This is a genomic window from Tenacibaculum sp. 1B UA, from assembly GCF_033978845.1.
GTDB lineage: Bacteria > Bacteroidota > Bacteroidia > Flavobacteriales > Flavobacteriaceae > Polaribacter.
The window spans coordinates 57672-100117 of the sequence record NZ_JAKVUA010000012.1 but is presented as its reverse complement, the minus strand read 5'-3'; the positions used below and the strand labels follow the sequence as shown (position 1 = coordinate 100117).

Sequence of the window (42446 nt, the reverse complement as noted above, 5' to 3'; positions counted from 1 at the left end):
TTCCTTCTGTTACACTTGCGTCTGTAATGCTTGCTACGGTTGGGGCTCCATCATTATCTTGAATCGTTCCTGTAGCAGTTTGCCCTCCGTTGGCTACAGTAAAGGTTTCATCTGACTCATCTATAGTATCCTCTGTCGTTGGTACACTTACCGTTCCACTTGTTGCGCCTGCTGGTACGGTTACCAATACATCGGTCGTCGTATAGTCTGAACTTCCTGCGGTGCCATTGGTTAAGGTAAATGTATAGTCTACTGCTAAGGCACTTGCATTGCTTAACGTAAAGTCAAACTCTACAGCACTTCCTTCTGTTACACTTGCGTCTGTAATGCTTGCTACGGTTGGGGCTCCATCATCATCATTTATTGTTACCGATCCATCCGTTATAGTTCCTGTTGCTCCTGCTGTTACAACTCCTGTTGCTGGGAAAACTTCGTCAGCTTCTCCTGATACAGTATCTTCTATCGTTGGAACTGTTACACTTCCTGTAGTATTTCCTGCTAAAATTGTCACTGAATAAGCCACACCATCAACCGTTACTTCTACGGTAGTATCTTCTACACTTGGATTGCTTAACGTTACTGGAACAATCGCGTCATCTCCTTCTGATACCGTTACATCTCCTATTGTTACAGTTGGTGGGATACGTACCGTTATAGATATATCTGAACTATCTTCACATCCTCCTATAGAAGTAACTGTATAAGTAATTGTTACTGTTCCTGCTAGCACCCCTGAAACTTCTCCTGTACTAACGTTAACTGTTGCCCTAGAAGGATTTGATGAACTCCAAACCCCACCCGAATTTCCATCCGAAGTTAATGTTATACTATTATTAACATAAACCACATTTCCTCCACTTAATGTTCCTGCATCTGGAGCGGGGTTGGCTGCAGTACTAGTTCCTATTCCTTGCCCTTTATCTCCTCCTATGTCTGCACTTCCTGAATTTACTAAAACAGGAACACCATTTGTGTCAGCTCCACCATTAGCAGCAATGTTGATACTACCGTCAGAGTTTAAGTGAGAACTAAGAACATTCTCATCTCCCTCTATAGCATCATAACATCCATCATTATCGCTATCTAAGTCTAAATGATTTGGTATTCCATCATTGTCGGAATCTAACAGACAGCTTAATCTTGAGAATGGTAAATTTCTTCTTGATATAGATGGTCCTGCATATTCCACCGACAAACTTTCAGCTCCTGTTCTTTCATAAAATAACACTTCGAGTTCATGTACTCCTGGTTTAAGAGATATTTGACCATTTCTGGTTTGACTACCATGTAATCCATCATTATCAACAACTTCTATTCCATTTATAAATAATTTAGACCCATCATCTGATGTTGTATAAAATGTATAAACTCCATCAGTATCTATTCTTAATAACCCTTTATATCTAACACTAAATGTTTCATCATCTCCTGGGGTATGTAGCGCCCATAATTGGTCTACATTGAAATTAGACCGAGTTCCTATAGCTAAAGCCCCTGTAGTTGGTATATCATCTACTGAATTAGATGCAGGGTAAGAGTTGTAGAATTCATAACTTATAGATCCTATACAATTATTTTCTTCTGTATCTAAAATACCATCATTATCATCATCTAAATCATTTCTATCCGCAACATTGTCTCCATCACTATCTGCTAAAACTGTTACCGTAACCACTGCTGTATCACAATTTGTTGAAGGCTGACATAAACTATACACTAATTCATATACCCCCGCTGGTACACCAGAAGCTACAGTAACTTCTCCTGTATTTGTATTTAATATTATTCCTGAATTTTCAGAACTAACTTCAGATAGCTCTACTCCTGATGCAGATGGATTAGTTATACCTGCTACTGTATCATTTGTTAAAACATTTACTACGGCTACCCCTCCATTAGTACTAACAACTTCTCCCGAATCATCTTCAGCAACTATAATAGGTACACCTCCTACTTTTGTAATAAACACACCAGAGTCATAACTTGAATCAAAAACATCTGCAATCGCTATTTTCATATGGTAAGTTATTCCTGGTGTTAAGTTTATATTTGCGGTTAATTTTCTAGTAATACCGTTAAACTCTACGCCTATAGGAGTGGTTCCTGGATTATTATTTACAGGGCCAGCATTATTTGGGTTTGTATCATTATCTAAAACATGCCCATTATTAATATATAATGCACCTTGCGACAAATCAGGAGTGATACCGGGGTAGTCCCCAACTCCTCCTGAACTCCCTCTAAAACCAGCATTTATATTATTAATTGCCACTGGATTTGCAGTACTAGGTACCTGTGCTAGATTTGCACCAGGAGCAGTATTTGGTATTGTTGGATCTACCCCTAAAGGATCAGTCACAAAAAAACCAAAAATATCATTGAAAGGAGATCCTACAAAGTCTGGGTATTCCTCAGATCCAAACTGATATTCTAAAAGAACTCCTGTATAGTTTGGCAATGCTCTAAAATCAAACTCAAAAACAACTACATCCCTAGTTGCCTCTGGATCAATTGTTGTTAAATCGGTATCTGAATAATTTGTTCCAGAAGCATTTACAGATAGTCCTGTTTGATTATTTGTAACAAAAACCTGATTAACATTAGATGTTGTAAAAGCGATTCCTCTATCAACCTCTAAGTTAGCACCTCCATCACCATTTGTAAAAAGAGCTATTTGGTTTGTTGCCCCTCTAGTGATTACAGGATTTGTTATGATTACACCTGCTGATTGTAATTCTGTTGCTATTTGTACAGCTGTAGGATTAGGTGTTACTACTACCTGAGCTTTTACGTGTACAATTACACTTAAAAAAATTAAGGTTAAAAAGAATTTAATACCTTTTCTTATTGTAAAGTTATTTGAAATGTAACTCTCCCTCATATTAATACATATTATTTTATATACAATGTTGTGCCTTAAAGTTCTTCAAGGCTTTTTATTTTTTAATAAACAATACGGTGGGATATAAAAAACCCCACACAAAAAAAACATTAAGTTGCTCTTTTACAACTTATTTCTTGTGGGGGGCCTCTAAAATTTTGAATGTGCAAAAGTAAACTTTTTTTACTCTCACTAAAACATTAGACGTAAAATTAACAATTTAAGTCACGTTATAATAAAAAAAAATAACAAACAATCTTATCATCAATAAAACATATCAATAACAGAATCAATATTTTTTAACTTTTACTTAACACAAAAAAATAAAAATTTTCTTAAAACAAATAAAAAAAATTATTTTATTTTTAATACCTTTTTTAACTGGTTCAACGCATAATCAATTTCATCAATTGTGTTTAATTTACTAAAAGAAAATCGTACGGATGTTTTCTTTTCTTCCTCTTCACCTAAAAACTCTTGTAACACGTGAGATCCTTTACTACTACCACTCTGACAGGCACTACCTCCAGATACAGCTATTCCAGATAAATCTAAATTAAACAACAACATTTTATCTTCAACAGGAAATCGTAAATTTAGTATGGTATAACTTGTTTCTTCCATCGATTCTCCATTAGCCATAACACTTGGGATTATTTCTTTTATTTTTCTTATAAAATACTTCTTTAACCCTTTTATATATTCCTCATCTTTTCTTAGGTTTTCACAAGCAATAGTTAGCGCCTTTTCCATACCAATTATTGAATGTACATTTTCAGTACTTGACCTTGCTCCTTTTTCTTGTTCACCTCCATGTAACATTGGAAGTATTCCAATTCCTTTTTTAAAATAAGCGAATCCTACTCCTTTAGGTCCATGAAATTTATGAGCACTTGCTGCAATAAAATCTATTGGTGTTTTTTGTAAATCAATGGCATAATGCCCTATGGCTTGTACCGTATCTGAATGAAAATAAACATTATGCTCTTTACATAATTTCGCTACTTTGTCAATTGGTAATAAATTGCCAATCTCATTATTTACATACATCAAACTCACCAACGTTTTTTTCTTTGATTTATTTAGTATGTCTCCCAGATCGTCTACTAAAACAGTCCCGTTTTCATTTACTTCAATGTAATCAACAGTTATTTTATACTTTTTTTCTAAAAACTGCACCGTGTTTAAAACAGCGTGATGCTCTATCTTAGAAGTAATAATTCGTTCTACTCCTAAATTTAATACAGCATTAAATAAAATTAAGTTATCCGCTTCAGTTCCTCCTGCTGTAAAAATAATCTCACTTGAAGACACATTAAAATGTTTCGCTATATTTTTTCTAGCTGTTTCAACCGCAGCTTTAGCCTTCCTTCCATATTGATGCGTAGATGATGGGTTTCCATAATTTGTTTGCATTGATTGTTGAACAACCTCAATAACTTCTGGCAGCATAGGTGTTGTTGCGGCATTGTCTAAGTATATAGAATTCATAACACAAAAGTAAGATTTTCTAGTTGATAGTTAAACTCATTAGGCGTTTTGTAAATGAATTATCCATTTTGAAAAACATACACCTCTGTAGCTCCTTGTCCATATTTTTGATAAGAAGCATCGTAATATTTAACTGGATAATTATTTAACAAGTATTTTAATTCTGTTTTTAAAACTCCATCTCCTATTCCATGTATCAAAACTAACTTAGATATTTTTTTTGATATGCAGTATTCTAATTTATGCTTTGCTGTATTAATTTGTAATGACAAAATATCAAAATTATCCATTCCTCTTGTAGATTTCACTAACTTTTCAGCATGTAAATCTACCTCCATTATCACTTCTTTTTTATCTTTTACAAAAGATGTTTTTTTCTTTTTTTCTTTTGATTGAATTTTAGCTTTCAGCATTGGGTTGTTTATATCAGAATACTTGCTTAGCTCATTTTGATCGACTTCAACCTTCACTAGTTCTTTTTTTGTAAAGCAATACTCCATACCTTCATCATCTAATACAAAAACATTATCTCCATTTAATTTCACTACTACTCCTCTAATGTTAGCATCTATAACAGCTACTTTATTTCCTATTTCTAAACACATTCTTAACCTTTATTTAATTAGCTAAAAGGGCATTAGCTTGTATTTTTACAAATAATTTCACTCTGCAAAATAACTGCAAATAAATGATAAACACTAAGAATATCAACACAAAAAATTTCTTTGAGGAAGCAAGAAAAGAATTAATTCTTACTGAAGACCGTAAAGATTTATTACTTGAAATAGCTGATACTATTTTTGAAGAATATCTTGATAGAGAAAAAATAAATTTAAATTTTATTTGTACTCATAATTCTCGTAGAAGTCAGTTTACTCAGGTATGGAGCTTCTTTGCTATTGAATATTTTAATTTAAAGAATATGTTTACCTATTCTGGTGGAACAGAAACTACTTCTTTTCACAGAAACACAGTTAAAAGCTTACAAAAAACTGGCTTTATTTTTAGTGTTGTTGATTTTTCTCATCAGAATCCTAGATATTTAGTATCTTTTAACGGAACTAAGAAATCTATCTTAGGTTTTTCAAAGTTATATGATCATCCTCAAAATAGTTTTCCTTTTATTGCAATTACTACTTGTGATAATGCCGATCAAAACTGTCCATACATTCCTGATGCTATCGAGCGTTTTCATTTACCTTATAACGACCCAAAAAAATCAGACAATACTGACTTAACCGAAGAAACTTATCTTCAAACAAGTAAGCAAATTGCTGGTGAATTGTTTTTTATTTTTAAAGAAGTAGAACAAAGGTTACCTTAGTTATACTTTTATACTTTTATCGTAAGGGATTCTTTCTAAAATATAATTAATTACATTTACCCTTGCCACTGTTTTTCTGTTAGCTCGAATAACTTTCCAAGGAGATATTTCTGTATTTGTTTTAGAGAACATTGCTTTTTTATATTCTGTATAATCATCCCAAAGTTCTTGTGCCTTTTCATCTACAGGCGTCATTTTCCATTGTTTTAATGGATTATTTTTTATATCGTTGAATCGTTTTGCTTGTTCTTTTTTATTGATAGACATATAAATTTTCACCAACCGAATGCCAGATTCTAAAATCATACGTTCAAAATCGTTTACCTGATTCATAAAAATCTCATATTCCTCTTGAGTACAAAAACCATTCACGGGCTCAACTACTGCGCGATTATACCAACTTCTATCAAAAAACACAATTTCTCCTGCTTTAGGAAACTGTTCAACATATCGCTGAAAGTACCATTGTGTTTTTTGATCTTCATTAGGTTTGGGAAGCGCTACAATTCGCATATGACGAGGATTGATACGTTCTGTTATTCTACGTATCGCTCCACCTTTTCCTGCAGCATCTCTTCCTTCAAAAATTACTATAATTCGTTCATTTTCTTGAATCGCCCAGGCTTGTAAACGAATTATTTCAACTTGTAACTTTTTTAATTTTCGCTCATAATCAACATATCGGATTGCTCTTTCTAAATTAAAAGATTTCGATAATAAAGCTTTTAAACCTCTTGTTGTATTTAATTTATTTACGTCTCTTTGAGTTAACTTTCCCATTCTTAATCTAAATGTTTTACTGAACGATAATAACGCATTACAATATTTGGATCTGGCGTTAAAACTGTTGTTTCTTCTTCTCTTCCATCATAATCAAACTGAGATAATACATGGCGCATACACTCTACTCTAGCTTCTTTTTTATTGTTTGTTTTTACTACTATCCACGGGCTATAAGCCGTATGTGTTTTACTAAACATTTCATTTTTATAGTAACTATATGTATCCCATAATTCTTGTCCTCTTTTATCAACAGGACTAAATTTCCAGCGTTTTAAAGGATTGTTATTTCGAGAATTGAAACGTCGTAATTGTTCTTCTTTTGAAATTGACAACCAAAACTTTATAACCACAACACCGTCTTCATACAACATGTGTTCAAACTCTGGCACCTGTACTAAAAAGTTTTTATATTGATCATCTGTACAGAATCCCATCACTGGCTCAACCACTGCTCTATTATACCAACTACGGTCAAAAAACACAATTTCTCCTGGGTTAGGCAACTCTTTAATATATCGTTGAAAATACCATTGCCCTTTTTCTACTTCAGTTGGTTTATTTAAAGCTACTAAACGAGTAGAACGCGGATTCATATGCTCCATAAAACGTCGAATACTCCCTCCTTTTCCTGCAGCATCTCTTCCTTCAAAGATTACAGCAACTCGCTTATTATTTTTTGCTATCCACTGCTGAAGTTTTACTAACTCTATTTGTAACTTCCTCAGCTCTTCTTCATAATTTAGCTTTACTTTAACTTTTGTAATAGAAATTCCCTTTTCTTCAATAATAGCCAACAATTCTTCATTTGTCGAAACACTTTCAAAGTCTTCAATTGTTAATTCAGGTTTTTCTTTCATAAGTTTATTTAGTTATTCTTGTTAATAATTTAACCAAGGTTGTGCTAAAATAATACGATATTTACAGCTATGAAAAAAAATATACTACTTTTATTTATCTTATTTTCTCTTCATACATTCTCACAACGTAAATACGCTAAGGAGTTTAGTTTTATAAATGATAATGACTTATATACTTCTACTTATCAAGACAGATATTATACTAACGGAGCCTTTTTAACATACCGCTTCCTAAGTAAAAAGCAAGTTGGAAATATTGATAAAAAAATATATGAAATTCAATTAGGACACCATATGTACACTCCCTACAAAGCTGTTATTGAAACTATTGAAGAGCATGATCGTCCTTTTGCTGGTTATTTATATGGTAGTTTTGGTATAAACAAGTTTTACACAAATGAATCTATTTTAAAAACATCCATTCAAATAGGTACCATCGGTTCATCTTCTTTAAGTGAAGAACTGCAAGGAATTATCCATAAAATGTATGGTTTTAGAGAAGCTACAGGATGGGAGTACCAAATAAAAAATGCATTTGCTCTTAATTTAAATACTGATTATATTAAAAAAATAGCCCGAGATAATATTTTTGACCTTAACTGGATAAACTCTGCTAGGTTAGGTACTGTTTACACTGACTTATCAACAGGCTTGTATACTCGTGTTGGTTTTAAGCCTTTAGAGAGCATTACAAATTCCATCGCTTTTCATGGAAACTTAAATAACCAAAACACTAGCTTCGAAAATAAGGCGGAAGTCTTTTTATACCTAAAACCAATGCTTCATTATGTTGTTTATGACGCAACTATTGAAGGAAGTTTTTTAAACGACGACAGCCCAGTTACGTTTGAAGTAGAGCCTTTTAAGTTTACAACAGAGTTTGGAATTCGTTTTACTAGTAATCGTTTTAATTTTGGATACGCCATCAATTATCACACTAAAAAACTCAAAAGCTCACGTGTTCCTAAAGGGAATTTTTATGGCACAATACAATTAAATTATCAATTCAATTAAACTTATTGAGCTCTTTAAAAAAAATAATTTTTAAAATCATCAAATTAAGATATATTTGTAAGTCTAATAAATAGAAAAATTACTAAATGAAATTTATCGTATCTAGCTCACAGTTATTAAAACAACTACAAGTTTTAGGAGGAGTTATAAATAGCAATAACACGTTACCAATTTTAGATAACTTTTTATTTGAACTATCTGAAAACGAATTAAAAATATCTGCTTCTGATCTTGAGACTACCATGTCTTCTGTTATTGAAGTAGAAAGTACTGATACTGGAGCGATTGCTATTAATGCTCGTTTGTTATTAGATACTTTAAAAACATTTCCTGAGCAACCACTTACTTTTAAGGTTGAAGGAGATAATACTATTGAGATTATTTCTGAACAAGGAAAATATGACATGGCATACTTTAGTGGAGATGAATTCCCTAAAGCTGTAGAATTACCTTCTCCAAGTAGTACAGAAATCCCATCAAATATTTTAGCTACAGCTATTTCTAAAACTATTTTTGCGGCTGGTAATGATGATCTACGTCCAGTGATGAGTGGTGTATTTTTTCAGTTCAATTCGAAAGAGTTAACTTTTGTAGCTACGGATGCTCATAAATTAGTAAAATATACACGTACCGATATTACTGCTGATAAATCAGCCGAATTTATCATGCCTAAAAAACCTTTGAACTTATTAAAGGGAATTTTAGGTGGATCAGAAAATAATGTTATTATTGAGTACAACGACACCAATGCTAAGTTTACTTTTGATAACGTAGTATTAATTTGTCGATTAATTGATGGAAAATACCCTAACTACGAAGCAGTTATACCGAAAGAGAATCCTAATAAATTAACAGTAGACAGGGCTTCTTTCTTAAACTCTGTTCGTCGTGTGTCTATTTTCTCTAGTAAAACAACGCATCAAATTCGTTTAAAAATGGCGGGAACTGAGTTAAATATTTCTGCAGAAGATTTAGATTATTCTAACAAAGCTGACGAACGATTAAACTGTGATTATCAAGGAGATGATATGCAAATTGGGTTTAACTCTCGTTTTTTAAGCGAAATGTTAAACAACCTAAACTCTAACGATGTTTTAATTGAAATGAGTTTACCAAATAGAGCTGGAATTTTAACTCCTATTGACGGAACTGAAGAAGGTGAATTAGTAACTATGCTTGTTATGCCTGTGATGTTAAACGGATAATAAATTCACAATATATAAAATTACAAAAGCCACAGAATCAAAAGTCTGTGGCTTTTGTAATTTTATTAACGTCTTTCTCTTTTAAAAATGATAAATAATTGTAAATTTACCTCTTTCAAACTTTATAAATTATAATGGGTAGAATTATTGCAATTGCAAATCAAAAAGGTGGCGTAGGTAAAACTACTACATCTGTGAACTTAGCTGCGGCTTTAGGTGTTTTAGAAAAAAAAGTATTGTTAATTGATGCTGATCCCCAAGCAAATGCTACTTCTGGTTTAGGTTTAGACGTTGAAAGTATAGAAATTGGAACATATCAGGTTTTAGAACATACAATCTCTGCAAAGGATACTGTTTTAAAAACTGACTCTCCAAACGTTGACTTAATCCCTGCTCATATTGATTTAGTAGCCATTGAAATTGAATTGGTAGACAAGCAACAACGCGAATACATGTTAAAAAAAGCGTTAGAAGATATTAAAGATGATTACGATTTTATTTTAATTGATTGTGCTCCATCTTTAGGTTTAATAACCTTAAACTCACTTGTAGCAGCAGACTCTGTTGTTATACCTATTCAATGTGAATACTTTGCTTTAGAAGGTTTAGGAAAGTTATTAAACACCATTAAAAGTGTTCAGAAAATACACAATCAAGAATTAGAAATTGAAGGTTTATTATTAACCATGTTCGATTCTCGTTTACGTTTATCAAATCAAGTTGTAGACGAAGTACGTAAACACTTCAGTTCTATGGTTTTTGAAACAATAGTACACAGAAATATCCGTTTAAGTGAAGCACCAAGTTATGGAGAAAGTATAATTTCATACGATGCAACGAGTAAAGGTGCCGTAAATTACTTAAATTTGGCGAACGAAATTTTAACTAAAAACGCATAATTACTGTACATGGCAAAAGCAACAAAAAAACAAGCTTTAGGTAGAGGTTTATCAGCATTGTTAAAAGAAACTGCAGAAGTAAATTCTGCAGAAGACAAAAATGCAGATAAGTTAGTAGGAAACATTCTTGAAATCGATATAAATTCGATAGATGTAAACCCGTATCAACCTAGAACTTATTTTGATGAAGAAGCGTTGCGCGAATTAGCTAGTTCTATTAAAGAATTAGGTGTTATTCAGCCTATTACTGTCCGTAAACTTTCTAGTGATAAATTTCAATTAGTTTCTGGAGAGCGCCGTTTCAGAGCCTCTAAACTTATTGGAAACAAGACTGTTCCTGCTTATATTCGTTTAGCTAACGATCAGGAAATGCTTGAAATGGCATTGGTTGAAAATATTCAACGTAAAAATTTAGACCCAATTGAAGTTGCTCTTTCATACCAACGTTTAATTGATGAAATTCAACTTACACAAGAAGAATTGAGTACTCGTGTAGGTAAAAAACGTTCTACAGTTACCAACTACTTACGTTTATTGAAATTAGACCCAATTATTCAAACAGGAATGCGTGACGGATTTATTTCAATGGGACACGGTCGTGCTTTGATTAATGTTGATAGTAATTCTGATCAATTAAATATTTATGAGAAAATTGTTCGTGATAAATTATCAGTACGTCAAACTGAAGAACTAGTCAAAAACTTAAAAGCTGGTAAAGTTGCTAAGGCAGTAAAAAAGAAACCTTTACCTAATTATATTTCTGAAAGTGTTAAAGATATCAGTGATTATTTTGGTCATAAGATTGATGTTTCTGTAAATAATCGTGGAAAAGGTAAAATTTCTATTCCTTTTCATTCAGAAGAAGATTTTAATCGCATTAAAAACTTATTAAAGTAATTGAACGTACGTATAATCATATTCGCTTTTTTTAGTCTTTTTTTGTTTCAAAATGCCTTTGCTCAAAAAGATTCTATTGCAGTTAGAGCAAAACAGCTTCAATTAACTAGCGACAAATACAACCCTTTATCTCCTTCAAAAGCTGCTTTTTATTCGGCTATTTTCCCTGGAGGTGGGCAAATTTATAATGGAAAGTATTGGAAAGCTCCTATAGTATGGGCGGCAATGGGTGCTAGTGCTTATTTTTATATTGATAATAGTAACCAGTATGATCGCTACCGAACAGCTTTTAAGCTAAGAAGCCAAGGATTAAAAGACGAATTTACTAGAGAGGATGGAACTGTTCTTATTTCTACTCCTGGTTTAGAAAGTGCTCAAAAAACTTTACGAAAAAATAGAGATTTATCATTATTAACTGGTGTGCTTTTATACGTTTTACAAATTGTTGAAGCTAGTGTTAATGCGCACTTATTACAATTTGACACAGATGACAGTTTATCTGTAAAACCAGTAATAACTCCTGATCCTTTATTTATTGAAGCACCGAAAGTTGGTTTAACATTTAAATATTCTTTTTAAGATGAAAATAGCCTTACTTGGTTATGGTAGAATGGGTAAAGAAATTGAAAAATTTGCTTTACAAAGAGGACATGAAATTATTATAAAAACTTCTGGAAAAGAAGTTTATGATATTACAAAAGCTGATGTAGCAATAGACTTTAGTATTCCTTCTTCTGCATACAACAACATCAGCAATTGTATTAACAATAATATACCTATTATTTCTGGTACTACTGGTTGGTTAGATAAATACAACGATGTTGTTGATTTATGTAATAAAAAAAGCGGTGCATTTATTTATGCCTCTAACTTTAGTTTAGGTGTTAATGTTTTCTTTGAACTAAACAAACAGCTTGCTAAAATGATGAGTACTTTAGAACAATATAATGTTTCTATTGAAGAGATTCATCATACTAAAAAGTTAGATGCTCCAAGCGGTACTGCAATTACATTGGCAGAAGGTGTTATTGAAAACACTAACCAAAAGGCTTGGGAATTAGATGAAAAAACATCAGACGAAAATATTCCTATTAAAGCTATCAGAACTCCGGATGTTCCAGGTACTCACACCGTGACTTACAATTCTGAAATAGATACTATTGATATTAAACACACAGCTCATAACCGTCAAGGTTTTGCTTTGGGTGCTGTAATTGCTGCTGAGTGGCTAAATGATAAAACAGGTGTTTTTACTATGCGAGATGTGTTAAACTTAGGTTAATAACGTAACAAATAGCTCAAAAAACACACAAATAAAATTGAATTTTATTCCTTATAAGGAATTACAAAATATATAGATTATGACATTTACTGAATGGTTTTTATTCTTTTTATTCATACAAATTATTCATTTTTTAGGTACTTGGAAGTTATATACTAGAGCTGGCAGAAAAGCTTGGGAAGCAGCGGTACCTGTATACAATGCTATCATATTAATGCAAATAATAAATCGCCCAAAATGGTGGGTAGTTTTATTATTTATTCCTATTGTAAATTTATTAATGTTTCCTATAATTTGGATTGAAACTTGTAGAAGTTTTGGTTTTAATAAAAGACCTGATACTATCCTTGCTATTCTAACTTTAGGGTTATACATCTATTATATTAACTATTTTACGAATGCAGAGCATATAGAAAATAGGAGCTTAAAACCAAGATCTCCTTTGGGTGAATGGGTAAGTTCTATTGCTTTTGCTATTATTGCTGCTACTTTAGTGCATACTTACTTTATGCAACCCTACACCATTCCTACATCATCATTAGAAAAAACCTTATTGGTTGGTGATTACTTGTTTGTAAGTAAATTTCATTACGGTGCTCGTGTACCTATGACCACTGTTGCTGCACCTATGGCACATGATACTATTCCTGTGTTAGGTACAAAATCATTCTTATCTGACGATAAAAATAAAGATGGTTTGCTAAACAAGCTATCTTTACCTTACATGCGAGTTCCTGGCTTTCAAAAAATTAAGCGTAATGATATTGTTGTTTTTAGCTGGCCTTCAGATTCCCTAGCTACGATGTGGGGAGATAATTCTGGAAATTTCACTTATAAACCCATTGATAAACGTACAAACTATGTAAAACGTGCAGTAGGTACTCCTGGTGATACTTTAGAAGTGCGTGATGGTTATGTATTTATTAATGGAAAGAGAACTGTATTACCTGATAGAGCAAAACCACAATGGCTACATATTGTAGACACTAACGGTGAAAAGTTTAGTGAAGGCGCAGTAAAGAGATACAACATCAGAGAATGGGGAATGCAAGGTGATAAATATGTATTGAATTTAACTGATGAAGAGGCTGCTTTAATAGCTAAAAACCCAATTGTAAAAAACATTGAAAAACACTTAACTCCAAAAGGGACTTATGATAAATCTGTTTTTCCTCACGACCCAAGATATGCTTGGTCTACTGATAATTTTGGCCCTATATATATTCCAAAAGAAGGAGCAACGGTTGAATTAAATGCTGCAACCATTCCTTTTTACGAGCAAATTATTCGAAGATATGAAAACAACAATTTAACTATTTTTGGAGACGATATTTACATCAATGGTAAGAAGGCAAAAGAATACACTTTTAAGCAAGACTATTACTGGATGATGGGTGACAATCGTCAACGCTCATTAGATGCTAGAAATTGGGGGTATGTACCTTTTGATCATGTAGTTGGTAAACCTGTTATGATTTGGTTAAGTTGGGATGCCAATGCACCTAGTTTTATAGCTAAATTAAACTCTATTCGTTGGGACAGAATGTTTACAACTGTTGGGGGTAGTGGTAAACCAGTTTCTTATCTTTGGTTAGTTTTATTATCAATTGGGGGCTATATTGTGTATAGTTTTAGAAAAAGTAAAAAGAAGAAAGCCTAATGTCACTTTTTATCCCAACATACTTTGCTCCTATTTCGCAATATGCAGCAATCTATCAATCGGATGCTATTACTTTTGAGGTTAATGATAATTATCAAAAACAAACCTACCGTAACCGTTGTTATATTTATGGCGCTAATGGTAAACTTGCTCTAAACATTCCTGTAAAAAACAAAACAAAAGAAGGTCGAAAAAAGACAAAAGATACTTTAGTTGAAAATGACTTCCCTTGGCAACAGCAACATTTTAAGTCATTACAGTCAGCTTATCGCTCCTCTCCTTTTTTTGAATTTTTTGAAAATGATTTACTTACTATTTTCAACAAAAAGTATAAATTCTTACAAGATTTAAATATTGATACTCATTTATTTGTAACTGATGCTCTACAAATTAAGCAACAATTCACCAAAACAACTAGTTACGAACTAAACTCTGAAAGCGCTGACTTTAGACCTTTAGCTATTGCTAAAAAAGGAATTGAAATAGAAATGGATTCTTATATTCAAATGTTTGATGATAAATACGGATTTATACCTAATTTATCTATTCTAGATCTCCTTTTTATGGAAGGATCTAACACTATTAGCTTTTTAGAGAAAATTAATGTAAATTTGAGATAGTCCCCTCTAATTATTTTATCAATAGAATTTATATTGCTTATCTAAAATTCCTATTAATTATATTATAAAAAGATAGTAAAGGAAATCATTTAAAGCTAAAAATTTACTCTTAAATATTTTTTCCATTTACTTCAACAGAAAAAAGACATCTGACTTTTAAAGAAAGGAATTAAACAACCTATATTTTTAACATAAACTAAGAGGTTATTTACTTATTTTATATATATATTTGTCAGCGAAGCATTTCCCCCTTTTTAATGTTTCATTTCCCTTATTATTAAGAAAAGACTTGTTCCCTTTGTGTGCAGGTCTTTTTACTTTATATATCTTTTAGCTAAATTGTTAATCTGTTCAGAAATAGATAATTTTACTACTACAAAAACATAAATTGCTATAATTAATATACTCTTTAAAACAATGTTTACAATTGGGTGAATTGGAAAGTCAAAAAGATAAAACTCGGATATAGAGAAATTCCAAAAATTAAACCCTAAAAACATAATTAAGACAATAAAAATCATTAAAAATGTTTTATTGGTAAAGGGTGTCATATTGAATTTTTCTTTTACAAACCATAGTTTAAAGGCATTAAATACTAAGACTGTAATAAGTGTTGCTAGTGCCAACCCTTTCGTTCCCATTTCTAAATCATTAAAAAAGTAACTATTTAAAAAATACACTGAAAAAGCCATTCCTAAGCCTACTGGCAAGGTTATACGATAAAATTTAGAATTACTTATAATAGCACCATTACTACCTAATGACATTAAAAATAATTTTGCAGAAGAAATCAGTAATACTACTAATACTCCTTCTTTTCCATAATTTTTATTCGGCATCAGCCTGAACAATTCCTCCACATTACAATTCACTAACACAAAAAACAATCCACCAATCAACAATAAATTAATAGAACTTTTTTTATACAAGTTCTCTGTTTCCTTAGGATTATTTTCATTGAGTGCTTTAGAGGTCAATGGTTGTAAAATTTGCCCCATAGCTCTACTTGGAGCTTCTATAAAAGACCCAATAAACACTGCTACAGTATAATATGCCGCAGTAGCAAAGCCTTCTTTACCTGGTATCATTACTTTATCAATATCCAAAATAATAGCTCCTGCACTACCTGCTAAAATGATATAAAAAGTGTATCGTAAAACTTCTTTAAAATTATCTGGTAAACTGAATGCAAATTTTGGTGTATATAAACGAAACGCATATATCATCATTAACAACACTCTAAATATATATGCTACCGACATATATACTAGAAACTCTTCCTTAGTTATCAAATGAAAATACACAGCCAAAAGTAAAACCATTACAGCTACTCTGTTATATAGCTCTTTTAAAACATTACCAAAAACCGATTGCATTTGTACTCTTGCCCATGAATAAAACACTTCAAAATAGGCGCAAGCAACCGCTATTATATAAATATAAATTGTGTAGTCTTCAATTATTAAATTTTCATTAGAACCACTTGCTACTACATAATTCATAATCCAGTTATGAAAGAAATTCCAAAAATATCCTATTGGAATCGCTATAAATAATGGTAAAAAAATTATAGAGCTTAAAAATTTATCTTTTTCTACTTTTGAAGTATATCCAGAAAAAAACTTGATAATTGTAAAGTGAACTCCAAAGGCTGTTATAGGCATAATTAAGTTTGAAGCCGAAAAAACATAGGTTGCTAATCCATAATACTCATCTCCTAAAAACCGTGTGTATAACACCAAGGTGTTAATACCTCCAATTAAAAACCCTAAATAGATTATTAGAGTGTTTCTGAACGATTGTTTAAATACAATTCCCAATTTATTCTTTTATTAATTTTAGTATTGATTTATATATTTTTTCTCCTACATTATCTCCATACAGTGACTCTTTAAAGTCTTTTGACAGGGCTAAGAACTGTTGAAAATGAGTTTCTATTTTTTCTGAATTAGCCCCTGTTATAGCAGCATAACCGTTATCCACTAATTCTTTCCATTCTGTTTCTTCTCTTACTATTACGCAAAATTTCTTATTAAAGAAAGCCTCTTTTTGCAATCCTCCACTATCAGTTACAACAAGAGCGCAGTTTTTTAACAGTTCTAACATAGAAAAGTAACCTACAGGTTCTATAAAAGTTATATTGGGCTTTAACTTGTACTTTTCTAGCGTTTTTTTTGTTCTAGGATGTAGTGGTAATACCACTTTTTTTGAAGTACTAATTTTTTCAAGAGCATCAAAAATACTAGTTAACTTCTCCTTATAATCAGTGTTTTCTTGACGATGAATTGTTGCTAACACAAATTCGTTTTTAATCAAACCTAAATCTTTTATAATAGTTGATTTCTCCTCTGACACCTTACTATAAAACTCCACAGCATCTTTCATTATATCACCATGTTTTTCTATCAAAATATCAAAGCTATCAAATCCTTCATTTTTTAAATTTGATACTGCTATTTCTGTTGGACAACTTAATAAATTTGCTATCCTATCTGTTAAAATACGGTTTATTTCTTCTGGCATTTGCATATTAAATGAACGTAAGCCAGCTTCAACATGTACTACTTTTATATGAAGTTTTTTGGCGGCCAAAGTACCTGCCAACGTCGAATTTGTATCTCCATATACAACAACGACATCCGGGTTTTCTACTAGTAAAATCTCTTCAATTTTCTCTAGCATTTGCCCCGTCATCGCTCCATGATTTAACCCGTTAATATTTAAATTATACTTAGGCTTGGGGATTTGCATTTCTTCAAAAAAAACAGCACTCATGTTAGTATCAAAATGCTGACCTGTATGTACTATTATTTCTTCTACCTCATTGTGTTTCTGAATCACTCTACTTAATACAGCTCCTTTTATAAACTGTGGACGTGCTCCTAATATGGTTACTATTTTTTTCAAGAATTAACGACTTGTTTTAATATAATAGATAATTTTTCTGTTAACTTTTTTCGATGATAGTGCTCTATATTTTTAGAATTAACCTCTAAAACTCCTTTCTTATACTGATTATAAAGAAGCTTAATTTCTTTTTTTATTTTTACTACATCATCAAAATCAACAATAGTTCCTGAGTTAGTTTTAACAAGGATTTCTGCTAAATCACCATCTTCTGGACCTACCGCTAAGATAGGGCGTTTTGCCTGTAAATATTCAAAAATTTTACCTGTTATAATTCCCTTAGCACTTGGTACTTTATTTACAGCTAACAACAAAACTTGCGAAGTTTTTTGGTGTTGTTGTACTTCTTTATGCGGAACATATGCAATTTTTGTAATATTTTTAAACTCGTATACTCCCAAAGCTTTTTCAACTTCTTCTGCTACTTTTCCTATTAGTTTAATTTCTAAGTCTTCTGTAAACTCTTTATCCTCTTTACATAATTCTGACAATGCTCTCCATAAAATTTTTGGATTTCTATCAGCATTCATCAAACCTATATGTGTTATTGAAAACTTTTCATCAAGAATAACATTCTCTTTATTATTCTCTTCAGAGTCAAAGCCATTAGTTATAACGTGAATATTCTTTGAAAATTTTTGATAGTTCTTTTTCATTGTCTCCCCTACCACCAAACTTGCGTTAGCATACCTTAGTACTTCTTGCTCTAACTGATGATGTTTAGCTTTAGCCTTTTCCGTTAGAGGTAGTTGATGAAAATAATCAATATCTGTCCAAGGATCACGAAAATCTGCAATCCACTTCAATCCTAGTTCTTTTTTAAGCTGTAACCCGATTAAGTGTAAGCTATGTGGTGGTCCGGTAGTTATAATAGCATCAATAGTATTTTCTTTTAAATATTTTTTCAGCTTATTAACTGAAGGTTTTACCCAAAATTTTCTTGCATCAGGAATGAAATAATTAGCTCGAACATATTGCATTACCTGACCTATTAAACTCGGGTTAAGATCTAAAAAACCAGCACTTGTTTTTGTCTCACTTTTTTTTAAAATTGAAAAAATATTGTTAGGTTCTCGTATAGTACTTTTAACCACCTCTATACCTTCAGGTATATCTTTTTCTAAAGAAGTATCTATAATTGGGTAATTTGCTCCATCTACTGTATAAATGACTGGTTCTATGCCAAAATCACGTAAGTACTTTACAAATTTCAACCAGCGTTGTACCCCAGAGCCTCCTGCAGGCACCCAATAATATGTTATTATAAGTGCTCTCAAACTACAAATTGTTATATGTGTTTATTAACTCTTCTGATGTCTTATCCCAAGTAAACTGATTTCTAACAAAAGTTGCTCCATTTTTTCCTAGTTTATCTCTAAGAGTTGCATCATTATATAAGGTTAAAACTTTCTTACTAAAATCTTCTACATTTTTTTCCTCATGCACTAGTCCTGCTTTTATCTTTTCTATTAATTTTTTTTGTGCAATTGCATTACTTACCAACAAAGGTTTTTCTAAACTCATGTATTGAAACAATTTATTAGCATAGGCAACATCGTGCTGTATGTTTCTGTGTAGTGGCGATATACAAATACTGCTAGCTTTAATATAAGAAGGAAATAATAAAACGTTTTGCCAACCTTCAAAACTAACATATTTTTCTATTTGTAATTCTGTAACTTTTTTCTTTAGTTTAATATCTGTTGTATTTTTTCCTACTATTACTAACTTTATTGTAGGAATTATATTTTTAAGTTTGCTTACAGAGGTTATAGCTGTTAACAATCCTCTTCTTAAATGTGTATCTCCTAAATAAAGAATTACAAAATTATCTTTAAACTTTTTGATTATTTTGTTTTCAAGTTTATACGATTCATAAAACGACTTTCTAATTGTATTTGGTACTAAAACAACTTTTTCTTCCGGTACTTTTGTTCTTTGAATTACTTCATTGATAAACTCTTGCGATACTGTTATAACTTTGTCTGCTCTTTTTATAAATTCTTCTTCTTTCTTTTTCCATCTTTTTGGAGAAATCAAGTATTTTCCAGGAAACTTTTGTAAATGCGGATAAAACTTCATTACCTCTGGCATGTTATCGTGTAAATCTAAAACAATTGGTAACTGAAACTTTTTATTCGCTAAAAAAGCTGCTTCAGCTATTCTAATATCATGAATATGTATAGCTTCAATGGTATTTTTATATAAAAAACATGTAAGCTTTCTTTTCATTAATAAAGAATAAAAAGGAAAAGTGTAAGCTAATGCTGATAATTTATATTCTATTTTATTTGATTTATATCGTTTTATATTTATTGTGTTAATAATCTCTTGTGAAGGTTCATCTTTATAATTTAAACAAAATAAAAAAACCTCATGTCCCGATTTTATTAACTCTATTGCTTCATTTTCTACACGTGGATCGGGTGGAAAAACCTTATCCAAAATCATTCCTATTCTCATACACTGCTTATATAACAACAAATGTAACTCAATATATCTTAAACAAAAAAAGAGAATCGAAGGTCTCTTTTTTTTATCTTTTCATAACCTTTGTTTATCCTTCTTTACAACAAACATCAGCTATTTACTCTCCTACAAAAGTATAGTTACAGTCATTTATAAAAAACTTTTATATTGACGCTTTGCAAAAAGTATAACACCTTCAGCTTATAAAAAATCTTGATAACTAACTACCCTAACTATTTTTATTTTTTTGCGATACTGCTAACCAACCTAAGGGCACTAAAACTAATAAACCATAGCAAAGTAGCGACACCAAACTTCCTGTTTTAATTATTGCAGGCTCATATTTAAAAGTTATGGTGTGTTTACCTACAGGAACATTGAGTCCTCTTAATATATAATTTACTCTATAATACGGAACATTCTCTCCATCAATATAAGCTTTCCATCCATCTTTATAATATATTTCTGAAAATACAGCAAATTGATTTGAACTTGTATTTGATTCATACACCAATTCAGTAAGATCTTTCTTTTTTATAGAAATAGTAGCTGTTGAATCTTTTTCAAACGCATCAACTCCTACTTTAAACTCCTTTGAGTTTATAACTGCTTCCGTTTTTGTTCTCAGGCTATCTAATGCTATAATTTCTTCATTTGCAGAATCAACTTCTTTTAAAGAAGTTACAAACCATGCATTTCCATTAGCTTCGGGATTTTCCTGAAACTGCTCATCACTAATAATAAAGTACTTGGTGTTTAACATATTTAGTACTTCCATGTTATTTTTAGCTATTTGATAATCAAACAACTCTTGATAACGTTTCATTTTGGCAGCATGATACCCTCCTATCGAATTGTGGAAATAAGAAGTTCTACCATCTTGCATAGGACTTACGCTAAAATTAACAACTCTGTAATATCCTTTATCCTTTAAAATTTCTACATCAGCCTTTGTTGCTGTAAATGGTTTTTGCACTCTTCTAGCTGAAGTGAAATCTTCCTTGTTAACATAATTAGTATCTATAGAGACTAAATCAAAAATTATCAATCCTCCCAATACCATTAACACAGATACTTGCTTCAATTTTCCTTTCAAATAAAACCACAACATTCCTGCAACAGCTAAAACCAATAAAAGAGAACGTAAACTATCGTTAAACAACATTGATTTTCTATCTGTAATTAAAGCGTCAATTATCCCTGGTAACTGCTTTTCAATTCCCATATACTGCGCATCTCGTAATCCTTCAAAAGCAAATAAACTAGAACCAAACAGTACGAATAATAAAGAAATACCTCCAATAATGTAAAAAGCTTTCTTTAGTGCATTTTCTTTTTCTTCGGAAGAATTTTTTGAAGAGAAAAATTCTTTTAATGCCAGAATCCCTAACAATGGAACACATAGTTCTGCAATTACCTGAATAGACGAAACCGCTCTAAACTTATTATACAACGGAACATAGTCGATAAAGAAGTTCGTTATTATAGAGAAATTTTTTCCCCAACTTAATACGATGGAAAAAATAGTAGCTGCAACCAACCAATATTTTAATCGTCCTTTTACTAGGAAAACTCCTAAAAAGAATAAGAAAAAAACTATCGCACCAATATAAGCTGGGGCTTCAACAATAGGTTGCTTTCCCCAATAGGTTAACACTTGACTAGAATAGTCTTTTGCGACACTTCTACCCGCATTTTGCTCTAAAACTTGATAAAAGTTTGAATCCTCTCCTAACTCTTCAACAGTCCCTCCACCCATAAAACGAGGAATCATCAAGTTAAATGTTTCGGCTATTCCATAGCTATATTCAGTTATATACTCCTTATCTAATCCAGAAGATTTTTCTTTAGGCATCCCATCAGGAGTAATTGTTAACTCCGATTTACCTCTCGTACTATAATCTGCATATTCTTTCATTGCTAACAGTCTGGTAGAATTAGCTCCAACACCAATTAACATTGCTGCAACCAAAATAGCTGATTGTTTAAGGAACACAGGTAATGTTCTCGATTTGAAAGCTTCAACACATTCAACAATTACCAAAATCAACAAACAAAACCCTAAATAATAAGTCATTTGCGGGTGATTAGAGTAAATCTCTAAAGCCATTGCCAAAGCTGTTAGAACAAACCCTAATAGGTAACGTTTTCTGAAAATATAAATAACTCCTGCAATCACCATTGGCATATAACCTATAGCATGTGCTTTCGCATTGTGTCCTGCTCCAAAAATAATTATCAAATAGGTAGAAAACCCAAAGGATAAACTACCTAAAATAGCTAGCTTCCAATCTACTTTTAAAGCTGTTAACAGTACAAAAAAACTTAAAAAGTATAAGAAAAGATAATCTGCAGGTCTAGGTAAAAACCGAATAACCCTATCAATATAACGTACAAAATCATTCGGATAATAAGCACTTACCTGATATGCTGGCATTCCACTAAAAGCATTATCTAACCAATAAGGCTCTTCTCCTTTTTCTGCTCTATACTCTTTTACATCTTTTGACATTCCTATAAATTGGGTAATGTCACTTTGTTTAATTTGTTTTCCGCTTAAAACCGGATTAAAATACAATACAGATGCTATTGCAAAAACAATAATTGCTATTGCAAACGGTAAAAATTTCTTTAAGTTCATGGTTAGTCTATTTCTTCATAGTCAACGTACTCGCCAACAGAATTATTACTTTCTTTCGAATTATTTGGCTTTTTATCAATAACAGTTTTCCCTACTTCAACATCAGATGCTTGTTGTTGGTTTCTATACTGTTGCTCAGCTTTCTTTTGTACTTTGTCTACTGCTTTTTTTATTAGGTATGGTGCAAAAAGTTTCGCTAAAAACTTTATAACGTAATAAACTAACAGAATAATTAATATGGTCTTTAAAAAATTCACAGGTCCAGCTTCATTTAAATATGTCATCTTTTTCTTAAAATAAAAAAATCAATCAAAAATAACAATTTGAAGCAAAAGGAAGCGTTAAGAGTTTACAAAACTTATATTATATAGGTAATTGTATTTTTACGTATGTTTGTACAACCCAAAAATTTGGATTTATTATATATGATTAAGAAACTTCTTATCCTTTTTGTTTTTTGTTCTATTTTAACTGCTAACGCGCAGTATACACCTGTTATAAATTCAAATAGACCAGGTTTTTCTGAGAGTCCATACAGTGTTGGTTCGGGTGTTTATCAGTTTGAAACAAGTCTGTTTTATAGAAAAATGAATGCTACGCCAACTTTTAGCAATCCAGAAGCTTTAGGTTTAAACCTATTTTTTAGAACTAGTTTTTTTTCTGAAAAACTAGAGTTTAATGTAAATACTTCTTTACAAAGAGATAAAATAGCTTTTAAAAATATTTTTGAATCATCATATAATAAAACAGGATTGAGTCAATTCAGTTTAGGTGCAAAATACATGATTTATGCTCCTAAATATGATGATAAAAGTAAAGAAATAAGAAGCTGGAAAGCTAGACACTCTTTTGACTGGAAGCGATGGATACCACACATTGGTATTTCAGCAGGTATAAATGTTGGTAGTTTTTTAACTGATTATCACGAAAGAGGTGGTTTTAGCCCTAAAGTCGGTATTTTACTTCAAAATGAATTTTCAGACAAATTAAATGTTGTTACCAATCTTCATTATGATTATATTGGTACTGACTTTTCTCAACTTTCCTATATTGTAACTGGTACCTACAATTTTAATGACTACTGGTCTGGTTTTGCTGAAATACAAGGCATTTTTGAAGAATATGAGAAAAAAACTAATATAGGGGCTGGTGCTGCCTATCTTTTTAGTGAAAACTTACAATTTAACGCATCATTAAGAGCTAACTTACAACAAGATGAAATTGGAATTTATAGCTCCTTAGGTGTATCCTATAGAATTAATAGACATAAAGACGATTTTGTTGAAATAGATGAATTTGGAAACAAAATTGAAAAAGAAAAGCCTGTTAAATATGACGAGAATAAAAATTTCTTTGGTCGAATGTTTAGTAAAGCAGGTAAATTATTCTCTAAAAAGGAAAAACGAAAAGTTGATCTGGATACAGAATCTAGCGATGGTGAGCTTTTAAATGAAAAACCTAAAAGAGAACGTCAAGGGTCTTTAGTTGACATGATTATTAAAGAAGACAAAAAACAAAAGAAAAAAACAGCCAAAGAAGAAAAAAAGGCTGCTAAAAAAGCTAAAAAGAATGCCGAAAAAGAAGCTAAACGTAAAGAAAAAGAACGCTTAAAGCTTGAAAAGAAGATTAAAAAAGAGGAAGAAAAAGAAGCCAAGCGTAAAGAAAAGGAGCGTTTAAAACTTGAAAAAGAGATAAAAAAATTAGAAGAAGAAATCAAAAAAGAAGAGCAACAAGAGAAAGAAAAGGAAAAAGAAAAGGAGGATAATTAAAAGTCCTTAAATTTGCAAAATGATTCAAATTAAAGAAATAACAACCAAAAAGGGAATGAAACAATTTGTTAAGTTTCCTTTTTCTCTTTATAAAAATAATAAGTATTGGGTTCCTCCTATTATTAAGGATGAAATAGAAAGTTTTGACAAAAATAAAAACCCTGTTTTTGAATATGCCAATGCTCGCTTTTTCTTAGCCTTAAAAGACAATGAAATAGTTGGTAGAATTGTAGCTATTATAAATTCTTATGAAGTAGAAAAACAACATATAAAAAAAATACGTTTTGGTTGGTTTGATATTATTGATGATATAGAAGTATCTAAAGCCTTGTTAAATAAAGTTGCAGAAATAGGGCGCGAAAACAACTTAAAATATATAGAAGGTCCTGTTGGTTTTAACAACCTAGATAAAACTGGTGTTCTTATTAAGGGGTTTGATTATATGGGAACAATGATTACCTGGTACAATCACCCATACTACGCTAAACATTTGGAGCAATTAGGCTTTACTAAAGAAAAAGAATATATTGAAAGTATATTCTCTTTTAGTAATGTTGATATTAAAAAATATAGAAAGGCAAGCAATATTATTCAAAGAAGATATAACTTAACTCCTTTGAACTTTACGTCCACAGATAAGATTATGCCTTATGTTGACGAAATGTTTGACTTGTTTAGTAAAACTTACTCTAAACTATCAACTTATGTCCCCATATCAAATGCTCAGATAGCTTATTTTAAAAAGAAATATATAAGCTTTATAAACCCTGAGTATATAAAATTTGTTGTTGACGAAAATCATAAACTAGTAGCTTTTGCTATTGTGATGCCTTCTTTTTCTAAAGCTTTGCAAAAAGCTAAAGGAAAACTTTTTCCTTTTGGAATTTTCCACTTGTTGAATGCAAGAAAAAACTCTAAAGATGTTACTTTTTATTTAATTGGCGTTGACCCTGAATATCAAAATAAAGGAGTAACAGCTATTATATTTGAACAATTCCACCCTGTATTCTCAGCTAGAGGAATTCAAAACTGTATTAGAACCCCAGAGCTTGAAGAAAACCAAGCAATCCATCAAATCTGGAAAGATTTTGACCCAAAAATTCATAAAAGAAGGAGAACATACAAACTCGATTTATAATGCAGCTTTTTTATAATCCAAATTTATTAATCACTTCAAAAGAAATTACTTTCAATAAAGATGAAAGTCGCCATATAATTCGTGTTTTACGAAAAAAGGAAGGAGATATATTACACATTACTAACGGAGGTGGAATTCTTTTCTTTGCCGAAGTAATTATTGGAAATGACAAAAAATGTGTTGCTAAAATTATTAAGTCTGAAAAAAGAACTCATACTAGAGATTATTATTTACACGTAGCCATAGCACCAACAAAAAATAACGATCGTTTAGAGTGGTTTTTAGAAAAAGCTACAGAAATAGGTATTGATGAAATAACCCCTATTATTTGTAAAAACTCTGAAAGAAAAGTTGTAAAAATTGATCGTTTACAAAGAGTTATACAATCTGCAATGAAACAATCACTACAATTTACATTACCTAAACTTAACCCTCCAATAAATTTTTCTGATTTTATAAAGAATGATTTTTCAGAAGAAGTTTTCATAGCACATTGTGAAAAAAGTATTGAAAAGAAGTTTTTAAAAAATATTGCTTCTCCTAAATCAAAATACACAATTCTCATTGGTCCCGAAGGAGATTTTTCACTCGATGAAATTCAGCAGTCTTTAAACAAAGAATTCATTCCTATTTCTTTAGGAGAAAATAGACTCAGAACTGAAACTGCTGGTTTAAATGTAGTACAGAGTATAGCTTACTTACATCAATAATTCATTTTTTGTATATTTAGCTGCTCTTAAAGTTTTTTATTTTGACTACAGCAGATTTTTTTAATCTCTTTTTGTTAATTAGTGCCGTTCACGGTTTCGCTTTTAGTATTATACTTTTCTGTTCAAAAAATGGACGAGAAAAAAGTATGATATATTTAAACCTTTTAATATTAGCTATCTCATTAAACAACATACAATCTTGGGCTTTAGAAAGAGAATTATTTCAACATAAGTTTGCCCTAGACTATGTACAAGTGCCTTGGCACTTTTTAGCGATGCCCTTTTTATATATGTTTTTAATTCATTATTTAAATATTGCTAAGAGATCCTATAAAATATTAAAAATAATTATTCCACTTTTCTTAATTCTAGTTGCAAGTCAAATTAGTTTTGTTCTTTATTATAGTGATTCAGCTTCTAGAGAATATTTAAATTTTATTTACGAACGATACACTTCTATAGAAGAAATTTTTAGTTTAGCTACTTCATTAAGTATTTTTATGTACTCTTTTTACATATTATATAAAAAAGAAAAACTGTTTCCTAAAATTCTATCCTTTGACAATCTTAGATGGATTTATACATTCTTTATATTAACTTCTATAGGATATGCTCTTTGGATTTTAGCTTTATTTATTAAAGTAAAAATGAATTTTACTGGTTTTTTATTTTCTTACTACCCTTTAAGAGTTTATACTACTATATTAATTTATTGGTTAGGTTATCAGGGACTAAAACAAATCCGTCTATTAAAAGAACGTAAGAGAATTAGAGAATCTCTTCTAATTGATTTAAACGGTGATTTTAGTATTGATACAATTAATTTAAATATCGAAAAAAACTTCTCTGAAAACCAAGTTGAAAGACAAAAAGAACAATTTATAGAAATAGATAAGTTTATTAGATCTAAAAAGAAATACTTATTAAACAAATACACACTACAAGACCTATCTGAAGATACAGAACTAAGCTCTAGTACACTTTCTCTTATTATAAACAATATTGCTAGAAAATCTTTTACCGATTATTTAAACGAAATGAGAATTGATTTAGCTAAAACTCTTTTATTAGATCCAGACTATACTAATTATACAATAACTTCTATAGGCTTAGAGTCTGGTTTTAATTCTAAATCTACATTTTATACTGTCTTTAAAAAACATACAGGACACACTCCTGTAGAGTTTAAAAACTCATCATTAGCTATTTTAAGTTAAAATTTACTTTTATTTTACAAAAAGACAGTTCGAAAACGTCCAAAATGGATGTTTCCGAACCCCTATCTCCTCATTCCAAAGTATATTTACTTGTTGAAATTAAAAAATTAATAATTGAAAATAGTTGAAGGGGTTTTCAATTGATAATTAAGATTTCTAGAAAATTATTGAGAGTACTTATTCTCAATACGAAAAAGGAAAAGCTATAGCTATTAAAAACACCAATATTAATATTGGTGTTTTTTACTTTTCATAAGCCTAACACAACCTATATATAATTTTCACTAACTATGCTTTTTACAAAAAATTAGTTTTAAAACACCTTTTTAGATGTAATTGAACTGGGTATATAAAAGCATACAATACATTTATCACATAAATAAAAATGCTTTTCTAAAAAATTGGGGAATTTTCGGAATAAAGCTTAATTTATTTTTTTAAGGGAAAAAACACCAACAAGTTTGTTGGTGTTTTTTATTATTGTTTTTACTATATTGCTTTTAAATTTAAGTTAATTAATGAAGAACCTCACCCTGTTTTTTTTCTTTCTACTAAATCTCAATACTTTTTCTCAAGAAATAGCAATTATACAATATAAAGGTGGTGGTGATTGGTATGCTAATCCTACGGCTTTACCTAACCTTGTAAAGTTTGCCAACCAGAACACGAAAACTCAGATTAACAAAAACATACAAAGTATTACGCTTGATGATGAGTCAATTCTTAACTACCCAATTGTTTTCATTACTGGGCATGGTAATATTTTATTTACAAACGATGAAATTTTAACACTAAGAAACTACCTTATTTCTGGAGGTTTTTTACATATATCTGATAATTATGGTCTTGACAAGTACGTCCGAAGAGAACTAAAAAAAGTTTTCCCTGAACTACAGCTTCAAGAAATACCAAACAATCATCCTATTTATCATCAAGCTTTTTCCTTTCCTAAAGGATTACCAAAAATTCACGAACACGATAAAAAACCTCCTCAAGGCTTTGGTTTATTTTACGAAGGAAGGCTCGTGGTTTTTTATGATTACGAAAGTGATTTAAGTGATGGATGGGAGGATACTGCTGTACACAACAATCCTAAAAAAACTAGACTAAAAGCATTACAAATGGGTGCTAATATAATAGAATATGCTTTTAAACATTAATACTTTCCAAATTGACAGTATCAAAATTAATTTTGATACTGAGGCCTTGTGGATGCTTAACATTGCCCTTGCTATAATTATGTTTGGTATTGCGCTAGACATTAAAATAGATGACTTTAAAAGGCTTATTAAAAAACCTAAAATTTTATTTGTTGGACTTTTATCTCAGTTTATTTTACTTCCTCTTTTAACCTTTATACTTATTAACATTATTAACCCTTACCCTAGTTTTGCTTTAGGCATGATGATGATTGCTGCTTGTCCAGGAGGAAATGTTTCTAACTTTTTTAGTAAAATGGCAAAAGGTAATGCTGCGCTATCGGTAAGTTTAACAGCTTTTTCAACTCTAATTTGTTTAATTATGACTCCTTTAAATTTGCAATTATGGGGAAGTTTATATGAACCTACAAACGAAATTATTAAAAGTGTTTCTTTAAACCCTTTTAAACTTTTTAAATTAGTACTTCTCATTTTAGGAATTCCAATAGTACTAGGAATGTTGGTTAATCATTATCATCATGAAATGGCTAAAAAAATAAATAAAATCTTACGTCCATTTTCTATTTTATTTTTTCTTTTATTAATTGTAATAGCTCTGTATGATAATGCAGATGTTTTTAAAAACTACATACATTTAGTATTGTTTCTCGTAATATTTCATAACATTTATGCGTTTGCAATAGGTTATATAACAGCTAAATCTTTTAAGTTAAATAAAAAAGACTGTAAAACCATTTCTATGGAAACAGGAATCCAAAACGGTGGCTTAGGATTACTTCTTATTTTTAGCTTTTTTGACGGTTTAGGAGGAATGGCTCTTCTTGCAGCATTTTGGGGCGTCTGGGATATTTTTTCAGGTATGATGTTAGCTACTTATTGGGGAAGAAATAAATAATAAATGAAAACACTGATATACTACTTTTTTAAACTTTTTGTAAAAACCGGCTTATTCTTTTATTCTAAAAAAATAATAATTGTTGGATCTGAACATATACCAAAAAAAGAAGCTGTAATTTTCACAGCTAATCATCCTAACGGATTGATTGATCCTTTACTTATAGCTACCCATATAAAAAGAAGAACAAACTTTTTAGTGCGTGCAGCTGTATTTAACAACCCTACAATAGCTAAGTTTTTTAATTTACTTGGAATGATGCCTATTTACCGTATTAGAGACGGTGTACAACAACTTAGTAAAAATGAAGAAATTTTTAACAAATGTCAGTTACTTTTAAAAAAAAATAAAACCTTACTAATCTTTCCTGAAGGAACTCATAAAAAAGACAGAGCTATTAGACCTTTGAGTAAAGGATTTACAAGAATTATTTTTAAAACTTTAGATAGTTTCCCTGACACTAAAATTAATATTGTTCCCGTAGGAATTACATATCAAAATGTATCTAACTATCCTTCAAAAACTGCCATACATTTCGGTTCTCCTATTCTAGCTAATGATTATTATGATGAACAAAATATAAATCAATCAGTAAAGAACATAAAAGAGCTTGTTTCAAATCAGTTAGAAAATTTGAGTGTTCATATAGAACAAAATGACGATTATAAAACTACTTTATCTAACTTAAATAATGCTCAAGTTGATTTCACCAAAGTCAATCAAATAAACGCTCATATAAGAAATAAAAAAACACTTACACAAAAAAAACGTAGTATTAACTACGCTCTTCCTTTCTTATTATTAATTATTTTAAATAGTTTAGTTCCGTATTTAATTTGGAAGCTTTTAAGTAAAAAAGTGGACGAAATAGAGTTTATAGACACCTTTAGATTTGGTGTAAACGCTATTTTATTTCCTTCCTTTTATTCTATCCAAAGCTGGATTATATATTTATATTTTGGTTGGAAATTAACTTTAGTATACTTTTTAGCTTCTCTTTTTCTTATTCTATTATATACTAAACTATCACCTACTCCACCATCAAAATAGCATCTTGAATATCTTGCTGAATTTTGGTACGTATGTTACTTTTTACTAAACCATAGTTTCTCATTGTTGGATAAATCCTGTTTGATAAAAAGACATACACAACACCTGTTGCTGGGTCTGCCCAAGTATAAGTTCCTGTAAAGCCACTATGTCCAAAGCTTACATCTGACACACAACCACAAGTAGCCTTCACTTTAGGGTTTAATTGTGGTTTATCAAAACCTAATCCTCTTCGTACTCTTTTATTTTCATAATAGCGTTTATTAAACTTATGTACTGTTTCAGGCTCTAAATACTTATTTCCTCCATAAGAACCATCCTGTAAAAACATTTGCATAATTTTAGCTACATCATTTGCGTTTGCAAATAAACCTGCATGTCCCCCTACTCCTCCAAGCATTGCTGCTCCCATATCATGAACATAACCATGAACTAACTGATGCCTGTAATAATTATCTCTTTCTGTAGGAACAATTTCATCTTTTGTAAATTTATTCAAAGGTAAGTAAGTCATTCTATCTGCTCCAATAGACTGATAAAAGTGTTCATCTACCAGTTTATTTAAAGGTCTTTTATATTTACTTTCTATAATTTCTTTAAAAATATAGTACCCTAAATCGCTATACTTATACCCCACTCTTTTTCGTTGCTCTGAATCAACTATTTGCTTATAAATTGAATCTTTATACTCCTTAGCTAGATATAAGTTGTTAGCAACTTTTATACTAAACTTTGGTGTACGTTTTTTTCTATAAAACTGTGTAGAGTTTTTCCTTGTTATACTATCTTTCGTATGTAAATAAAACGGAATCCAAGCTCGTAAACGCCCATAATGGGATAGTAATTCTTTTAATAGTAAAGTATCTTTATTCGATTTACTATACCTTGGTAATACATCTCCTAAATTTGAAAACAAACTAATTTTTCTCTCCTCCTCAGCTTTCATTATCATAGGTAACGAGGCTAAAATTTTAGTTAAAGAAGCTAAATCATAAATATCTGAATTCTTAACTGGCTTTTTTTTTACTAAGGTATGATAGCCAAAACTTCTATTGTAGATTACTTTTCCATCTTTGGCTACTAAGATTTGCCCTCCAGGAGCCATCTTTTCTTGTAAAATCGTATCAATTCTTTTATCAATAATTGAAAGTTTTTCTGATGAAACTCCTGCTTCTTCAGGGATTGTATACTGCAGCACATCTAAACCCTCTACAAATAATCCATCACCAACTTTAAATTCATTTTTTATAGATACTGGTAGCTTCCCTTTTAAGTCAAAAGCACCAAAAAGTGCTTGTGCAGAAAGTTCTTGAGCTAACTTACTATTCTGATACGACATTACTAATCCTTCTATGTTAGTAAAAGAAGGCACTTGAAGTAAACTATAAGGACTTGCAAAAACATTTAAAATAACTTTATTGTTTCTAGCTATTTCTTGCAACCATGTAAGGTCTTTACTAGAAAACCTGTAACTTTTCCATGGGTTCTTATTCGATTTATGAAACCCTACAACTACAAGGTTATACTTTTCTAGCTTCTTTGTTAGTACACTTAAATGTTTATCAGAAACCTTATCTACTTTCGTATAATTTGTTAGCATTTCATAAAAGTCTGACCCACTATCATTTCCTAGAGAAACATAAGCCACTTTCTTTTCTTTAAGGTTTTTAATTGGTAAAATAGCTTCTTGATTTTTTAAAATCGTGATAGAGTTCTTTATCAATTTACGGTGTAAAACCTCATCATAAGGACTATTTATATCTTTAGAAACATTTTCTGTTTCAATAGGTTTGTACTTGTTTAATCCAACTAAGTATTTTGCTTTTAAAATCTTTTTTACTGAATTGTTTATACGTGCTTCCGACAGCTTTCCTTCTACAATTGCTTTTTTTATCAAGCTTATTGAACCTGGCACATCTTGAGGAATTAATAATATATCATTTCCCGCCAAAATTGCTGCCAAATCTATTTCTGCAGGTGTTGAATAGTTTGCTGCTCCTTTCATATTTAAACCATCCGTAACAACCAACCCTTTATAGCCTAACTGATTTTGTAATAGATTAGTTACTACACTTTTTGATAATGATGATGGTAATTTTGGATTGGTTTCTAAAGCTGGAATGCTTAAATGTGCTGTCATAACACTCCCTACTCCTGCTTCAAATATTTTTTTAAACGGGTACAACTCTATCGAGTCTAATCGTTGTTCTCCAAAATTAATTGTTGGTAATGTGTGATGTGAATCTGCTTCGGTATCTCCGTGCCCTGGAAAGTGCTTTGCGTTTGCTAATACACCTTCTCCTTGCATTCCTTTTGTAAACGCTATAGCTTTTTCGGCAACATTTTCTTTACTTTCTCCGAAAGAGCGATTTCCTATGATAGGATTCTTAGGATTAGTATTTACATCTACTACTGGAGCAAAATTCATATGAATTCCTACACGTTTACAATGCTCTCCAATTCTTTTTCCTACCTCTTGCAACAATAAAGTGTCTTTTATAGCTCCTAAAGTCATATTCCAAGGAAAACGGTATGTGTTTTTTAAACGCATATCCAAACCCCATTCACCATCAAAACCAACCATTAAAGGGATCTTTGCTAATTCTTGATACTTATTATTTAAAACTACTTGTTTATCGGGTGTTCCTTGCATAAAAATAATGTTTCCTACATGATACTTCGTTACCATATTTGAAATAAAATTTTCGTGCTTTTTATCTTTATTTGAATATGCTTGTATCATAAATAATTGTCCTATTTTTTCATCAATAGACATATTTTTCATAATACTATCTACCCATATATTTTGCGTTATAGAGTCTTTGGCTAACAAAGGGTCTACTTGCTGGGCTTGAATTATTTGTACAAAAACAAACGTTAATAACGTAACTATTTTTCCCTTCATATATCTTACTTCTTTATAAGCTTTACAGTTTTTTGTAAAGTTTTAATATTTTCTTTTTTTATAAAATCAATAGTTATACAAAAAATCGTGCATGCCAACTCTGGTTTGCTGGTACTTCCCATTTTGTTTCAAAATCCTCTTTTGTATTTACCATATTATTAAACACGATTGTTTCTGCTATTATTTTTTTTTCTTTGACAAAATTTTGGAACTCTGGAAGTTTAACAATATTAATGTTATCTCCATCTTTAAAAGAAACATTCATTTTGTTCATTAAATCTAGCTCTAACTCTTTTTCTAACTCCTTTATAAAACGTACAGAAGCATCAATTGAACAACCTGAAACATTGTTGAAACCTTCATCTACTGCCAATATTAAAAACTGATTATATTTAATAGTAAATGACCCTTTTAAATCGTCTCCATGACGTGTCCAATTATCAATAAAAAGCAGTGCTTTTGCACTTATAAATTCTATTTCTTCTTGTGTAAACTCTCTATCTGACTGATACACCCAAATTCTTGCATTTTGGGGTAGTTTTTTATATTCTGTGAACATTTTTATTGTATTTGTTTTCGTACTATCTAAATTAAAAAACAACTGAGATAATTATTAAAAATAAATGTTAAAAGATTACCTTAAATTAAACTTCTGTTGTAGGGCTTGTAACTTTTCTTCATCGGTCATCATATTTTTGGGTGCCGACATTCGTTCTTTTATTTTTTTTAACACCTTTTTTGTGTACAAAGGAAAATCGGCATTTTGAATCCAAGTATTATACCCTGGGTTTTCTTTGAATACCTCTTCAACAGTTCTTCCTTTGTATTTTCCAAAAGAAAAGATTTCTTGATCTTTATCATTAAATAAGATAAACCCTGCAAAATCTGCTCTTTTTCCATGAGTTGAAAATTCACTCAATGCTTCTACTGAGTTTTCTAAATCTTCATATTTTTCAACCTGTGCTAATAAGATTTCATAGGTTGCATTCGTATCCGCTTCAGCACCATGCGCTCCTACTAACTCTTTTCCACAGTAAAATTGATACCCTGCACTTAATGTTCGTTGCTCTTTTTTATGAAAAATAGTTTGTACGTCTACCGCTTTACGATCATTCATGTTAAAATCAATTCCCGCTCGTAATAACTCTTCTGCTAATAAAGGAATATCAAATCGATTTGAATTAAACCCAGCTAAATCGGCATCTCCAATTAGTTCATTTATTTGTGGTGCTAACTCTTTAAAGGTTGGCTCAGTAACTACCTTTTCATTAGTAATTCCATGAATTTCTGAAGATTCTTTTGGTATTTCAATTTCTGGGTTTACCAACCATGTTTTACTTTCTTTATTTCCATTAGGAAACACTTTTAAGATAGATATTTCAACTACCCTATCTTTAGCGATGTTTATTCCTGTGGTTTCTAAATCAAAAAATACTATTGGTTTTGTTAAATTTAAATTCATTTTTTGTAGTGCTTAAAGACAATATTCTATTTACTTTACATATATCTATTATTGTCTTTTCTATGTATTATTCGTTCGTTAATTCTTTTTTAAATTCATCTATTTGGTCTAACACTTTCTTTGGCAGTGTAGGCTCTTTAAAATTATATTTTTCTAATTCTTTTTCTAATGCTTTTGCTACAATGTAACGTGCTGTAGGTTTATCATCTGCAGGTATTACATACCAAGGCGCATAACTTGTTGATGTTCTCTGTAACATATCTTCGTAACACTCTTGATATTTATCCCATAACTTTCGTTCTTCTAAATCACCCGCAGAAAATTTCCAATTCTTTTCAGGAATATTTAACCTACGTAATAACCTGTTTTTCTGTTCTTCTTTAGATACATTTAAAAAAAACTTTAAAATAATTGTTCCGTTTTCAGATATATGCCTCTCAAACTGATTAATACGTTCCATTCTACCATGATAAAATTCATCATTTAAATCATCAAGATTATTTACTGTGGGAATATTTTCGGCAAATATATATTCAGGATGCACTCTTGTAACCAAAACATTTTCATAATGTGTACGATTAAAAACTCCTATTTTTCCTTTAGCAGGCAAGGCTATATAATGACGCCATAAAAAATCGTGCTTTAACTCCAAGTCTGTTGGCACTTTAAAACTATGTACTACTACTCCACGTGCATTAACATCTTTAAAAACTTCGCGAATTAAGCTATCTTTACCTGCTGTATCCATTCCTTGTATACACAATAAAACACTATACTTACCTTCTGCATACATTGTGTCTTGCAAATCACTAATTTTTTTTCTTGCTTTTTTTAGTTTCTTCTTAGCATTTTCAACAACTTCTATAGTAGAAAATTCATTTAACTTTCTTTTTTTAGAAAATATGTAGGTATTTGTGTTCATCCGCTTTTTTTATAGCATAAAAGTACAAAAATATAGGCTTCTTCTATTGATTTTTTCTTGGTTATTATCAAATATTACAATTAAATCTAAAATATTTTTTTATTTATTTTTTTGAGCTTTACTTCCAAATAAACGACAAATGAATAAAACAATTATTATACAAGCAAGTTCCAAAAGTGTAGGAAACACGAATAAAGTTGCTAACTACCTCAACAACAACGAGTCTTTTGATTTTATTGATTTAAAAACAAAAAAAGTTGGTGTGTTTGAATATGATTTTAGTAATTCTGATGATGATTTCATTCCTCTTATAGAAGAAATTATTAGTAAATATGATACTCTTGTATTTGCTACTCCTGTATATTGGTACTCAATGAGCGCTACATTAAAAACATTTTTTGATAGACTTTCAGACTTACTTCATTACAAAAAAGATTTAGGAAGACAATTACGAGGTAAAAACATGGCTATGATTAGTAATTCTGGTGAAAACGATCTTAGAAGTGGGTTTGAAATGCCTTTTATTGAAAGTGCAAAATATTTAGGCATGAACTACCTTGGTAGTACTCATGCTTGGTTTACTGAAGACGGAAATGAAATTCACCCCGATGCTAAAGTTAAAATTAATGAGTTTAGAAAATTACTTACTCAATAAAACACTTAAAATCTTTTACTCGCTCTCTGCTTACAATTATTTCAGTATCATCGTAAGATTGCAACTTTAATTGTAAGCGTGAGTTAGTATATGAAACAATATCTTTTATCGCATTTATGTGTACTATAAATGTTCTATTTACTTTAAAAAAATACTCGGGATCTAACTCTTCTTGCCAATATTCTAAAGAGTTATCTATTAAATAATTTCTATTAGAAGATGTGTGAATATAGGTTGCTTTATTTTCTGAATAAAAACATTCGATATCTTCAGTATTAATTATTTTTAAATGTTGTCCTACTTTTATAGTAAATCGTTTTTTGTATTTTCTATCAACAGGGTTAATCAACAACTTACGAATGTCATCTATATTAACTTGTATATTACTTTGTATAGGTTGATGTTCTTTAAATTTATTTACTGCTATTGTTAACTCATCTTCATCTATCGGTTTTAAGAGATAATCTATAGAGTTTAACTTGAACGCTTTTAATGCATACTCGTCATAAGCCGTTGTAAAAATGATAGCTGATTTTACAGTTACTTCTTCAAAAATTTCGAATGATAATCCATCTGAAAGCTGAATGTCTAAAAAAATTAAATCGGGATGAGAATTGTTTTGAAACCAGTTAATCGATTCTTCTACCGAGTGCAACATTTGCTGAACTTCTATATCTAATTCAGCTAACATTCTACTTAACCTTCTTGCAGCTGGCTTTTCATCTTCAATAATTATAACATTCATAGTTTAGTTTGGTCTATTTTTAACAATTACTTATTCATGTATTCTTTAATCTTTCGCTCTTCCCATTTTTTTGAAAACAACTTACCTTTTGCAAAGACACTAAATCCGTGTAAAAATACGATAACTCCCCACCAAAAGAACAAATTATAGTTACTTATATCTAAGAAAGCATCCATAACAGATTCGTCTCTATAAACAATATCTTTATATATTCTTCTTCCTATAAAAACTAAGTTTATAAGCATGTAAACCACTAAATGTTTGTAAAACTTTTTAATTTCATCTACTCTTTTTTGAGCTCTTATATATTGTTGTTCTCTATTAATAGTTTCCATTTTCTTTCTTTTTTAGTTCATCTAGATACTCTTGTATTTTACGGTTCTCCCAATCTTTATTAAAAAACATATTGGTTCCAAATACTCCTAACCAATGAAAAAAGACTCCAATCCCCCAAAAAAACCAGGTGGCATATACACCAAAATTGCTTATTGCTTTGATAAAAGTTAACTTGTCCTCATTCATCAAGCCCATAATAGTTACGACTGAAATAAATATATTCACAATTATATATGCTGCCAAATGCCAATAAAATCCTTTTATTTTTTCTACTCTTTTTTTGGCTAATAAATATTTATGTTCTTCTTTATAATCATTTTCCATACTAATCTTTTTTATTTAGGTATTCGTTTATCTTTTTCTCCTCCCAATCTTTTCCAAGCCCTAAAATGTTAACACCAAAAACTAGCATCCAATGAATAAAAGTCACTAGTACTATTCCTATAACAGGAAACCAAAACCAATGATAATAAGGTGAAAACTTTAAATTTACTACTACAATGATTATTATTGAAACTATATTTACCAAAACATGAGCATAAAACCCTTTTACTTGCTTCACCTTTTTTTTGGCTTCCAAATACCTTTTTTCTTCTGTAAAATTATTTTCCATGATGTTTTTTTTCTAAAAATTCTTTAATTTTACGTTCTTCCCAATCTTTTCCTAAACCTATTTTATCAATTCCGAAAATTCCAAACCAATGAAAAAAGACACCAATTAACATTCCTATTATTGGGTAATAAAACCAATAATAACTTGGCACAAACTTTAAGTTTATAAAAATTAAAACTGGAATGATTAATACAGTGACTATAATATGAATGTAAAACCCTTTGATTTTCTCTACTCTCTTTTTTGCTTTTGCATATTTGTAAGCTGTTGTATATTCTTTTTCCATATTACTTATAATTTTTATCATCATCCATCAACTCCTTAATCTTGCGTTCTTCCCAGTTTTTCCCTAAGAATAAGTTATAACTATTTACTTCTAAATAATGAAAAATTAATCCTATCCCCCAGCCTATCATTGGAAACCAAAACCATTGAAATTTTGAATATGTTTTGAGGTTTATAAATATTAAAAAAGGAATAACTATACAATACGAGACTAAATTTTGATAAAACTCTTTTAGTTTCTCTACCTTTTCTACTGCTTTTACGTAACTGCTGTTTTCTAAGTTTTTTGTATCCATGATACTATTTTTTATATTAATTAACAGTGGTAAACACACTGTAAATGTTTTGTTTTTATTAATTATTTGAATGTTTCTATCGGTTATTAAACCGTAACGATCTGCTATATTTCTTAATCCTACTTTTGTACTTTTACCTATAGCCTCTTTCGGATTAACGTTGTTTTGAATTTTTAAAAAGCCATCTTCTTCATAAATACTTATTTCTAAAGGTTTAGTTGAAGAAACTACATTGTGTTTCACTGCATTTTCTAATAATAATTGAAGTGATAACGGCACTATTTTTAAATCTGAGTTACTTACTTCTTCCGGAATATTAAATTGTACAGCTTCTTCAAAACGCATTTGCAATAACTCCATATACGTCTTAGCAAATTGTAACTCCTCTTGAATAGGCACTAACTCTTTATTTCGTTGTTCTAATACATACCTATATACTTTAGATAGTTTTGTGGTAAACCTTTCTGCTTGCTTTGGGTTTTCACTAATTAAAGAGGTTAGTACATTTAAACTATTAAACAAAAAATGTGGATCTATCTGACTTTTTAACGTTTCAAACTTTGCTGTTTCAGTTTTAGCGACTATTTCATGCTGTGTAGTTTCTTGTTTTACAGATGCTTTCCAGTTAACCATAAAGTCTTTCGCGTGAAAAAATACAGCAATGGCCAATGAAAGTATAATTGCAAATAAATGCATCCATAAAAACTGCCCTTTAAAAAAGTTACCTATGTTGTTATTAAAAATAACAAAGTATTGTATATAATGAATTAGTAATACAGCTACTACTGTATAACTAATTGTTGCTATAATCCCTACCCAAACCCTTTGGTTGGTTTGCAAAACCCAGTCCCACTTTTTACTTAAATAACCATTAATAACTCCATTACCTAAGCCCAAAACAAAAGAATACATTGCAGAAAACAAAAACACTAACCCAGCTTCTTTTAATGTAAAAGCTTGATTTATTAAAGTAAAAACAGCACCAAAAATGATTGTAAGCTTTAAGCAAATCCAAATATCATTCTTCAAATTATTAAATATTTTTTTTACTGGTGTTTTCATTCTTTATGCTTGTTATATTTAAAAGGTTTACCTTCTTTATTCTAAAATTTAATATCGAAAGATACATTTTTATCTTTAACCAAAAACTTTGCTTCGTCAAACACAGGCGGTCCAAAACGTGATAATTTATTGTTTGATACTCCGTAATCTTCCAAAGGCATTCCATTAGGTTCAAAATCCATTCTATCGTTATCATTTACGTCATGAAAACAAATAATAGCATATTCTCCTTCTGGTACTTTTTCAAAAATTATAGTACTTTTTCCCTTTATTATTGCTGATTCTTTTGCCTGTAGTGGTTCTTTTCTAAAGTTCTCTTTAGTGTATAAGGGAAATTTTATTTTTCCTTTATCGGAAGTAACATTTACAACTGTGGCTGTAATTGTTTTGCTTTGAGCTGAAACCGTTTCAACTGTAAATAAAACTGCTATAACAAAAATGTGTATTAAGAATTTCATTGTGTTTATTTTTTATGGTTAATTATGACACAAATATTCATCGGAAACTCTATTTCTAAAATAAAAACAAACTGAATTGTATTATTTTTAGGATGAGTTGTAACAATTTGTATTTTTGAGCTACTTATAACATATCAACTCTACTAAACTTAGTGAAAAAAGAATTAGAAAATAAATTTTTAACTGATTTCGAAGCCAATCAAAACATTGTGCATAAGGTATGTAGGATTTACACTACTAACCAAAATGCACATAACGATTTGTTTCAAGAAATCACCATTCAGTTATGGAAAAACTATAGTAAATTTAGAGGAGATGCAAAGTTTAGCACTTGGATGTATCGAGTAGCATTGAATACTGCTATTTCTTTATATAGGAAGTCTACAAGAAGTATAAAAACACAAGATTTTACAGATTATTCTTTTAAAATTAAAGCAGAAGAATATGATGATACTGAAGAAGTACAGTTAAAAGCTTTGTATGGTGCAATTCGTAAATTAAATGATATTGATAAGGCTCTGATTTTTTTATACTTAGAAGACAAACCCTATAAAGAAATCTCTGAAACTTTAGGTATAAGTGAAGTAAATGCTCGTGTGAAAATGAACAGAGCTAAAGATAAATTAAAAAAAGTATTAAACCCATAATTATAAATGGATTTAGATTTAGATAAATATAAAAAGGCTTGGGGTAACCAATCAGAAGAAACAGATAAAGTTTCTAAAATTGATATCTATAGAATGGCACATTCCAAGTCATCTTCAATCGTAAAATGGATTTTTATTATTGGAATTTTAGAGTTTATTTTCTTGAATTCTTTCTATTTTATTTTTGATATGGAAGAAGCTTATGAAGAATATAAAAAGCTTGGTTTATATAGCTTTATGATTTATTCACAATTCATCATCTACCCTGTACTACTCTATTTCTTAATTAAATTTTACCTTAATTATAAAAGCATTTCTGTTGTAGACTCTACTAAAACTTTAATGACAAAGATTATTAAAACTAGGAAAACTGTAAAGTACTACGTTATATTCAACTTATTGTATGTATTTATTTTTGGAATTATAGTTGCCATTGCATCATTAAAAACCCACCCAGAGTTTAACTCTAAGCAAGTTTTAATTTCAATAATTGTTACAGTGATAATGTTAATAATTATGCTTATAATTCTATGGTGCTTTTATCAACTCTTGTATGGAATATTACTAAGAAAACTAAACAAAAACTACAAAGAGTTAGCTAAACTCGAAAAGTTAAATTAAAAAACACTAATTTTTTATAAACTTCTCTTAACGTTTTATGATGACTATTTATTATATTAGCTGAGTTAACTATTTACTTATGAGTAGATTATTTTTTTTTAGCTTTTTTATTTATTCTACTATAGCTTTTACTCAAGAAGATAATTTTTGGAAAAATGTTCGTTTTGGTGGGGATGTTAGCTTTGGTTTTGGCTCAAACAATACGACTCTTGCTATATCTCCAGCTGCTGTTTATGATTTTAACGAATCTTTTTCTATAGGTATAGGAATTGGTTATGCCTATAATAAGAATGAAGGTTTAAGTTCTAATATTATTACACCTAAAGTAATTACACTATTTAGACCTATTAGAGAAGTTGAGTTTTCTGCCGATTTACAGCAAATGTACGTTAACACTAACATTAATGGTATCTCGAAGAGACACAACTACCCCGCTTTAAATATTGGAGCTTCTTATAGAATAGGTGCTGTTTCTTTAGGTGTGCAATACGATGTTTTACATAAAGAAGACAGAAGCGTGTACGCTTCTGCTTTCTCACCTATTGTAAGGGTTTTCTTTTAAGAATAGTT

At 30.3% G+C, this 42446-nt stretch carries 43 protein-coding genes (1 of these 43 only partly in view); 20 read left to right on the top strand and 23 right to left on the bottom strand.

The window, feature by feature from the left end; translation table 11 throughout:
• The 3 genes from MK851_RS10635 to MK851_RS10625 all read right to left on the bottom strand — a co-directional run.
• A partial coding sequence (locus MK851_RS10635) for a choice-of-anchor L domain-containing protein (RefSeq protein WP_320243785.1) occupies positions 1 to 2881 on the bottom strand: 2881 nt, incomplete at its 3' end.
• A gap of 354 nt (positions 2882 to 3235) precedes the next feature.
• A complete protein-coding gene (locus MK851_RS10630; RefSeq protein WP_320243782.1) occupies positions 3236 to 4372 on the bottom strand; it encodes a cysteine desulfurase family protein in 1137 nt (378 codons plus the stop codon).
• Positions 4373 to 4431: 59 nt separating this feature from the next.
• Positions 4432 to 4977 (bottom strand): Smr/MutS family protein, encoded by a 546-nt coding sequence (locus MK851_RS10625; protein ID WP_303508958.1) that lies wholly within the window; start codon positions 4975 to 4977, stop codon positions 4432 to 4434.
• A gap of 83 nt (positions 4978 to 5060) precedes the next feature.
• On the opposite strand from MK851_RS10625, the gene MK851_RS10620 reads away from it, so the two are divergent.
• A complete protein-coding gene (locus MK851_RS10620) occupies positions 5061 to 5696 on the top strand; it encodes a hypothetical protein (RefSeq protein WP_320243779.1) in 636 nt (211 codons plus the stop codon).
• Here MK851_RS10620 and ppk2 (MK851_RS10615) read toward each other — a convergent pair whose 3' ends face one another.
• Positions 5697 to 6476 carry a polyphosphate kinase 2 gene (gene ppk2 / locus MK851_RS10615; RefSeq protein WP_115900739.1) on the bottom strand — a complete coding sequence of 260 codons (780 nt, stop codon included), beginning with the start codon at positions 6474 to 6476 and terminating at the stop codon, positions 5697 to 5699.
• A gap of 2 nt (positions 6477 to 6478) precedes the next feature.
• A complete protein-coding gene (ppk2, locus tag MK851_RS10610) occupies positions 6479 to 7336 on the bottom strand; it encodes a polyphosphate kinase 2 (RefSeq protein ID WP_303508954.1) in 858 nt (285 codons plus the stop codon).
• Positions 7337 to 7405: 69 nt separating this feature from the next.
• Here ppk2 (MK851_RS10610) and MK851_RS10605 point away from each other — a divergent pair, with 69 nt between their 5' ends.
• From MK851_RS10605 to MK851_RS10570, 8 genes are all read left to right on the top strand, one after another.
• Positions 7406 to 8350 carry a lipid A deacylase LpxR family protein gene (locus MK851_RS10605; protein ID WP_320243776.1) on the top strand — a complete coding sequence of 315 codons (945 nt, stop codon included), beginning with the start codon at positions 7406 to 7408 and terminating at the stop codon, positions 8348 to 8350.
• Between the two features lie 86 nt (positions 8351 to 8436).
• Positions 8437 to 9555, top strand: a complete 1119-nt coding sequence (gene dnaN / locus MK851_RS10600; RefSeq protein ID WP_303508952.1) for a DNA polymerase III subunit beta — start codon at positions 8437 to 8439, stop codon at positions 9553 to 9555.
• Positions 9556 to 9689: 134 nt separating this feature from the next.
• Positions 9690 to 10454: a ParA family protein gene (locus tag MK851_RS10595; protein WP_047789668.1), complete on the top strand. Its 765-nt coding sequence runs from the start codon at positions 9690 to 9692 to the stop codon at positions 10452 to 10454.
• Positions 10455 to 10463: 9 nt separating this feature from the next.
• Complete coding sequence (locus MK851_RS10590) at positions 10464 to 11351, top strand: ParB/RepB/Spo0J family partition protein (RefSeq protein WP_115900743.1); 888 nt, start codon at positions 10464 to 10466, stop codon at positions 11349 to 11351.
• Positions 11352 to 11930, top strand: a complete 579-nt coding sequence (locus MK851_RS10585) for a DUF5683 domain-containing protein (protein WP_320243767.1) — start codon at positions 11352 to 11354, stop codon at positions 11928 to 11930.
• Between the two features lies 1 nt (position 11931).
• The gene (dapB, locus tag MK851_RS10580; RefSeq protein WP_320243765.1) at positions 11932 to 12633 is read left to right on the top strand and encodes a 4-hydroxy-tetrahydrodipicolinate reductase; all 702 of its coding nucleotides are present in this window, start codon (positions 11932 to 11934) and stop codon (positions 12631 to 12633) included.
• A 79-nt stretch (positions 12634 to 12712) separates the two neighbouring features.
• Positions 12713 to 14293, top strand: a complete 1581-nt coding sequence (lepB, locus tag MK851_RS10575) for a signal peptidase I (RefSeq protein WP_320243762.1) — start codon at positions 12713 to 12715, stop codon at positions 14291 to 14293.
• A complete protein-coding gene (locus tag MK851_RS10570; RefSeq protein WP_320243760.1) occupies positions 14293 to 14913 on the top strand; it encodes a WbqC family protein in 621 nt (206 codons plus the stop codon). Before lepB ends, MK851_RS10570 begins: the two co-directional genes overlap by 1 nt.
• Positions 14914 to 15227: 314 nt before the next feature.
• Here MK851_RS10570 and MK851_RS10565 read toward each other — a convergent pair whose 3' ends face one another.
• From MK851_RS10565 to MK851_RS10540, 6 genes are all read right to left on the bottom strand, one after another.
• Complete coding sequence (locus tag MK851_RS10565) at positions 15228 to 16733, bottom strand: lipopolysaccharide biosynthesis protein (protein WP_320243758.1); 1506 nt, start codon at positions 16731 to 16733, stop codon at positions 15228 to 15230.
• Position 16734: 1 nt separating this feature from the next.
• On the bottom strand, positions 16735 to 17820 hold the full coding sequence (gene wecB, locus MK851_RS10560) for a non-hydrolyzing UDP-N-acetylglucosamine 2-epimerase (protein ID WP_320243756.1): 1086 nt from the start codon (positions 17818 to 17820) through the stop codon (positions 16735 to 16737).
• The gene (locus MK851_RS10555; RefSeq protein WP_320243754.1) at positions 17817 to 19097 is read right to left on the bottom strand and encodes a glycosyltransferase; all 1281 of its coding nucleotides are present in this window, start codon (positions 19095 to 19097) and stop codon (positions 17817 to 17819) included. Before MK851_RS10555 ends, wecB begins: the two co-directional genes overlap by 4 nt.
• 1 nt (position 19098) lies before the next feature.
• Complete coding sequence (locus MK851_RS10550) at positions 19099 to 20283, bottom strand: glycosyltransferase family 4 protein (RefSeq protein WP_320243752.1); 1185 nt, start codon at positions 20281 to 20283, stop codon at positions 19099 to 19101.
• Between the two features lie 235 nt (positions 20284 to 20518).
• Entirely contained in the window at positions 20519 to 22930 is a 2412-nt protein-coding gene (locus MK851_RS10545) for a YfhO family protein (RefSeq protein ID WP_320243750.1), read from the bottom strand.
• A gap of 2 nt (positions 22931 to 22932) precedes the next feature.
• Positions 22933 to 23214: a DUF4834 family protein gene (locus MK851_RS10540; protein WP_303508915.1), complete on the bottom strand. Its 282-nt coding sequence runs from the start codon at positions 23212 to 23214 to the stop codon at positions 22933 to 22935.
• A 141-nt stretch (positions 23215 to 23355) separates the two neighbouring features.
• On the opposite strand from MK851_RS10540, the gene MK851_RS10535 reads away from it, so the two are divergent.
• From MK851_RS10535 to MK851_RS10505, 7 genes are all read left to right on the top strand, one after another.
• Positions 23356 to 24699, top strand: a complete 1344-nt coding sequence (locus tag MK851_RS10535) for a transporter (protein ID WP_320243748.1) — start codon at positions 23356 to 23358, stop codon at positions 24697 to 24699.
• 19 nt (positions 24700 to 24718) lie between these two features.
• Entirely contained in the window at positions 24719 to 25837 is a 1119-nt protein-coding gene (locus MK851_RS10530; protein ID WP_303508909.1) for a GTP cyclohydrolase, read from the top strand.
• Complete coding sequence (locus tag MK851_RS10525; RefSeq protein WP_303508907.1) at positions 25837 to 26547, top strand: 16S rRNA (uracil(1498)-N(3))-methyltransferase; 711 nt, start codon at positions 25837 to 25839, stop codon at positions 26545 to 26547. Before MK851_RS10530 ends, MK851_RS10525 begins: the two co-directional genes overlap by 1 nt.
• Before the next feature lie 146 nt (positions 26548 to 26693).
• A complete protein-coding gene (locus MK851_RS10520; protein ID WP_320243745.1) occupies positions 26694 to 27764 on the top strand; it encodes an AraC family transcriptional regulator in 1071 nt (356 codons plus the stop codon).
• A gap of 518 nt (positions 27765 to 28282) precedes the next feature.
• On the top strand, positions 28283 to 28924 hold the full coding sequence (locus MK851_RS10515) for a DUF4159 domain-containing protein (RefSeq protein ID WP_320243743.1): 642 nt from the start codon (positions 28283 to 28285) through the stop codon (positions 28922 to 28924).
• Positions 28908 to 29819: a bile acid:sodium symporter family protein gene (locus MK851_RS10510; RefSeq protein ID WP_320243741.1), complete on the top strand. Its 912-nt coding sequence runs from the start codon at positions 28908 to 28910 to the stop codon at positions 29817 to 29819. Before MK851_RS10515 ends, MK851_RS10510 begins: the two co-directional genes overlap by 17 nt.
• Before the next feature lie 3 nt (positions 29820 to 29822).
• Positions 29823 to 30869 carry a 1-acyl-sn-glycerol-3-phosphate acyltransferase gene (locus MK851_RS10505; protein ID WP_320243740.1) on the top strand — a complete coding sequence of 349 codons (1047 nt, stop codon included), beginning with the start codon at positions 29823 to 29825 and terminating at the stop codon, positions 30867 to 30869.
• Here the strand turns inward: MK851_RS10505 and MK851_RS10500 are convergent.
• From MK851_RS10500 to MK851_RS10485, 4 genes are all read right to left on the bottom strand, one after another.
• Positions 30850 to 33774 carry a glycoside hydrolase family 3 N-terminal domain-containing protein gene (locus tag MK851_RS10500; RefSeq protein ID WP_320243738.1) on the bottom strand — a complete coding sequence of 975 codons (2925 nt, stop codon included), beginning with the start codon at positions 33772 to 33774 and terminating at the stop codon, positions 30850 to 30852. The genes MK851_RS10505 and MK851_RS10500 overlap by 20 nt on opposite strands.
• A 73-nt stretch (positions 33775 to 33847) precedes the next feature.
• Positions 33848 to 34333, bottom strand: coding sequence for an ABC transporter ATPase (locus tag MK851_RS10495; RefSeq protein ID WP_320243736.1), 486 nt, complete (start codon positions 34331 to 34333; stop codon positions 33848 to 33850).
• Between the two features lie 75 nt (positions 34334 to 34408).
• The gene (locus tag MK851_RS10490; RefSeq protein ID WP_303508891.1) at positions 34409 to 35236 is read right to left on the bottom strand and encodes a 3'-5' exonuclease; all 828 of its coding nucleotides are present in this window, start codon (positions 35234 to 35236) and stop codon (positions 34409 to 34411) included.
• A 67-nt stretch (positions 35237 to 35303) separates the two neighbouring features.
• Positions 35304 to 36158, bottom strand: coding sequence for a PPK2 family polyphosphate kinase (locus tag MK851_RS10485; RefSeq protein WP_320243733.1), 855 nt, complete (start codon positions 36156 to 36158; stop codon positions 35304 to 35306).
• Between the two features lie 139 nt (positions 36159 to 36297).
• On the opposite strand from MK851_RS10485, the gene MK851_RS10480 reads away from it, so the two are divergent.
• On the top strand, positions 36298 to 36813 hold the full coding sequence (locus tag MK851_RS10480) for a flavodoxin family protein (RefSeq protein WP_320243730.1): 516 nt from the start codon (positions 36298 to 36300) through the stop codon (positions 36811 to 36813).
• On the opposite strand, the gene MK851_RS10475 is transcribed toward MK851_RS10480, so the two are convergent.
• The 7 genes from MK851_RS10475 to MK851_RS10445 are packed head-to-tail and all read right to left on the bottom strand — an operon-like array spanning position 36803 to position 40608.
• Positions 36803 to 37558 (bottom strand): LytTR family DNA-binding domain-containing protein, encoded by a 756-nt coding sequence (locus MK851_RS10475; protein ID WP_320243727.1) that lies wholly within the window; start codon positions 37556 to 37558, stop codon positions 36803 to 36805. The genes MK851_RS10480 and MK851_RS10475 overlap by 11 nt on opposite strands.
• 26 nt (positions 37559 to 37584) lie before the next feature.
• Positions 37585 to 37893 (bottom strand): 2TM domain-containing protein, encoded by a 309-nt coding sequence (locus MK851_RS10470; protein ID WP_320243725.1) that lies wholly within the window; start codon positions 37891 to 37893, stop codon positions 37585 to 37587.
• Positions 37880 to 38218 carry a 2TM domain-containing protein gene (locus tag MK851_RS10465; RefSeq protein WP_320243723.1) on the bottom strand — a complete coding sequence of 113 codons (339 nt, stop codon included), beginning with the start codon at positions 38216 to 38218 and terminating at the stop codon, positions 37880 to 37882. Before MK851_RS10465 ends, MK851_RS10470 begins: the two co-directional genes overlap by 14 nt.
• Position 38219: 1 nt before the next feature.
• A complete protein-coding gene (locus MK851_RS10460) occupies positions 38220 to 38507 on the bottom strand; it encodes a 2TM domain-containing protein (protein ID WP_303508873.1) in 288 nt (95 codons plus the stop codon).
• Complete coding sequence (locus MK851_RS10455) at positions 38497 to 38793, bottom strand: 2TM domain-containing protein (protein ID WP_303508871.1); 297 nt, start codon at positions 38791 to 38793, stop codon at positions 38497 to 38499. The genes MK851_RS10460 and MK851_RS10455 overlap by 11 nt, the downstream gene beginning before the upstream one ends.
• 1 nt (position 38794) lies before the next feature.
• A complete protein-coding gene (locus MK851_RS10450; protein WP_320243720.1) occupies positions 38795 to 40150 on the bottom strand; it encodes a 2TM domain-containing protein in 1356 nt (451 codons plus the stop codon).
• Positions 40151 to 40191: 41 nt separating this feature from the next.
• The gene (locus MK851_RS10445; protein WP_320243718.1) at positions 40192 to 40608 is read right to left on the bottom strand and encodes a DUF2141 domain-containing protein; all 417 of its coding nucleotides are present in this window, start codon (positions 40606 to 40608) and stop codon (positions 40192 to 40194) included.
• Positions 40609 to 40760: 152 nt separating this feature from the next.
• Between MK851_RS10445 and MK851_RS10440 the strand changes: the two genes are divergently transcribed.
• The 3 genes from MK851_RS10440 (at position 40761) to MK851_RS10430 (ending at position 42438) form a co-directional block, all read left to right on the top strand.
• Positions 40761 to 41255: an RNA polymerase sigma factor gene (locus MK851_RS10440; protein ID WP_115901137.1), complete on the top strand. Its 495-nt coding sequence runs from the start codon at positions 40761 to 40763 to the stop codon at positions 41253 to 41255.
• A 6-nt stretch (positions 41256 to 41261) separates the two neighbouring features.
• Entirely contained in the window at positions 41262 to 41876 is a 615-nt protein-coding gene (locus MK851_RS10435) for a hypothetical protein (protein WP_303508861.1), read from the top strand.
• Positions 41877 to 41955: 79 nt separating this feature from the next.
• Complete coding sequence (locus MK851_RS10430) at positions 41956 to 42438, top strand: hypothetical protein (RefSeq protein WP_303508858.1); 483 nt, start codon at positions 41956 to 41958, stop codon at positions 42436 to 42438.
• Here the strand turns inward: MK851_RS10430 and MK851_RS10425 are convergent.
• Positions 42435 to 42446: the 3' end of a threonine aldolase family protein gene (locus tag MK851_RS10425; protein ID WP_303508855.1), read on the bottom strand. 1011 nt of this gene lie beyond the right edge of the window; only the last 12 of its 1023 coding nucleotides appear in the window; its start codon lies beyond the right edge, outside the window — the gene reads right to left on this strand; its stop codon occupies positions 42435 to 42437. The two genes, MK851_RS10430 and MK851_RS10425, sit on opposite strands and share 4 nt — an antisense overlap.

Excerpts from the sequence above, each read along its gene's own strand:
- MK851_RS10630 (WP_320243782.1), bottom strand. The coding sequence starts at position 4,372 with ATGAATTCTATATACTTAGACAATGCCGCAACAACACCTATGCTGCCA.
- MK851_RS10550 (WP_320243752.1), bottom strand. The coding sequence starts at position 20,283 with ATGAGAATAGGAATGATTTTGGATAAGGTTTTTCCACCCGATCCACGT.
- MK851_RS10505 (WP_320243740.1), top strand. The coding sequence starts at position 29,823 with ATGAAAACACTGATATACTACTTTTTTAAACTTTTTGTAAAAACCGGC.
- MK851_RS10570 (WP_320243760.1), top strand. The coding sequence starts at position 14,293 with ATGTCACTTTTTATCCCAACATACTTTGCTCCTATTTCGCAATATGCA.
- MK851_RS10500 (WP_320243738.1), bottom strand. The coding sequence starts at position 33,774 with ATGAAGGGAAAAATAGTTACGTTATTAACGTTTGTTTTTGTACAAATA.
- MK851_RS10525 (WP_303508907.1), top strand. The coding sequence starts at position 25,837 with ATGCAGCTTTTTTATAATCCAAATTTATTAATCACTTCAAAAGAAATT.
- MK851_RS10625 (WP_303508958.1), bottom strand. The coding sequence starts at position 4,977 with ATGTGTTTAGAAATAGGAAATAAAGTAGCTGTTATAGATGCTAACATT.
- MK851_RS10590 (WP_115900743.1), top strand. The coding sequence starts at position 10,464 with ATGGCAAAAGCAACAAAAAAACAAGCTTTAGGTAGAGGTTTATCAGCA.
- ppk2 (WP_303508954.1), bottom strand. The coding sequence starts at position 7,336 with ATGAAAGAAAAACCTGAATTAACAATTGAAGACTTTGAAAGTGTTTCG.
- MK851_RS10455 (WP_303508871.1), bottom strand. The coding sequence starts at position 38,793 with ATGGAAAAAGAATATACAACAGCTTACAAATATGCAAAAGCAAAAAAG.
- MK851_RS10510 (WP_320243741.1), top strand. The coding sequence starts at position 28,908 with ATGCTTTTAAACATTAATACTTTCCAAATTGACAGTATCAAAATTAAT.
- MK851_RS10520 (WP_320243745.1), top strand. The coding sequence starts at position 26,694 with ATGATATATTTAAACCTTTTAATATTAGCTATCTCATTAAACAACATA.
- MK851_RS10460 (WP_303508873.1), bottom strand. The coding sequence starts at position 38,507 with ATGGAAAATAATTTTACAGAAGAAAAAAGGTATTTGGAAGCCAAAAAA.
- dapB (WP_320243765.1), top strand. The coding sequence starts at position 11,932 with ATGAAAATAGCCTTACTTGGTTATGGTAGAATGGGTAAAGAAATTGAA.
- MK851_RS10435 (WP_303508861.1), top strand. The coding sequence starts at position 41,262 with ATGGATTTAGATTTAGATAAATATAAAAAGGCTTGGGGTAACCAATCA.
- MK851_RS10445 (WP_320243718.1), bottom strand. The coding sequence starts at position 40,608 with ATGAAATTCTTAATACACATTTTTGTTATAGCAGTTTTATTTACAGTT.
- MK851_RS10490 (WP_303508891.1), bottom strand. The coding sequence starts at position 35,236 with ATGAATTTAAATTTAACAAAACCAATAGTATTTTTTGATTTAGAAACC.
- MK851_RS10430 (WP_303508858.1), top strand. The coding sequence starts at position 41,956 with ATGAGTAGATTATTTTTTTTTAGCTTTTTTATTTATTCTACTATAGCT.
- MK851_RS10620 (WP_320243779.1), top strand. The coding sequence starts at position 5,061 with ATGATAAACACTAAGAATATCAACACAAAAAATTTCTTTGAGGAAGCA.
- MK851_RS10540 (WP_303508915.1), bottom strand. The coding sequence starts at position 23,214 with ATGACATATTTAAATGAAGCTGGACCTGTGAATTTTTTAAAGACCATA.
- MK851_RS10485 (WP_320243733.1), bottom strand. The coding sequence starts at position 36,158 with ATGAACACAAATACCTACATATTTTCTAAAAAAAGAAAGTTAAATGAA.
- lepB (WP_320243762.1), top strand. The coding sequence starts at position 12,713 with ATGACATTTACTGAATGGTTTTTATTCTTTTTATTCATACAAATTATT.
- MK851_RS10480 (WP_320243730.1), top strand. The coding sequence starts at position 36,298 with ATGAATAAAACAATTATTATACAAGCAAGTTCCAAAAGTGTAGGAAAC.
- MK851_RS10470 (WP_320243725.1), bottom strand. The coding sequence starts at position 37,893 with ATGGAAACTATTAATAGAGAACAACAATATATAAGAGCTCAAAAAAGA.
- MK851_RS10495 (WP_320243736.1), bottom strand. The coding sequence starts at position 34,333 with ATGTTCACAGAATATAAAAAACTACCCCAAAATGCAAGAATTTGGGTG.
- MK851_RS10450 (WP_320243720.1), bottom strand. The coding sequence starts at position 40,150 with ATGAAAACACCAGTAAAAAAAATATTTAATAATTTGAAGAATGATATT.
- MK851_RS10515 (WP_320243743.1), top strand. The coding sequence starts at position 28,283 with ATGAAGAACCTCACCCTGTTTTTTTTCTTTCTACTAAATCTCAATACT.
- MK851_RS10465 (WP_320243723.1), bottom strand. The coding sequence starts at position 38,218 with ATGGAAAATGATTATAAAGAAGAACATAAATATTTATTAGCCAAAAAA.
- MK851_RS10530 (WP_303508909.1), top strand. The coding sequence starts at position 24,719 with ATGATTCAAATTAAAGAAATAACAACCAAAAAGGGAATGAAACAATTT.
- ppk2 (WP_115900739.1), bottom strand. The coding sequence starts at position 6,476 with ATGGGAAAGTTAACTCAAAGAGACGTAAATAAATTAAATACAACAAGA.
- MK851_RS10545 (WP_320243750.1), bottom strand. The coding sequence starts at position 22,930 with ATGAACTTAAAGAAATTTTTACCGTTTGCAATAGCAATTATTGTTTTT.
- MK851_RS10475 (WP_320243727.1), bottom strand. The coding sequence starts at position 37,558 with ATGAATGTTATAATTATTGAAGATGAAAAGCCAGCTGCAAGAAGGTTA.
- dnaN (WP_303508952.1), top strand. The coding sequence starts at position 8,437 with ATGAAATTTATCGTATCTAGCTCACAGTTATTAAAACAACTACAAGTT.
- MK851_RS10535 (WP_320243748.1), top strand. The coding sequence starts at position 23,356 with ATGATTAAGAAACTTCTTATCCTTTTTGTTTTTTGTTCTATTTTAACT.
- MK851_RS10605 (WP_320243776.1), top strand. The coding sequence starts at position 7,406 with ATGAAAAAAAATATACTACTTTTATTTATCTTATTTTCTCTTCATACA.
- MK851_RS10595 (WP_047789668.1), top strand. The coding sequence starts at position 9,690 with ATGGGTAGAATTATTGCAATTGCAAATCAAAAAGGTGGCGTAGGTAAA.